Raw genomic sequence first — 55,654 nt, 5'->3', positions numbered from 1 at the left:
CCAAGCTCCTCGTCCAGGGGCTCACCGGCGGGCAGGGCAAGTACCACGGTCTGCGCAACAGGGACTACGGCACCCAGGTGGTCGCCGGGGTCACGCCGGGCAAGGGCGGCCAAGACGTGGAGGGGATCCCCGTCTACGACACCGTCGCCGAGGCGGTCGCCGCCACCGGCGCGAACGCCAGCTTCGTCGCGGTCCCGCCGAAGGCCGCGCCGGCCGCGATCCTCGAGGCCGCCGCCGCTGGCGTCGCGTTCGTCGTGTGCATCACCGAGGGCATCCCCGCGCAGGACGAGGCCAAGGTCTACAACCTGCTCGTGCGGGACCACCCCGGCACGCGCCTGCTCGGGCCCAACTGCCCGGGGATCATCAGCCCCGGCAAGTGCAACATCGGCATCACGGCCGGCGAGATCGCGCTCCCACCCGTACCGGGCGCGAAGAACGTCGGCATCGTGTCTCGCTCCGGCACGCTGACGTACCAGGCCCTCTACGAGCTGAAGCAACGCGGTATCGGGGTGAGCACCTGCGTCGGGATCGGCGGCGACCCCGTGCCGGGGACGAGCTTCGTCGACTGCCTCGCCGAGTTCCAGAACGACCTCGAGACCGACGCGATCATCATGATCGGCGAGATCGGCGGGTCGGCCGAGGAAGAGGCCGCCGAGTTCGTGAAGGCGAGCGTCACCAAGCCGATGAGCGCCTACATCGCCGGGGTCACCGCGCCGGCAGGCAAGAAGATGGGCCACGCCGGGGCGATCATCTCGGGCGGCAAGGGAACTGCGCAGGGCAAGATGGAAGCGCTCGCGGCGGCCGGCGTGCAGGTGGGTCAGAACCCGACCGAGGCAGGCGACCTGATGGCGGCGATCGTCGCCGCGATGAGCTAGTCGTCCGTCGAGCTAGTCGTTAGATGAGCTAGTCGTCAGATGAGCTAGTCGTCAATTGAGCTAGTCGTCAATTGAGCTGGTCGCGGGCGCTCACGCGCCCGCGACGCTCTATCGGTGCGACTGCTCCGCGCTCAGGGAGCGGGCGGCGGCGGCGGCGGCGGGGGCGGAGGCGGAGGCGGCGGTGAGCCAGGTCCACCACCGAAAGCGCTCTTCAGCTTGTCGGGGTCCTTCAGGTCGGCGAGGTTGCCACCCGACTCGGTGAAGTTCATCACCGCGCCGACCGCAGCCACGACGGCGGCGGCGAAGGCGACGTACATCCCGATGCCACGGTCGAGGTCGATCTCGAACCCGGCAGCGCCTTCTTCTCCACCGCCGAGGATCACCCGCAGCAGCATCAGCAGGGCGCCGAGGCAGGCCCCGATGAGCAGTACCAGCGGCCAGGGCAACGAGCCCTTCTTGATCACCCCGCCGGCGTACAAGAAGGCGACGACTCCGGTGGCGACGATCAGCAGCCAGGCGAGCCCGCCGGTGAGCGGGTAGTCGAAGGCGTTGTTGCCGCTGGCGTCGCCGAGCTTGGCCCAGTCGAGAGCCATGCCGAAGATGAGCATCACCGCTCCACCCGCGACCATCAGCCAGGTAGATGTCTTGAATTTCGAGAAGTCCACTTAGTCCTCCCATGCGGTCTCGCGGCCCCGTGAACTGTGGTGCAACGTACACCGTGAGTGACGAGCGTCGAGGCGATGCTTCGCCGGGGGTGGTGTCACCCGCCCACAACTAGGGTCGGCTCGTGCCCACCGCGCTGCTCTCCGTGTACGACAAGTCCGGCATCGTCGAGTTCGCGGGCGCGCTGCACGAGCTCGGTTGGCGGCTGCTGTCGAGTGGCGGCACGGCGGCGGCGGTCGCCGGCGCCGGCGTTCCGGTGACCGACGTCGCGGAGCTCACCGGGTTGCCCGCCATCCTCTCGCATCGCGTCGTCACCTTGCACCCGTTCGTCCACGGCGGCATCCTCGCCGACCTCGACGACGAGGTGCACTGCGCCGAGCTGGCCGAACTGGGCATCGACCCGATCGGGCTGGTCGTCGTCAACCTGTACCCCTTCCACACCGATCCGGGCATCGAGCTGATCGACATCGGCGGTCCGGCGATGGTGCGCGCCGCAGCCAAGAACCACGCCCACGTCGGCGTCGTCGTCGACCCGGCGGAGTACCCCGTGGTGCTCGACGAGTTGGGTGCCAAAGGCGCGCTGACCGACGAGACCCGTCGCCGATTGGCGCGCGCGGCCTTCGCCACCACCGCGGCGTACGACGCCGCCATCGTCGCGTGGCTCGATGCCACGGAGCCCGGCGGTGCGCCGGTGCTGCCGGCCAGCATGCACCTGTCGCTCGAGCTCGCCCAGAGCCTGCGCTACGGCGAGAACCCGCACCAGCAAGGCGCCCGCTACCGGTCCGTCGGCCGGCGGAGCTGGTGGGACGATGCCGCACAGCACGGCGGCAAGGAGCTGAGCTACCTCAACCTGTACGACACCGAGGCCGCGTGGCGCCTCGTCAACGATTTCGCCGAACCGGCGTGCGTCGTCGTCAAGCACGCGAACCCGTGCGGAGTGGCGGTCGGGGCCGACCCCGCCGACCCCGTCGCCGACGCCTACCGCCTGGCCAACGCGTGTGACCCGGTGAGCGCGTTCGGGGGCATCGTCGCCGTCAACCGCACCGTCACCGCGTCCTTGGCCGACGCACTGGCGCCGGTGTTCACCGAAGTCGTCGTGGCGCCTGCTTACGAGGCGGACGCTCTCGCCGTGCTCACGGCGAAGAAGAACCTGCGCGTGCTCAGTGCCCCCGCTCCCTACGGCGCGCTGCTCGACATGCGATCGATCGACGGCGGATTGCTGGTGCAGCAGGTCGACCACGTGTCCACGGATCGCAGCACCTGGCAGGTCGTCACCAGCGCGCAGCCGACCGAGGAACAGTGGCGCGACCTCGCGTTCGCGTGGCGGGTGTGCGCCGCCGTCTCTTCGAACGCGATCGTGCTGGCGAAGGACCGGCAGGCCTTCGGCATCGGTGCGGGCCAGCAGAACCGCCTCGACTCGGCCCGCCTCGCCGTCGAGCGCGCGGATGCTCGGGCGATCGGGGGAGTCTGCGCGAGCGACGCGTTCTTCCCCTTCCGCGACGGCCTCGACGCGGTGGCCGCGGCCGGTGTCGCCGCGGTGATCCAGCCCGGCGGCAGCGTGCGTGACGCCGAGGTGATCGAGGCCGCCGACGAGCACGGCATCGCGATGGTGTTCACGGGCCGGCGCCACTTCCGCCACTGATCGGGAGGCACCGATCGCAATACCGATCCCCACACCGATCGCGAAGGTGTGGGGTAGCCTCGGCTGCACCCATGGCACGGATCGGTGACCTCCTCGCTGCCGGGAGGACGTTCTCGTTCGAGTTCTTCCCCCCGAAGACCGATGCCGCCCAGCTCACGCTCGGGCGCACGATCGCCGAACTCGAGCCGCTCGGGCCGAGCTTCGTCAGCGTCACGTACGGCGCCGGGGGCAGCACCCGTCAGCGCACTCGCGAGGTCGTGACGTGGGTGCGCCACGAGACGCCGATCACGCCGATGGCTCACCTCACCTGTCAGGCCCACGTCCGCGACGAGATCCGTCACATCCTGCACGACTACCGCGAAGCGGGCATCGAGAACATCTTGGCCCTCGGCGGCGACCCGCCGGGTGATCCCGCCGACGCCGGCCCGAGCGACTACACCTACGCCCTCGACCTGATCGACGACATCGACGCCACCGACCACTTCTGCGTGGGCGTCGCCGCCCATCCCGAACTGCACCCCCGCTCCCCCGATCGCGAGACCGATCGCCGGCACCTCGCCGCCAAGCTGCGACGAGCCGACTTCGCGATCACCCAGTTCTTCTTCGAGCCCGAGCACTACGTGCGCCTGGTCGACGAGCTCGCCGATCTCGGCGTGGAGAAGCCGGTGCTGCCCGGGATCATGCCGGTCACGAACAAGGCCCAGATACGGCGGATGGCCGAGCTCTCCGGCGCCGCCTTCCCGGCCTGGCTGGCCGAGCGGCTGGAGCAGACCGACGACGTCGACGAGGTGCGTCGGATAGGGGTCGAGGTGGCCACCGAGCTCTGCGCTCGCCTGCTCGACGCCGGCGCGCCGGGGCTGCACTTCTACACGTTGAACCGCTCGACGGCGACCCGCGAGATCTACGCCAACCTCGGCCTGCCCGCTCACCGCTGATCCCTCGTCGCGGCCTGCGTGGGCGATACTTGAACCCGATGGCCACGCTGGCTCCACCGCGGCGCGCACCAGAGCTGATCAGTCGGGTTCCCTACCTGCCGGGGCTCGACGGCATGCGCGCGCTCGCCGTGGTAGCGGTGATGATCTACCACGCCAACTCCTCGTGGCTGCACGGGGGGTTCCTCGGGGTCGAGGTGTTCTTCGTGATCAGTGGCTACCTGATCACGTTGCTGCTCGTCGCCGAGCACGAGCGGTCACGGCGGGTGAGCCTCGGCCAGTTCTGGCTGCGGCGTGCCCGCCGCCTGCTGCCCGCGCTGTTCACGATGATGGTCGCGCTCATGGTGTGGGTGTCGTTGTTCGAACGCGACGCGCTCGGGCAGATGCGCGGCGACGTGATCGCGGGCGTCTTCTACGTGTCGAACTGGTACCAGGTGTTCGTCGGCGCGGGGTACACCGCGGTCAACGAATTCGCGCCGCTGCGCCACCTGTGGAGCCTCGCCGTCGAGGAGCAGTTCTACCTCGCCTGGCCGCTCGTGATGACGCTCGTGCTGCGACGCGGGCAGCGCAACCTGCCCCGTGCCGGACTGTGGATGGCCGTGGCCGCGCTCGCGATCGCGGTGTTCACCGCGATCGCGGTGCCCACCGGACCGATCGGCACCTGCACCGATACCCCTGCCGCCTATTGGCAACTCGGTGGGCGCTGCATCAACAAGGTCGACTTCTTGTACCTCGGCACGTTCACCCGGGCGAGTGGCCTGCTGCTCGGCTCGGCGTTCGCGCTGTGGTGGCGACCGATCGCCATCATGCGCTCGCCGGCGCGCAAGCTCGGGCCTCTGGCCGACCTCGCTGCGCTCGCCGGGCTGGCGCTGCTCGGATTCCTTGCCTGGCAGCTGACGATCCTGCAGGTCGGTGGGGAGGACGGAACGCACGCCGACCTGTGGCTGTTCCGCGGCGGGCTGCTGCTCACCGCCGTGGCGACGCTGATGGTGATCGCGGCGGTCACCCACCGCCGCGCGGTGATGGGGCGCGTGCTCAGCATCAAGCCGCTGCTGTGGGCGGGCACCCGCTCGTACGGGCTGTACCTCTACCACTGGCCGATCTACCAGATCGTGCGCCACGAGGCCGGGGTCAAGCTCACCTTCGTCGAGTTCCTCGCCTGCATGCTGGCGACAGCGGTCGTCACCGAGGCCTCGTACCGCTTCGTCGAGACCCCGATCCGCCAGGGCCGCACCCTCGCTTGGTTCCGCGGCCTGCGGGTGCACGCCCCCGGCTCGGCCGAGCGCCGGCGCCGGCTGCTCGTCGTCGCAGGGGTCGGCGTGGTGCTGCCGGTGTTCGCCGGCTTCAGCCTGGCCACTGCCGAGCTGAAGCCGAACGAGGTGGCCGCGAGCCTCGACGCCGGCGAGGACGTGGTGGTCGACATCAGCGACCTGATCGGGGGGAGCACGTTGCCCTCTACCGACGGCAGCGACCCGACCGGCACTGCGTCGGACGTGAGCACCGCGTCGACACCGCCGACTGATCCCGACGAGACAGGTGTGACCGCTTCGGCCGCCCCCGGGGTGACGACGCCGCCGACGGCGGCCCCTGCGGCGCCGACCACCACGGTTGCGTTCACCCCGGTCGACGTCTTCGCCGTCGGCGACTCGGTGATGCTCGGTGCGGCGCCGACGCTCACCGAGCGCGGAGCGGTGGTGAACGCGGAGGTCAGCCGGCAGGGCCGCGCGGCCATCCAGATCCTCGCCGACATGAAGGCCTACGGCCTGCTCGGCAACGTGGTGGTGATCCACCTCGGGACGAACGGCTCGGTGAGCCAGGAGACGTTCGACGCCATGCTCGACCAGGCGCGCGACGTGCCGCTCGTGCTCGTGCTGACGGTCGACGTGGACAGGGGCTGGACGGAGCCGAACAACGCGGTCATCCGCGCGTTGCCCGGTCGCTGGCCGAACGTGAAGGTGCTCGACTGGCAGGTGGAGTCCGCGGGCTGCATCGACGACTGCTTCGCCGACGACGGCATCCACCTGCGCGCCTCGGGAAGGCGCTACTACACCGACGCGATCTGGCGGGCGATCGGGCGGCTCTAGTCCCGCCGGCGACCGGGGCAGGCGGCGCCGACGGGCTTTCTGCGCGGCGGGTCGGTCGGCCTACGCTCGGCGCCATGACCTCCTCGCCCACCCGTGTCGCCGTCACCGGAGCCGCCGGACAGATCGGCTACAGCTTGTTGTTCCGCATCGCGTCCGGAGCCATGCTCGGTCCCGACACGCCGGTGATCCTCCAGCTGCTCGAGATCACCCCGGCGCTGAAGGCGCTGCAAGGGGTGCAGATGGAGCTCGACGACTGCGCCTTCCCTCTGCTGCAGGGCATCGTCGGCACCGACGACGCCGACGTCGCGTTCGGTGACGCCGACGTGGCGTTGCTCGTCGGCGCGATGCCGCGCAAGGCCGGCATGGAGCGCAGCGATCTGCTCAGCGCGAACGGCGGCATCTTCCAGCCCCAGGGACAGGCGCTCGGGCGTAGCGCGAAGAAGGACGTGAAGATCCTCGTCGTCGGGAACCCGGCCAACACGAACGCGCTGATCGCGATGCACAACGCACCCGAACTCGATCCGGGGCGGTTCACGGCGATGACCCGGCTCGACCACAACCGCGCGGTGACGCAGATCGCGAAGAAGCTCGGGCGCCCCGTGAGCGCGGTGAAGAAGATGACGATCTGGGGCAACCACTCCACCACTCAGTACCCCGACCTGTTCCACTGCGAGGTCGACGGGCGCTCGGCTTACGAACAGGTGGACGACCACGAGTGGGTCGACTCGACGTTCATCCCGACTGTCGCGAAGCGCGGCGCGGCAGTGATCGAGGCACGGGGTGCGTCGTCGGCGGCCTCGGCGGCGAACGCGGCGATCGACCACGTCCGCTCGTGGGCGCTCGGCACGCCCGAGGGCGACTGGGTGTCGATGGCCGTGCCGAGCGACGGCAGCTACGGGGTGCCCGAGGGCCTGGTGTCGAGCTTCCCGTGCGTGTGCCGTGACGGCAGCTACGCGATCGTGCAGGGGCTCGACCTCGACGAGTACAGCCGCGCCAAGGTCGATGCGTCGGCGGGCGAGCTCGCCGAAGAGCGCGACGCGGTGCGTGAGCTGGGGCTGATCTGAACGAGCCGGCTAAGTAGCCGGCCGAGCGAACGCGGCGGCGACGCCGCCGGCGATCACCAGGAAGGCTCCGACGCCGATCAGGTCGGACAGCGAGACGTCGAAGAAGCTCGCCAACCGGAACAGCTGGACCACGAAGAGCAGGCCGACGGCCGCGAGCACGATGCCGGCCACACGCACCGCCATCGGTGCCCACGGCTCCTTGACGAACGAGAGCGCGGCCGTCGCCGCTGCCAGCGCGAGCACGACGAAGCCCACGTTGAAGCCGTCTCCGGCGGTCGTCTTGAAGTCGACGAGGAACGCCGCGGGAGTGCCGAACGCGTTCTCCGAAGCTCCGCCCGCGTCGATCCACGGCAGCAGCGCGCCGAGCACGGCGAGCACCGCTCCGGCGGCAGCGAGGTAGCGCAGCCACTCCTGGCCGGGGGCCGCCGTCGCCGCCCGAGCAGCTGTCGCGCTGGCGGGGACGAACCCGCCCGCGGGTGCGACCGCCGTGAGATAGCGGCCGTCGACCCAGCCCGTCCAGCCGTTGGCCGCCTGTACGTGCGCCCAGCCTCCCTGCGACTGGACGACATGCAGCGGTGTCCCGGCGACCAGGCGGGCGACGGCGGGCAGCGACCCGTTGGGGGTGGCCCACGCCGACATCCCGCCGGCCGGCACGTACATCGTCGTCTGCGCCGGCACGGTCTGCGCGGGCACAGTCTGCGCCGGCACGGTCTGCGCGGGCACAGTCTGCGCCGGCACGGTCTGCGCCGGCACGGTCTGCGCCGGCATCGTCTGGGGAATCGGCGCCGCGGGTCGGGTGACCTGCTCCAGCGACATGCCGCACGCAGTGCAGAAGCGGTCGTCGGGCCCGCTCGGGCTCGCGCAGCGAGGGCAGTTCATGGTGACCTCCCGTCATCCGTGGTGGAGACCGCGACGCGACAACCGAGGCGCATCATCGCGTCGACACCTTGCTTCAGCTCCTCGTCGGTGATCCGCGTGCTGCCGCCGTCCTCGCCGAGTACGTCGGAGACCGTCATCATCGCCAATGCCTCGATGCCTTTCACGGCCGCGACGGTGTACATCATCGCCGCCTCCATCTCGACACCGACGTGGCCGAGGCGCTTCCACCTGGCGAACGCCTCTTGGTCGGGGTCGTAGAACAGCCCGCTCGTGACGATCGGCCCGACGTGCACCGTCGCCCCTGCCTCACGGCTCAACCGCACGGCCTCCTCGACGAGGGTCCAGGTGGCCGCCGGCGCGTAACCCGCCATGCCGGCGTAGCGCAGCGGGGTGGTGTCGTCCGACGATGCGCTCAATCCGACCACGGTGTCGCCCATCGACATGCCCGCGCCGAGCCCGCCGCATGTGCCCACCCGCACCAGGCGGGTGACGCCGAGCATGATCAGCTCCTCGAACACGATCCCGCTCGACGGGCAGCCCATGCCGGTGGTCTGCACGCTGATCGGCCGGCCCTCGAACGTGCCGGTGTAACCGAGCATTCCCCGCTCGGTGTTGACGCAGCGGAAGCCAGCCTCGAAGAAGGTCTCCGCGATGTACGTCGCCCGCCGGGGATCACCGGGACAGAGGACGTTCGGTGCGTAGTCGCCGGGTTCGGCGCGCAGGTGGATGGGCATGGGGCGGAGCGTACGCGGCGCGAAGCGCTGGGTCATTCACGCATGGCGGCGGTGCAGGCGAGCGCGTCGCAGGCGTCGATCAGCTCGCCGTCGTACATGAACGCCTCCTTCTGCACCCTCACGTTCGCGTCGTTGCGGGGGTCGCCGTGGGGATCGCGGCTCGACCGCGGCGGCTCGTTCTCGAGCGGGATCGGGTCGGAGCCGGAGTCCCACACGACGAGTGCCGAGCCGTCGGTGGGGTACTCGAGGGCGTCGATGCCCCACGCCGGGTCCCTGTCCGGTGTGCGCTCCTCGGCCACGACCGGATAGTGCACCGGGATGCCCATTGTGCGCGCCGCGATGTAGGCGCTGAGCTCGGTCACCTGCCAGTCGCCGAACGCGACGTGCAACAGCACGTCCTTCGCCGGCGTACCTGGGTAGGGGTCGCTGACGACGTGCTGCACGTAGCCGGCTCCCTCGCCGCGGTCCCACAGCATCTGGATGAACGAGACGAGGAAGGTGCGGTCGAGTGCGCTCGGGTAGGCGGGCACCATCACCAGTTCGTACTCGTCGAAGTCCACCGAGCGGGGCAGCAGCAGCGAGTAGTTCATGCCCACCACGCCGAGCACCGCCCGCTCGAAATCGGGCGACACCGCGGTGAGCATCAAGCCCATGATCCCGCCCTGGCTGTTGCCGTCGTACGCGTAGGCAGAGGTGTCGATCATCGGTGTCGCATCGGCCCGCTGGAATGCCGGGTGCGACACGAGGCCATCGGCCCTCGTCATCAGCCGGCCGAGGAAGATCTGGTTCAGCGCGCCTTGCTGCATGCGATCAGCCATGGTCGGGAAGTTGGAGAACTCCTGCAGGCTGGTGATGGCGTTCGCGATGTCGTCCTCGCTCATGCCCGCCCACTTCGTGGCGCAGAAGACGATGTTGTGCTCGTTCGAGAACGCGTTGAGGTTGCCGGCGTCGACCTCGGTCTCGCTGCCGAGCAGACCGTGGCCGTACTGCGCGAGGCGGGCCGGCTCGGTGCCGTTCATCGTCGCCTCCGACACGATGCACATGAACGGGGCCTCGACGGTGCCGTTCTGCACGGGGAGCGAGTCGGGCTCGCTCGCGGTGTCGGCGGAGTAGTTGAACCGGTTCCCCGGGGCCCCGTCCCCGGTGAGGTAGTTGGGCACCGTGTAGGTGCCCTTCACCACGCGCGCGAGCCCTGCCTCGGGCGCCTCGATCACCTCGGTGACGGCGAACGCGGGGGCGCTCTCGTCGCCGAGCACGCCGAGCGCGTCGTCGCGGATGTGCAACAGGCGCCCGCTCACGTTCTCGGTGGAAGCGACGGTGAAGTCCCATGCCAGCACGAGCTCGTCGCGCTGCACGCCCGCCTCGACCAGGGCGCCGATCGCCGCTTCCATCGCCGGGCGACGGTTCTCGATCACCTCGACCTCGGTCGTCAGGGCGTCGCGGTAGGCGCGGAAGACCGCACCGGCCTCGATCGGCTCGCCGTCGGTGCCGACGAGGTTGCGCAGACCGACGGCGAAGCTGTGCCCCTCGGGCAGCGAGATGGCGGGGTGGATGACGAGGAGCTGCTCGTCGGGCGACTCGGCCTTCGCGTCGGGCTCGGCCCAGAGGGGGATGCGTTCACCGGTGTCGAGGTCGACCATCAGCACCGTGGCGTCGTCGGCGAGCGACAGCGAAAGGTCCGTCCACGGCGGCAGCTCGGAGGCGACGGGGTCCAACCCGGGGACGAGCGTGAGCAGGGTGGAGTTGGGGCTGAAGCCGTCGTTGCGGTTCCACTCGGCGGCGTCGACGTGGACGCCGTCGGTGTTCGCCGGAAGTCCCGCCGAGTCGAACGACACGCGCCTGCCGGTGTTCGACGACGGGTCCTCGACGGTGGCCGCGTTGGACGGGTAAGGCAGGTAGCAGCGGGCGGTGTCGAGCGGGTCACACGTCTCTGCCGAGCCGGCGTCGAGCGCGGCTTGTATCGCCGCCAGCGTCTCCTCGTCGGCCGGCGTCGCCGGCGCCTCGGTGACCGGTGGCGCGGAGCTGGTCGTCGTCGCTTCGGTGTCGACGGTCGTGTCCGGCGCGGTGTCGGGGGTCGTCTCCACCCCGGTGCCGGGAGCGTCGGTGTCGCTGCTCGCTCCGTCGTCGCCCGAGCATGCTCCGACGACGAGCACTGCGGCGAGAACCAGCCCGAATCTGCGACCGCCCATGATCGTTCCCTCCCCCGGCCGCCCCCACGGGCGACGGGGCGAAGTTACCCGGCGGGTGTCGGCGCGGGCGACCTCTCCGGGCCTTCTTCCACCGCTTGTCAGAAGCTTGTGAAATCCCCCCTTGCGCGACCACCTTGTGGTAGGGGAGAATTGCACCACTGTAACTACACGGCTGCCACGCCGTTCGTCTGGGGGGCTCCGAGTTCGCTCGGGTCGACGAGGCGTGCGGATGGGTCGCCAGCCCGACGCAAATGCTCGGAAAGCGAGGGCGAACACCGACCATGAACGACCACGACGAACGGACCTGGCAAGACGAGGCGAACTGCCTCGGCGTCGACCCCGACCTGTTCTTCCCCGAACGCGGGGCATCCACGCGTGAGGCTAAAGAGGTATGCCGCGGCTGCGTCGTGCGACTCGACTGCTTGGAGTACGCGCTCGCCAACGGGGAGAAGTTCGGCATCTGGGGTGGGCTCTCCGAACGCGAACGGCGCCGACTGCGCCGCCAGCGCGCCCAGGCGGCGCGCCGCACCGCGACCGCCTGAGCGAGCTCGGGCGGTCCTCAGCCCTTCATCGTGCCGAGCCGGCCGGCGAGAACCGCCAGGCGATGCTCGATGGTGCGCTCCGGACCGACGTCGAGCTCGGCGAAGCGGGTGGCGGGGATGCGTCTCAGCGCGGCTTCGGGGATCAGCCCGACCAGTTCGGCGCCATCCACGTCCACCTGGTTCGCGACCGCGTCGAATGCCTCGGCGGGGCCGGCCCCGACCAGGGGGTCGATCAGGTTCATGCTCACCTGCAGCCGATCGCCGACGACCAGGCCGAGCGCTCGCACGGCGTCGCTGCGCACGGCGGCCGCCGCACGCCGGGCCTCTTCGATGGTGACACCGGCAGCCAACCAGACGTTGTAAGCCACCAGCAGCGGCCGCGCCCCGACGCAGATCGCGCCCGCACTCGGGTGGGGCTGCTGCGGGCCGGTGTCGGGTGCCAGGTCGTGGAACGCGCGTCGACGCACGTCGGGCAAGGAACGATGCGGGCCGTAGAGGAAGCACGGCACCCCGAGCTCCTCACCCGCCCAGGCGGCGAAGGCGTCGCGCGAGGCGACGGCATCGGCCATCGTCGAACCCCGAAGCGGGACGAACGGCACCACGTCGACCGCCCCGAGCCGGGGGTGTACGCCCGAGTGGACGCGGAGATCGATCTGCCCGACAGCGGCGCGGGTCAGCATCCGCGCGGCGCTGGAGCCGACGAGGGTGAAGACGCTGCGGTTGTGATGGGGATCGGCGTGGACGTCGAGCAGGTCGTCGGCGACCTGTTCGGCGAGCGCGGCGACGAGGCCGTGTCGGCGTCCCTCGCTCACGTTGACGACGCACTCCAGCACTCGGGGCCTCCCCAGCCGGGCCAACGGTCGCGGGCGGTGGTACCGTGACCACAATGATCGCAGGTATCTTCGACGGCCCCGAGTGGATCATCATCCTCGTCGTGGTCCTCGTGCTCTTCGGCGGCTCACAGATCCCGAAGCTGGCGCGCAACCTCGGTCAGGCCCAAAAGGAGTTCAAGAAGGGCATCGCCGAGGGTTCCGAGGACGAGAAATCCTCCAGCTGACCCTTCAGTTCTCGGTCGGTTGAGTCGCGCTATGTGTCACAAATCCGACCGAGAATGTGGGGGCGGGGAGAGCTAGACGGTGAGGCGGCGGCGCTTAGCGATGCGGCGGCGCTCACGCTCGGAGCACCCACCCCACACTCCGTGGTCGATGCGCTCGTCGAGGGCGTGCTCCAGGCATTCGGCCACGACAGGGCAGGTAGCGCAGATCTTGCGCGCCCGGTCGACACCCACCCCGTCGCTCGGGAAGAACACAGCAGGCGGGTAGTTGCGGCATGCGCCGTTCGCCATCCAGGCGGTCGCGCTGTCGTCTTGCATTTCGGGTGTCTCCTTCTGCCGAAGTCGTCGGCCCGCTGGGTGCCGCCCCGAGGGGATGGCAACCGCACTCGCCAGGTGACGTCGGTATGTCGTGGTCGTTGGGTTTGACGTCATCCGGGCGGGTCTGGTTCCCGACACCTTGTCGGCCAGTCAACCAGGCACGACCACTCCCCGCCAACGCTCGGCCGTCGGGTGCAAGGCCCCCGGTAGGCTCGCGGCGATCCACCGAGACGGAGCAGTGCAGCACCCCATGACCGATATCGCCGTCAATCTCGAGCCTCCCCGGGCGCACGTGCGCATCGTGTACCTCGGTCCGGTCTCGCCGCACTGGGAAGTGATCGCCGACTACGGCGACCGCGCCCTCGCCGACGAGTTCCGCACGCGCGTGCTCGCCCGGCTGGTGCTGCTACCTCGTGACGACCCCCAGTTCCGGCGCAATCGCGAGCGCATCCTGCGCGACGCCGAGCGGGAGAACATCGCCGTCGCGTGGGACCTCGGCCAGCCCGACGACTTCGGGTGACCCGCCGATCGGCTGACGCTGCATCTGCTCGGTTCGACCACCACCCGCGGTGGTGGGCCGTTAGTACGATTGCGCGATGGACGATCGCTTCCTGAACCGGGAGCTCAGCTGGCTCGACTTCAACGAGCGGGTGCTGCACCTCGCCGCCGAGACGGGCATCCCGTTGCTCGAGCGGGTCAAGTTCTGCGCGATCTTCTCTTCCAACCTCGACGAGTTCTTCCAGGTGCGCGTCGCGGCGCTGATGGACCAGGAGGCTGCCGGCCTCACCACCTCCGCCCCGGACGGCCGCTCCCCCAGCCGCCAGCTGATGGAGATCGGGTGGCGCGTCGGAGAGCTCGCCGCCCGCCAGGAGCGGATCTTCCTCGACTCGCTCGCTCCCCAGCTCGCGCGCGAGGGCATCAACGTCTGTGGCTGGGACGACCTCGACGAGGACGACCACAAGTTCCTCGTCGACGTCTACGAGCAACGCATCTTCCCCGTGCTGACGCCGCTCGCCGTCGACCCCGCGCATCCGTTCCCCTACATCTCCAACCTCGCACTCAACCTCGCTGTGATGGTGCACGACCCGGACACCGACGAGCGCCGCTTCGCCAGGGTGAAGGTGCCAACGGTCTTCCCGCGGCTCTTGGCCCTGCCCGACGAGCGCCGCTTCGTGCCGGTCGAAGAAGTCATCGCGTCGCAGCTCCACACGCTGTTCACGGGGATGGTGGTCGAGCACTGCGCCAGCTTCCGCGTCACCCGCAACGCCGACCTCACCCTGGAAGAGGAAGAGGCCGACGACCTGCTGGCGGCGGTCGAGATGGAGCTGCGGCGGCGGCGTTTCGGGCGCGCGGTGCGCCTCGAGGTGCACGAGAGCATCGACGCCGAGGTGCTCGAACTGCTGCTGCGAGAGCTCGACCTCGAGCCCGACGACGTCAGCCGCCACCGCACCATGCTCGACCTCACCTGCCTGTGGCAGCTCCATGCCGTGGAGCGCGCCGACCTGAAGGACGATCCATGGCCCCCGGTCACCGCCGGAAGGCTTGCTCTCGCCGAAGAGACCGACCGGTCGATCTTCTCCGTGGTCCGTGAACGGCCCTTGCTCGTGCACCACCCTTACGAGAGCTTCGCCAGCTCGGTCGAGACGTTCCTCTCGCAGGCGGCCGACGACCCGCAGGTGCAGAGCATCAAGATGACGCTCTACCGCGCGGGAGGCGACAGCCCGATCATCCGCAGCCTGATCCGCGCCGCCGAGCGGGGTGTGCAGGTGGCGGTGCTCGTCGAGCTGAAGGCCCGCTTCGACGAGGCCGCGAACGTGAGCTGGGCGAAGGCTCTGGAGCGCTCGGGGGTGCACGTCGTCTACGGGCTCGTCGGCCTGAAGACGCACTCCAAGTGCGTGCTCGTGGTGCGCGCCGATCCGGACGGGCTGCGGCGCTACGTGCACATCGGCACCGGCAACTACAACTCGAAGACCGCGCGCATCTACGAAGACATCGGGTACATCACGTGCGACCCGACGATCGGCGCCGACGTCACCCAGCTCTTCAACCACCTCACCGGCTACAGCCGCGACGTCCACTACCACACGCTGCTGGTGGCCCCGCGCGAGCTGCGTGACGGCATCGTCGAGCTGATCAAGCGTGAGGCCGAGTACGGCACGTTCGGCCGGATCACGATCAAGGTCAACTCCATCGCCGATCCGGCGATGATCGAGGCCCTCTACGAGGCGAGCCGGCTCGGTGTCGAGATCGATCTCGTCGTACGCGGCATCTGCTGCCTGCGGGCCGGAGTGCCCGGGCTCAGCGAGACGATCAGGGTGCGTTCGGTGCTCGGGCGCTACCTGGAGCACTCGCGGGTGTACCGGTTCGCGAACGGTCGCGGGCCCGGCGAGCCAATCCACTTCATCGGCTCGGCCGACTTGATGCCGCGCAACCTCGACCGCCGGGTGGAGGTGCTCACGCCGGTGCCGCATCCCAAGCACAGGGCTTGGCTCGACAAGATGTTCGAGTTCCTGTTCGATCCCGACGCCCCGGCGTTCGAGATGCGCTCCGACGCGAGCTGGGAACGGGTCGGGTCGAGCTCGTTCGAGCCGCACACGCAACGGCAGATGTACGAATGGGTGTCACACACCCAGACACAAGGCAGACGAACGCCGGCATGAGTCCGCCGCAGGCCCGTGTGCTCGACGCGTGGCCAGAGCTACGTCCGCAGGCGGTCATCTCCGCGGTGCCGAGGGCGAGCATGCGCGCCGCCGGGCGCGTCGAGCACGACGACGACCGCGTCGACACGGTCGACCTGCGGCTCACCCTCGGCGGAGTCACGCTGCGCCGGGCAGTGCTCGGCGCCGACGAGGTGTGGGACATCGCCGTCGAGCCCTCCCCCTGGTGGCACTCGGATTGCGGCCGTGAGACGCGCTGGTGGCAGGAGCCCGCCGGCGCCGGCCCGCCCGCGGCCCTGCAGGGCGTGCTGCGTGGCGCCGGCGTCGAAGACCTCGTCGACGTCCGCCGCCGCGCCCGGCGCTGGAGCATCGTGCGCGACGACGGACGGCGTGGCGCGTCCGGCGACGCCGCCGCGTCGGTGGTGCTCGAAGACATCCTGATCGGTGATCAGCCCGTCGTGACGACGGTGCGCATCTCCGGCGACGCGCACCTCGTCGAGGATCTCGTGTCTGCCTTCGGCGCCGCCGGAGCTACCGAGCGAACGCACACCACGGCGCTCGACGTCCTGGCCGGCCGTGCGCGTCCGGAGATCGTCACGCTGGAGGACCTCCCCCCCGATCCGCTGGCCGGCCACGTGGTGCGCCGTGCGGTCGCCGCCTCGGTGGCGAAGCTGCTCGCCAACGATCTGGCCGTCCGGCTGCGGCTCGGGCCGGAAGGCGTTCACCAAGCGAGGGTGGCCACACGGCGCCTGCGCAGCGACTTGCGCACCCTCGGCGAGCTGGTCGACAGCACCTGGGCGAGCGAGCTCGGCGAGGAGCTGCGCTGGTTGGCGAGCGCCCTCGGGAAGGTACGTGACGCCGACGTGCTCGGCCTTCGGCTGCAGGCGCGACTCGACACGCTCGAGCCGGCCGAGCGCGAGCTCGGGGCGGTGCTGCTCGACCGGCTGCACGAGTCGCGCAACCTCGACGTCTGTGCTCTCGACGAGGCGATGTCGTCTGAGCGCTACGCGCAGCTGCTCGATCGGCTGCTCACCGCGGCTCGGGCGCCTGTGCTGACCGAGGCCGCGGCGGGTCAGGCTCACGCGGTGCTCGACACCATCGCCGCGCGTGCCTGGCGTCCCCTGGAGAAGGCGGCGAAGCGGGCGCGGCGCGACGGCGAGGCAGCTCCGATCGACGAGATCCACGCGGTGCGCATCAAGGCCAAGCGGTTCCGCTACGCCGCCGACGCGGCTTCTCTCGTGGAACCGGCGGCACAGCGCCATGCACGGCGGATCGCCGCCCTGCAGGACGAGCTCGGCGAGCTGAACGATGCCGCCACCGCCGAGCGTTGGCTACGCGCCCAGTTGACTACCGGGTCGGCAGATCTCGCCTTCGTCGTCGGCCAGCTCGTCGGGTGCGAGCGCGCCGAGATCCAGCACCGCCGCCAGTCGTGGGGCGCGGCGTGGACCGCCGCGTCACGGCCGCGCGAGCGCCGCTGGCTGGCCAGACCCTGAACCTGGCACCGCCGGCAAGGGTTCGCCAGTCGTTCACCCCCCGTTCACTTCGCCGGGGCGGGGAGGACACCTCGGGTGTCTACCGTCCGGGGCGGTCCTGAACCCCCAACGAAGGAGACCCCCGCAGTGAACATCTCCCCCTCGCGCATTCGACTCGTCGGCGTGGCCATGGTGCTCGGCCTCGTCGCGTCGGCATGCGGCGGCGACGACACGACCACCGACGACTCGACCACCGACGACTCGACCCCGGCGACCGGCTCTCCGGACGATTCCTCGCCGGCGGGCGAATTGCCCGGGGGGAGCGTCTTCGTGACCGGCTCCTCCACGGTCGAGCGGATCTCGATCCGCGTCGGCGAGCTGGCGTTGGAGGAGAGCGACGGGGCGCTGAAGGCGACGGTCGAAGGGCCGGGCACCGGCGACGGGTTCGCCAAGTTCTGCGCCGGCGAGGCCGACATCTCCGACGCCTCCCGCCAGATCAAAGAGGAAGAGGCCGCGACCTGCGCCGACAACGGCGTCGAGTTCGTGGAGCTCGAGGTGGCCATCGACGGCTTGACCGTGGCCACGAGCACGAACAACACCGAGGTGGAGTGCCTCGACATCCCCGGGCTGTACGCGCTGCTCGGCCCCGAGTCCGAGGGCATGGGCAATTGGTCTGACGCGAACGATCTTGCCGGCGAGGTCGGTTCGGCCTCGGCTCCGTTCCCCGACGCGCCCCTCGTCGTCCACGGCCCTGGTGAGGAGAGCGGCACCTACGACACGTTCGTCGAGTTCGCCATCGCCGACCTCGCCGAGGAGCGCGGCCAGTTCGTCGGGACTCGCCCCGACTACGCGTCGAGCGCCAACGACAACTTGATCGTCGACGGCATCGAGGAGAGCGACACCAGCCTCGGTTGGGTGGGTTACGCCTTCTACCAAAGCGAGCAGGAGCGGATGAAGTCGATCGCGATCGACGGTGGCGAGGGCTGCGTCACCCCGACCACGGAGACCATCGCCGACGGCAGCTATCCCTTCTCCCGCAGCTTGTACGTCTACGTGAACAGCGCCAAGGCCGCGGAGAACCCCGCCGTCGCGGCCTTCGTGGACCTCTACCTGTCGGAAGCCGGGCTCGCCCAGGTCGCCCTCGCCGGCTACGTCGATCTGCCCGCCGACCGCCTCCAGGCCACGGCCGAAGCCTGGGCCAACCGTTGACACTCACCGTCGCCGATTTTCGAGGCGACCCGCGGCGGCGCCGGCGAGAGCGCTCGATGAGAGCGCTCTTCCAAGGCGCCGCCGCGGCCTCGATCGTGATCAGCGCGCTGATCCTCTTCGTCTTGGTGCGCGGCGCGTGGAACTTCATGCAGGCCATCGACTGGGACTTCTCGATGCTGTCCGACACCGGATGGTTCCCCCGCCGCGAGCGGTTCGACCTGCGCACGATCTTCGTCGGCAGCCTCGTCATCGGCGCGGTGGCGATGGTCGTCGCCCTGCCCTTCGGGCTCGGCACCGCCGTCTACTTGTCCGAGTACGCGAAGCCGAGGACGCGTCGCATCGTCAAGCCCGTGATCGAGGTGCTCGCGGGCATCCCCTCGGTCGTGGTCGGCTACTTCGCTCTCAGCTTCATCGCCCCCGAGGTCGTCGGCAGGCTGTTCGACCCCACCCAGCCGCGCAACATGCTGGTCGCGGGCATCGGCATCGGCATCCTCGTGATTCCGATCATGGCCTCGATCAGCGAGGACGCGTTGCGCGCGGTGCCCGACTCGCTGCGTGAGGCCAGCTACGGAGTCGGGGCGCGCAAGGTGAGCACCACGCTGCGGATCGTGATACCCGCCGCGGTGTCGGGAATCGTGGCCGCGTTCATCATCGCCACCTCGAGAGCGATCGGCGAGACGATGGTGGCGACGATGGCCGGCGGCTACGACGGCAGCGGCCCGTTCAACGGGCTCAACCCCCTCGAACCCGGGCTGACGATGACCGCGGCGATGACCAACGCAGCAGGCGGCACCGACCAGGTGAAGGCCGGCTCCGCGTTCGAGGTGCTGTTCCTCGTCGGCTTCTTGCTGTTCGTCGTCACCGTGCTGCTCAACCTCGTCGGCGAGCGGTTCGTCGGCCGGGTGCGGCAGAAGTACTGAGATCGGGGAGACGATGGCACTCATCACACCAGCCGGAGCCGTTACGGAGGCGAAGCGCATCGTCGGTGGCTCGCTCACCTCCCGGCGCAGGGATACGACGGGTGCGGTGCTCCTCGTGCTGCTCGGCCTCGCCGTAGTCAGCACCTTGCTCGTCCTCTTCACCCTGCTCGGCCAGGTGCTGGTGCAGGCGCTGCCGCTGCTCGGCGAGCGTGGCGCGGAGTTCGTCACCGACACCATCGGATCGGAACCGGACGCGGTCGGGATCTGGCCGGGTCTCTACGGATCGTTCGTGATCGGGCTCGGCGTCCTCGTGGTGGCGATCCCGATGGGCGTCGCGGCGGCGATCTACCTCGAGGAGTACGCGCCCGAGAACCGTCTCAACCGGTTCATCCTCGTCAACATCCGCAACCTGGCCGGGGTGCCGGCGGTGATCTACGGCGTGCTCGGCCTGATCATCTTCGTCGGCTGGCTGAGACCGGTCACTGGCGGCGAGAGCGTCCTCGCCGCCGCCCTGACGATGGCCGTGCTGGTGCTGCCGATCGTGATCATCACGTCGATGGAGGCGCTGCGGGCCGTGCCCCAGGGACTGCGCGACGCCGGGTACGGCGTCGGCGCCTCGCGCTGGGAGGTCACCCGCGACCACGTCCTGCCCTACGCGGCACCCGGCATCCTCACCGGCACGGTGCTGTCGCTCGCTCGGGCGCTCGGCGAGGCGGCCCCGCTCATCATGGTCGGTGCGATCACCGGGCTGCTGCCGGAGACGTCGCTGCAGGGGAAGTTCACGGCGATCCCGATGCTGATCTTCAACTGGTCGGGCCGCCCGGACCCGCCGGGCGCAGAGCTCGGCTGGTCGAACACGGCCGCGGCGGCCGGCCTCACGTTGTTGTTGCTCGTGTTCTTGTTCAACATCGCCGCGATCTTGCTGCGCAACCGGTTCGAGCGGGCGAGGACGGGGACATGAAGACCTCGGAGGTGGCTACGGTGACGGACCAGGGCGGGATGATGGACGCAGACACGGCACACAGGGCAGACACGACACACAGGACAGACAGGGCAGATGCGGTAGGCATGGCAGACGTGCAGGGCTCAACCGACCAGGTGGCGACGATCTCGCCGACGCCTGTGGCCGACGTGGTCTTTCGTGTCGAGGACCTGAGCGTGCGCTACGGCGACTTCCGGGCGGTGCGCGACGTCACCCTCGACGTTCACCAGCACGAGATAACGGCGTTCATCGGACCGTCGGGTTGCGGGAAGACGACGGTGCTGCGCTGCTTCAACCGGATGAACGACTTCATCGAGAGCGCCCGGGTAGAGGGCAGCGTCCGTTACCACGGTGTCGACCTCTACGACCCCGAGGTGAACTCCACCGAGGTGCGCCGGCGGATCGGCATGGTGTTCCAGAAGCCCAACCCCTTCCCGAAGTCGATCTTCGACAACGTCGCTTACGGCCCGCGGCTGCTCGGCGTCAGGTCGAAGTCCGAGCTCGCGCAGATCGTCGAGCGATCGCTGCGCGACGCGGCGCTGTGGGACGAGGTGAAGGATCGGCTGAAGGCGTCGGGGCTGAGCCTGTCGGGGGGCCAGCAGCAGCGGCTCTGCATCGCGCGAGCCCTTGCCGTGGAGCCCGAGGTGATCCTGATGGACGAGCCGTGCTCGGCCCTCGACCCGATCGCGACCGCCCGCATCGAGGATCTGATGCAGGAGATCAAGCGCGACTACACGATCATCATCGTCACCCACAACATGCAGCAGGCGGCGCGGGTGAGCGACAGAACCGCCTTCTTCACCACGGAGATCAACCCCGAGAGCGACCGGCGGACCGGACTGCTGATCGAGCTCAACCAGACCGACAAGATCTTCTCCACTCCCGACGACCCGCGCACCGAGGCATACGTCACCGGGAGGTTCGGCTGATGGACGAGATCCGCCGCGGCTTCCATCACGACCTCGACGTCGCCCGCCAGGAGATCACGCGCATCGCGGCGCTCGTGATCGAAGCCATCCCTCGGGCCACGCAGATCCTGCTCGACCAGGACCTCGAAGGCGCTGAACACCTGATCATGGCCGACGACGAGATCGACGCCCGCAGCATCGAGCTGGAGGAGCGCTGCTACCAGATGCTCGCGCTGCAGCAGCCTGTCGCCGGCGACCTTCGCCAGATCATCGCCGCGATCAAGATCATCTCCGAGCTGGAGCGTTCCGCCGACCTCTGCGTGAACATCTGCAAGGCGGCGCGGCGCATCTACGGCCATCCGCTCGACCCCAAGCTGCGCGGCATCATCACCAAGATGGGCGAGCAAGCCCAGGTGCTGTACCGCGAGGCGATGGAGTCCTACGCCACGAACGACGCCGCCCGGGCGGCGGCGATCGACGACATGGACTCCTACCTGGACGATCTCCAGCGCCAGTTCATCCAGGCGATCTTCGAGTGCCACGCGGTCGACCGCGTCGACCTGCAGGTTGCTGTGCAGCTCGCGCTCGTGGCGCGCTTCTACGAGCGCATCGGCGACCACGCGGTGAACGTCGGCGAGCGTGTGCGGTACCTGGCCACGGGATGGATGCCGGAGCACGAAGGGGCCCGGCGCCACCAGGCTCGCGCCATCTCCGAAGAACCCTCCTCCGGCGGATCGGGCGCGCCAGCGGCCGACGGCGACGGGCAGTCCTGACGGGTTCTCTGTGCTCGCCGTCTGGCTCCTGCTCTCTGCGCTGGCCGGCTGTCTGGCGACCGCCGTGGTCCTGCGCAGCCGCGGGGGCGACGCGCGCGCGGCAGGGGTGGACGCGCCGGGGCAGTCGACGGCGCGTGAGCCGCTGCCGCTGCGCGAAGCACTCGATGCCCTGGGGGTGGGCGTGGTGCTTGCGGACCGAACCGGGCGAGCCTCGTTCCGCAACCGTGTGGCTGCCGGACTCACCGGCGCGCATCACGCCGACGTGCTCGTAGACGAAGCCGTGGAGCGCCATCTGCACGCGGCGTCCGCGGGGGAGACACGCCGTCAGGTGCTCGACCTCTACGGCCCCCCCCATCGGGTGGTCGCGGTGCAGGCGCGCCCGCTCGGCGGGTCCGGCACGATCGCGATCGTGGAGGACGTCACCGAGCGCTCACGTCTCGACACCGTGCGCACCGACTTCGTCGCGAACATCAGCCACGAGCTGAAGACGCCGGTCGGGGCCCTCGCCGTGCTGGCCGAGGCCATCGACGGCGAGGACGATCCGGTGGTCGTCCAACGCCTCGCGTCCACGCTGGTCGACGAGGCCCACCGCGTGGGCCGCACGATCGACGACCTGCTCGAGCTGTCCCTGATCGAGCTCGACCGCGAGCTCCACCGCGAACCGGTCGACGCCGGGCTCGTGCTCGCGGACGCGGCCGAGCGCTCGCAGGCGCTCGCCGAGCGCAGCGGCATCAGGCTCGAGGTGGCCCCGACCGGGCCGGGATGGCAGGTTCTCGGCGATCGACGCCAGCTCGTGTCGGCGGTCGCGAACCTGGTCGACAACGCGGTGAAGTACTCCGAAGCGGGCACCACGGTGAAGCTGTTCGTGCAGGCCGCGCCCGCCGCGGTTGGCGGCGAGTGGCTCGACCTGTGCGTGGAGGACCAAGGCATCGGCATCCCCCAGCGCGACATCGACCGTGTCTTCGAGCGCTTCTACCGCGTCGATCGGGCCCGCTCCCGGGCAACCGGGGGCACCGGACTCGGGCTCGCGATCGTGCGCCACGTGGCCACCAACCACGGCGGCACGGTGTCCGTGACGAGCGAGGAGGGGGTGGGGTCGACGTTCGTGCTGAGGATCCCGGCCCAGCCTGCGCTCGCCGGCCGGCAGGGCGCAGCGGAGCAAGCGTGATGCAGACGGTGCTCGTGGTGGAGGACGAGGCGAGCTTCGTCGACGCCCTGACCGTCGGGCTCCAACGCGAGGGCTTCCGGGTGGAGGTGGCCCGCGACGGGTTGGAGGCGCTCGAGCGGTTCGACCTGGTGGCGCCGGACATCGTGCTGCTCGACGTGATGCTGCCGAAGGTGTCGGGCATCGACGTGTGCAGAGAGCTGCGCAAGCGCAGCCAGGTGCCGATCATCATGGTCACCGCGAAGGGGGCCGAGATCGACACCGTCGTCGGCCTGGAGGTGGGCGCCGACGACTACGTCACCAAGCCCTACCGCATCCGTGAGCTCGTCGCCCGGATGCGTGCCGTGCTGCGTCGGCAACCCGGCGGTGAGGTCGAGCCCGACGGCGGTGCGGGCGCCAAGCTGGTGGTCGGTGACGTCAGTCTCGACCCGGAGGCCTACGAGGTCGAGGTCCGCGGCGCACCGGTGAGCTTGGCGCGCAAGGAGTTCGAGCTGCTCCATCTGCTGCTGGAGAACGCCGGCAGGGTGCTGCCGCGCGATCTGCTGATCGATCGGGTGTGGGGCAGCGACTACGTCGGCGACACGAAGACGCTCGACGTGCACGTCAAGCGCCTGCGCGCCAAGGTGGAGAGCCAACCTGCGCACCCGACGCGGATCGTGACCATCCGCGGGGTCGGGTACAAGTACGAGCGTCAGCGCGACTGACCGGCTGGATCGGCGCCGCGCTCGCCACCGCCCGGCGCGGGGGTCGTCCTAGCATGCCGCCGTGGACGTCCCGAGGCCCAGATCCGGTGACGGGCCTCGTTCGTCCGCCCCTGGCCCGTCCGCCTTCCAACGTCTGGCGAGGGTCCACGCGTTGATGGCCGCCGGCGACGTCGCGATGACCGTCGCGCTCGCCGACTCGCTGTTCTTCGACATCGGCCCCGAGGCGGCACGGGGCAGGGTGCTGCTGTTCCTCCTGATCTCCATCGCGCCGTTCGCGATCGTGGCGCCGCTGATCGGGCCGGCCATCGACCGCATGCCAGGCGGGCGGCGACTCGTCGTGCAGATCGTGGCTGGGCTGCGGGTGATCGTGCTGTTCGGGATGATCGTCTCGCTCGACTCGCTCGCGCTGTTCCCTCTCGCGTTCGCGAGCCTCGTGCTGCAGAAGACCTATGCGGTCTCACGTGCCGCGCTGGTGCCGAGCGCGGTGCGCAACGAGGACGAGCTCGTCGAGGCGAACGCGAAGCTCGGGCTGATCTCGGGCATCGTCGGCACCGCCACCGCAATCCCTGCCGCGTTGCTGTCGCTGATCGACGCCAGGGCGAGCCTCGCGCTCGGGATGGTGTTGTTCGCCATGGCGCTCTGGTACGCGACCAGGTTGAACCGTGAGGTCGTGGCGGCCCAGCGGGAGACACGGCTCGAGCAGGAGGAGCTGCACTCGGTGCCGATCGTGCTCGCCGCCAGCGCGATGGGGTTGCTGCGGGCGAGTGTCGGCTTCATGTTCTTCCACCTCGCGTTCTGGCTGCGCACCGTCGGCGGCTCCCGCGTGACGAAGACGACCGTTCCCGGTGGCGACGAGGTGCTCACCTACTCGTTCGGCGTCGGGGTCACCGGCACCCTGTGGTTCGGCGTCGCCGTGGCGGTGGCCGCGCTGGCGACGATGGTCGGAAACGCCGCCGCACCGATGCTGCGGCGCTCGACGCGCGAGGAGACCATGCTCGTCGGGTCGCTCGCGTTCGTGGCCGTTGCCGGCGTGGTAACCGCGCTGCTCGGAGGTGTCGCCGGGGCGGTGCTGCTCGCCGCGTCGGTCAACCTGTCGGCCGCAGTCGGGCGGCTGGCGTTCGACTCGATCGTGCAGCGCAGTGCACCGGACGCGAACCAGGGGCGCGCGTTCGCGAGGTTCGAGACCAGGTTCCAGCTCGCGTGGGTGCTGGCCGGTGTGATCCCGGTGCTGCTGCGACTTCCGGCATCGCTCGGCTTCGCCGTCGTCGGTGGCATCGCCGCCTTCGCCGCCATCACCTACCTGGTCAGCATGCGGCGCCTGCGCCGGGGCCAGCCGCTGCCGTTGTCGCTGCGCGAGCGCGCGGCGCGCCCGCTGCGAAGGCGAATACCCCGCGTGAAGACCTGATCAGTCGCCGATGTCGATCCGGGCCAGCCACAGCCCCGGGGCGTCGAGCTCGCTCGGTGTGGGCAGCTCGCGCTCGGAGAGGAAGAGCCGGGCGAGGCCGGCGTTCCCGGCGCGCTCGACGACTCCGTCGACGAACGCTCGTCCACGCTCCACCTGCCGGCGATCGAGGCGCAGCCCGAGCAGGCGTTCGACGAACACGTCGTCGGGCGACGTCTCCACGCGCCGCCGGCGGACGGCCTCGGCGATGCGTGCCGGGTTGCCGAGCAGTCGTGCCCCGGCCTCGTCGGTGGCGTGGTCGATCCAGCCGACGACGAGCGCCAGCAAGGCGTCGAGGTACGGGGCGAGGGAGTCTTGCTCGGGTGTGCGCACCGCGCCGAGCAGCAGCTCGGGATCTCCGAGCAGGCGCTCGAGGCCGGCCATGCTGGCAGACACCTGCGACATCGGGTCGGAGTCGCCGGAGAGGTCGCCGAGGTCGAGCTCCAGCGAAGAGAGCTTGTCGACGATCGCGCCCGGATCAGGGCGGAACGCCGAGACGTGGGCGCGCACCCGGGCCAGCACCGTGTCGCGCACGTGGGGCACTCGGTAGAGCGCCCGCGCCGCGGTTTCGTGCACCAGCACCCACAGGCGCACGTCGTCGAGGGGCAGCTCCCATTCGGTGGCGAAGGCATCGACGGTGGCCGGCACGACCCCGATCTCGGGAAGGTCGGGGCGCGGCAGGGGCAGGTCGTGCTCGCCGAACGCGCGCACCGCGAGTTGGCCGACCATCGAGCCGACGGCGAGGCCCATCATCGACGGCTGGAGCATCTGGGAGATGCCCGCGAACATGGCGCCCATCGGGTCGGACGGCGTGGCGTCGGGACGGTTGCCGAGCGAGGTGGCGAGCTCGGTGAAGAGCGGGCGGTAGGCGTCGAGTGTGCGTTGGGCCCAGACACCAGGCGTCATCGTCACGACCTCGAGCTGGCGGCCGCCACCGATCGGGTCGAGGCCGGTGACCTCGCTGACGTGGAGCTCGGCGAGGCGGGCGAGGTCGGTGAGGGTCATCCGCACCAGGGGATCGACGTTCACCTCCGGTCGCCCACCGGTGGCGGCGAGGAGCGCCACCTGGCGCGCGGCGTCCCAGTTCAACGGGCCCTGGTGGGCGAGCATCCGGGCGATGTCGCCGAACATCGGGAGACCGGCGAGGGGCCCGAGCGCGCCGGCCCCCGACTGACCAGCGTCGGGCTCTTCGGGCAGGTGTTGGTCGTCGGGCCCGTCTCGGTCGTCGTCGGCGTCGGCGTCTGACACGCCGTCGAGCCTACGCCGAGGTGCCCGCTAGCGTCCCGGGGATGACCGTCGCCGCCGAGCGCAGCCCGTGCCGCGTCGCGGTCACCGGCGCCGCGTGGCCCCTCGGGCGCCGGGTGGTGCAACTGCTCGAGGCCGCGGGGCGCTACGACGTGCACCCGGTGCTGCGTCCCGGCGACGAGGTGACGATGCCGAGCCGGGTCGACGTGGTGGTGCACCTCGCCCCCGGTGACCACGACGCCCTCGTCGAGCGCCGGCGCAGCGCGGTCACCGGCACCCCCGAGCTGCTCGCCGCCGCCGCCGAGCGTGACGCCGCGCACGTCGTGCTGTTGTCGTCGGCCATGGTCTACGGGGCCTGGCCGAACAACCCCGTGCCGCTCACCGAAGAAGCGGCGCTGCGTCCCGACCAGTCGTTCGCCTTCGCCCGCCAGCTCGCGACGGTCGAGCAGCTCGTCGACGATTGGCGCCGCGGCCGGCGGGGGCGCACCGCGGCCGTGCTGCGTCCGGTGCCGGCGATGGCTGCCGACGGCACCTCGGGGCTCGTGCGCGCCCTCGCCGCCGGGCTGGGCGGCAGGCTCGCCGAAGACGACGTGCCCGCGCAGTTCCTGCACCTCGACGACTTGGCCGACGCGGTCGTGCTGTCGGTCGGGTCACGCCTCGACGGCGTCTTCAACGTCGCCCCCGACGGCTCCGTACCCGGACCGCGGGTGCGCGCCCTCACCGGCATGCCGCCGCGCATCCAGCTGCCCGACCGCCTGGCCGAATGGCTGGCCGACATGCGTTGGAGGTTCCAGCGCGGCCCGATCCCGCCCGGGCTGCGCCCCTACACCCGCTCCCAGTGGCTGGTCGCGAACGACAGGCTGAGGGCCGCCGGCTGGGTGCCGACGGTCACCAACGAGCAGGCGTACGTCGAAGGCACCGAGGCACGCTGGTGGACGATGCTCACCCCGAAGCGCAAACAGGAGCTCTCGCTCGGGCTGGCGATCGTCGGGGTGGGCGCGGCTTGCGTCGTCGCCGTGGTCGCCGCGGTGCGCGCCAGGCGCCGGCGCCACCGCAGCTGAACCTGGGTCAGGCCGCCGGGTCAGGCCGCCGGGTCAGGCCGCCGGGTCAGGCCGCCGGGCGCTCGGCGAGCCGCACCGCGATCTCGACCACTCCCGGGTCGGTGAGCTGTCCGGCGCCGCCTGGGCCGAGCGGTCGACGCGGACCACGACGTCGTCTCCGGCCTGGTGCGCGCCGAGCGCCAGCACCAGCTCGGGCACCGAACGCACCGGACGGCCGTCGAGACCGACGATCACGTCGCCGGCGACGATGCCCGCGAGGTCGGCAGGACTGGCCGGGCTGACCACCTGCACCTCGACGCCGCCCTCCGTTGCCCGCCGACCGGAGATCCCGAGCCAGGGACCGGTCGCGAGCAGTTCTCGCGTGGTGGTGACGAGCTCGTCGAGCACGCTCGATCTCACCACCCGCGTGCTGCCGTCGCCGCCACGGGTGCAGAGGCCGAGGAGCTGACCGGTGGAGTCGACGACGGGCGCGCCCTCTGCGGCGGGCTCGCCGCCGGACAGCGAGAGCTCGTCGCCGTCCACCACCGTCGCGGCGCGGGGCTGGCCGCCGAGGACGGTCACGTGCTGGCCGAGCGTCGGGTCGGCAAGGCCGGGCAGCTCGGTGCCGGTCGACTCGGCGACACGGAGGACGGCGACACCGAGCTCGGTGTCGACGACGAGCACCTCGGCCTCCAGGGTCAGGCCGTCGGCGAGCTCGATCGTCAGCGACGTCGCCTCGCCGACCGCGAACGACGTGGTGACGAACATCGTCGCGTCGCCGACCGCCACCGCCATCGACGCCGCAGCTGCGTCGGTCGCGAAGGTCGCCACCGAGATCGCCGGTTCGCCCACCGGTGCCGTCGGCGACGTCTGGGGCGCGACGCTCGACGCGACGACGGTCGTCGTCGGTGAGGCGGTGGTGCCCGGCGTCGTCGTCGGCGGCATCGTCGACTGCGGCGAGACGAGCGTGGTGGGCACGGTTGCGACGGCGAGGCTGACGGGCACGGTAGGGGTCGCCGTTGCCACGGGGACGAGCGGCGCGTCGGCGCTGGACGCGGTGACTCCCGCCGCCGTGCCCCCGCCGCCGCGGGGCAGCAGCAGGTTGACCAGCCCGGCTACGAGCAGCATGCCCATCGCCACGGAGACACCGACGAGCGCTCGCCCGGCGATCGGGCTCGCACCCCCCGCCGGCTCCAGGTACAGCTCAGAGGGGTGCCGCCAAGTGCGCTCGTGGGGCGGGACAGGTGCACGAGGGTACGGCTCGGTGGCATCGTCGCCGCCGTCGTCGGCGTCGTCCCAGTCGCTCCATTCCACGGATTGCGTAGCGTAGTGACGCCCGACGTTCGGGGGGCATCGCCCCCGCAGCTCCCGGCCCGGGGGTGATGTGGTGGGGCAAGGCTACGATGCCCGCCGTGCAGGCACCAGTAGTTGGCGACCAGTGGCTCGCCCTCAGCGACGACGCGTTGCCGGTCGGCGACGTGTACGACTGGGCGGTGCTGGCGTCGTGCGGGGCAGTGGTGCTGTTCTCGGGCACGGTGCGCGACTTCGGGGGCGAAGAGCGCCAAGGTGTCGAGCACCTCACCTACGAGGCGTACGAGGAGCAGGTCGTACCGGTGTTCGCCGAGATCGCGGCCGAGCTCAGGCGACGGTGGCCGCAGACGGGACGGGTTGCCGTGCTGCACCGTGTCGGCCGGCTCGAGCTCGGTGAGAGCTCTGTCGTCGTCGCCGTCTCGTCGCCGCACCGCGCCGAGTCGTTCGAGGCCGCGCGCTTCGCGATCGACGCCCTGAAGGCAAGCGCACCGATCTGGAAGCACGAGGTCTGGCGCGACGGGGCTGCGTGGGGCACCGGCTCACACGACGTCGTGTCACCGTCCGCCGTTCAGTCCTCACGCGGGGGTGCGCGTTGACCGTCGTCGTGGTCGTCGCCGTCGCCGTCGCGGTGGTCGCGATCTTGTTCGCGGCGATCCTCGTTTCGCGCCGTCGACCCTCACGCGACGACGGGGTCGCTTCCTTCCAGCGTCACCTCGGCGCCCTCTCGCCAGAGGCTCGACGCCAGTCGATCCAACGTGCCCACAAGCCAGACGACCGCGACGACGACGGCACAGGTGGCCGGTAGCAGTGGCCCGCGACCTCGCGATCGACCTCGGCACCGCGAACACCCTCGTCTACATGAAGGGTCGGGGCATCGTGCTGAACGAGCCCTCGGTGATCGCCCTAAACAGGCAGACGGGTGAGGTGCTCGCCACCGGGCGCGAGGCGTGGCAGATGATCGGTCGCACCCCCGGCTACATCGTCGCCGTGCGCCCCCTGCGCGGTGGGGCGATCACCGACTTCGAGATCACCGAGCGCATGATCCGCCTGCTCCTGCAGCGAGTCGGAGTGAGCCGCTTCACCCGGCCGAAGGTCGTCATCTGCGTCCCGTCGGCCATCACCGAGGTCGAACGCCGGGCCGTCACCGATGCCGCCCGTCGCGCCGGTGCCGCCGACGCGCAGCTCATCGAGCAGCCGATGGCGGCGGCGATCGGCGCCGACCTGCCGATCGACGAGCCCGTCGGCAACATGGTGATCGACATCGGTGGCGGCACCAGCGAGACGGCCGTGATCAGCCTCGGCGGCATCGTCGCGCTCGAAGCGGTGAGGGTGGGCAGTTTCGACCTCGACGCCTCGATCCAGAACTACGTCCGGCGCGAGCACGGCATCGCCATCGGCGAGCGGACCGCGGAGGAGATCAAGGTCGCCATCGGTTCGGCTGCTGTCACCCCCGACGAGTCCCAGGCCGAGGTGCGCGGGCGCGACCTGATGACCGGACTGCCGAAGACCGTGGTGCTCACGCCCGAGGAGATCCGCTTCGCGATCGACGACGTGGTGTCCTCGATCGTGCAGTCCGTGGTCAGGTGCCTGGCGAAGGCACCGCCCGAGCTGGCGCAGGACTTCTTGATCCGCGGCATGTACCTGGTCGGCGGCGGCGGGCTGCTGCGTGGTCTGGCCGACCGCATCGAGCGCGAGACCGAAGTGCCGGTGCGCATGTCGAACATGCCGCTCGAAGCGGTGGTGCTCGGCGCCGGTCACTGCATAGAGCACTACGACGCCCTGAAGGGGATGTTCATGGGAGCGCGGCGCTGAGCGACCTGACGTTCGAATTGGGCGACGACCTGGTCGGGCTGCTCACGCTCAACCGTCCCGAGACGCGCAACGCCCTGACGTTCGAGATGTACCGCGAGCTGGAGCGCCTCGTCCGTGAGGCGCCGGCGACCGGCGCACGGTGCTTGGTGGTGACCGGGACGGATCCCGCCTTCTGCAGCGGCGACGACGTCCGCCAGGTGATGGGCGGAGGCGAGGAGGGCAGAGCGCCTGCTGCGGTCGACGTCGACCGCAGGCCGCGGATCACGCCCGCGGCCGACGCGTTGCTGCACTGCGACCTGCCGGTCGTGGCGGCCGTCAACGGTGCCGCTGTCGGCTGGGGCATGGAGCTGGCGCTGCTCGCCGACGTCAGGGTGGCGAGCGAGCGGGCCCGGTTCGGCGAGCTGTTCGTGCTCCGCGGCCTCGTCTGCGACGTGGCCGGCATCGGCCGGCTCGCCCAGCTCGTCGGGCGCGAACGGGCGGCCGAGCTGTTGTTCACCGGCGATGTGATCGACGCCGCCGAGGCGCTGCGCATCGGACTCGTCGGGCGGGTCGTGGCTCACGACGAGCTGCTCGGCGCCGCTCGAGGTGTCGCCGCACGGATCGCCGCGAACCCGCCGCTCGCGGTGCAGAGGATGAAGGCCGAGCTGCGCCGGACGCTCGACCCGGATTGGGGCGCGCTGGGCGAGCGGGTGAGCGCGAACCTGGCCGAGCTGTTCCAGACCGCGGACCACCGCGAGGGGGTGAGGGCGTTCCTCGAGAAGCGTCCCCCTCGATTCGAGGGCAGGTGACGAGGAGTCACCGGCGATGAAGGCGCGCGGGGTTGCCGCCGACGTGCTGCGCGACCACGTGGGTGCCATCCGCGCCGAGCTCGGTCTGCCCGACACGTTCTCGGCAGGGGTCGAGCAGGCCGCGCTGACGGCGGCGCGCCGGCCGATCGGGCCCGAGCACGTCGACCGGACCGACGTCGAGTTCGTCACCCTCGACCCACCGGAGAGCACCGACCTCGACCAGGCGTTCACCATCGAACGCGGCTCGGGCGACGACCTCTTGTTGCGCTACGCGATCGCCGACGTCGGGTGGTTCGTGCGCCCCGGCGACCCGGTTGATGCCGAGGCCTGGCGGCGCGGGGTCACCGTCTACCTGCCCGACGGCAAGGTGCCGCTCTACCCGGCGGTGCTGTCGGAACAGGCCGCGAGCCTGCTGCCCGGCGGGCCGCGCCCGGCGGTCGTGTTCATGGTCCGTGTCGGCGCCGGCGGCGAGGCGAGCCTCGACGGCGTCGAGCGGGCTGTCGTGCGGTCGCGAGCAAAGCTCGCCTACGAAACGGTCACCCTCGGCGAGCTGCCCGACGGCTTCGACGAGCTTGCCCGGCGGATGAAGCTCGCCGAGGACCGCCGCGGCGCAGGGCGGGTCGAGTTCCCCGAACAGGAGGTGGAGCCCGCCGGTGACGACGGCTACCGCCTGGTGCTTCGCCCGCGGCTTTGGAGCGAGGAGTCGAACGCGGCGATGTCGCTCGCGACGAACATGGCCGTGGCCGACGCCCTGCACTCCGCCGCGACCGGTCTCTACCGGGTGATGGAGGCGCCGAGCGAGCGGTCGGTGCGGGCACTTCGCCTGACTGCCCAGGCGGTGGGTCTCGAGTGGCCGGCCGCCCAGTCGCTCGAGGTGTTCGAGCGCAGCCTCACCACGAGCGATCCTCGCGCGGCGGCGTTCCTGCTGGCCGTGCGCCGAGCCGGCGGGGCCGCCTCGTACGAGCCCTACCGGGCGGGTGCCGAGCCGTGGCACGCGGCGATGGCGGCCCGCTACGCCCACGCCACTGCACCGCTACGCCGCCTGGCCGACCGATACGTGGTCGAGGCGGCGCTCGCCGTCGCGTCCGGCACCTCTCCGACCGACGAAGTGGAGGAGGCGTTCACCAGGCTCCCCGCCGCGATGGCCGACGGCGAACGCCTCGCGAACCGTGCCGAGCGGATGGCGCTCGACCTGGTCGAGGCGCTGGTGCTGCACGGCCGCGAGGGCGAGCAGTTCGAGGCGGTGGTGGTCGACGAGGCAGGCGAGGGGGTGCAGATCCAGCTGCGTGACCTGGCCGTGCTGGCCCGAGTCGCGGCCCGCCGGGTGAACCCCGGCGACGACCTCACCGTGCGTCTCGTCGAAGCCGACCCCACCCGCCGCCTCGTCCGCTTCGAACGCCTCGCCTGAAAACCGCAGCTTGCGCGCCAATCTGTCAACCAGAACGCGCTATACGCAGCTTCGTTGACAGATTGGCGCGATAGCCGCGGTGGGGTGGCCTGACCTAGGGGGCGGCGACGATGGGGACGATCTCGCCGTTCAAGGAGAGCACGAGCAGCTCGCCTTCGGCATCGGCGACGACGGCTGCCGACGCCGACACCACGCCGAGCTCGATCACCTCGCCGGCGGTGCGGTCGGGCAACACCTCGAGTGCCCGGACGAGCCCGCTGCAGTAGTCGCTGAACACGTACCAGCCGTGGAGCCCGGGCACGTCGTCGCCGCGGTACCTCACCCCGCCCGAGATCGAACAGCCGAGCTCGCCGTGGGGGTACTCGTAGATCGGTGGGGTGTGCCCGGCCTCTGGCTGGTCGTCGTTGAAGCGGTGCGTCCCCTCGAACGCACTCCAGCCGAAGCTGAGCCCGCGTCCTGCGTCGCGCCCGTCGGTGGCCCACCCGACGGAGATCTCTTCCCACTCACCCTGGCCGACGTCGGCCATCCAGAGATCGCCGGTCGCCGCGTCGAACGCCGAGCGCCACGGGTTGCGCACACCGACGGCCCAGATCTCGCCGAGAGCCCCCTCGACGCCGACGAAGGGGTTGTCGGTGGGGATCGTGAACGCACGGTCGCCGCTCGGGCTCGGGTCGAAGCGCAGCACCTTGCCGAGCGGTGAGGTGAGATCGAGCGAGCGCCGTTCGGGATCCCCCGCCGCGCCGCCGTCGCCGGTGAACACGTAGAGCATCCCGTCGGGCCCGGTCGCCAGCGCTCCGCCGTTGTGGTTCGAGTAGGGCTGGGCGATCTCGTACACCGACCGGCGGCTGGCCGCGTCGAACGTGCCGTCGGCCAGCACCGCGAACTCGTCGATCGCGGTGTCACCGGAGTTCGTGGTGTAGTTCACGTAGGCCCGTTGTCCGTCGGCCGAGAACGTGAGCCCGAGCAGGCCCTGCTCCCCCCCCGCCTCGGTGTCGTCGCTGAGGTCGGCGGCGCCGACGCCGGGCCGACGTTCGGCGTCGAGGATCCACACCAGTCCGGCCCGCTCGACGAGGTATTCCGTCGGTGGTTGCCCCGGCCGCACGGCGAGGTCGACGGGCTCTTCGACCACCGCCACCGGCTCGCCGAGCGCCGCCTGCGGCCGGGTCGCCACCGGCGGCGAGGCCGTGTCGTCCGGCGGCGAGGCCGTGTCGTCGGGCAGCGTGGCCGTGTCGTCGGGCAGCGTGGCCGTGTCGTCGGGCGGCGTGGTCGTGTCGTCGTCCGGCGCGGTCGTGTCGTCCGGCGTGGTGGTCTCGACGGAGGCCGGGGGCTGGGTGGCGAACGTGGCGTCGAGGCTCGGGCTCGACTCGTCGGCATCGCCTCCGCAGGACGCCACCGCCACGACGGCGAGCACGGCGACGAAGCAGAACGAGCAGGCACGAGAGCGTCGTCCGCTCATGAGGAGATCCTCCTGATCAGGCCCTCTTGCACCACCGAGATGGCCAGCTCCCCGGCGGCGGTGAAGATCGCGCCCGTGGAGAGACCGCGCGCGCCCGAGGTGCTCGGCGTCAGCTGGTCGTAGAGCAGCCATTCGTCGGCTCGGAACGGACGGTGGAACCACATCGCGTGGTCGAGGCTGGCCATCTGCAGCCCCGGCTCGCCCCAGGACAGACCGTGCGGCAGCAGCGTCGTGTCGAGCAGGGTCATGTCGCTCGCGTAGGTGACGATGCAGGCGTGCAGCGTGGGGTCGTCGGGCAATCGCCCGTCGGCGCGCAGCCATACTCGCTGGCGCATCGACGCCTGCGTGGCGGGGTCGTCGGCGCGGCTGCGCGGGTCACCTTCGACGTAGCGCAGATCGATCGGGCGGGGCCGGTCGTACCACTCGCCGAGCAGCTCCTTGTGCGGCGCCATGCGGGTCTTGAAGTCGGGCAGTGTGTCGGGCTCGGCTACGTCGGGCATCCGCATGTGGTGCTCGAGCCCGGTCTCGGCCACGTGGAAGCTGGCCTGCAGGTTGAAGATCGCCTGCCCGTGCTGGATGGCTACGACCCGGCGGGTGGTGAAGCTCTTGCCGTCGCGGAGGCGGTCGACCTCGTAGAGGATCGGCGCGGTGGTGTCGCCGGGGCGCAGGAAGTAAGCGTGCAGCGAGTGCACGAGCCGATCTGGATCGTCGACGGTTCGCGAAGCGGCGACGAGGGCCTGCCCGGCCACCTGGCCTCCGAAGACACGCTGGCGGCTCTCGTCGTCGGGGCTGCGTCCACGGAAGATGTTGACCTCGATCACCTCGAGGTCGAGCAGAGCCACGAGGTGATCGAGGGCGCTTGGCACGCCAACCATGTTGGCAGGGGTTCGGCAGGGATACGGTGCGCGCCCGTGGCGCCTCGACCTGCCCCGCTGTCAGCCGACCAGCTGCTGTTCACCACCCGCGCCGTGCGCCGGCGGCTCGACCTCACCCGCGACGTCCCCGACGATCTCGTGCGTGAATGCGTGGCCGCGGCGATGCAGGCGCCGAGCGGCTCCAATGTGATGACGATGCAGTTCATGGTCGTGCGCGACGCGCCGACGCGGAGGGCGATCGGTGAGATCTACCGCCAGTGCTACGACACCTACAAGGGTCTCGACGGGGTCTACGTGCGTTCCGTCGACACCGGTTCCGACGAGGGCAACGCCCAGCAGCAGCGCGTCGGCAATTCGGCGGACTACCTGGGCGAGCACATGGGTGAGGTGCCCGCGCTCGTGATCGCATGCACGATGGGGCGCGTCGACGGCTCTTCCGCGCTCGGTGCGGCATCGATGCTCGCCAACATCCTGCCGGCGATGTGGAGCTTCATGCTGGCCGCGCGATCGAAGGGGCTCGGCACGTCGTGGACCACGCTGCACCTGATGCGTGAGCGAGAGGTCGCCGACATCTGCGGCATCCCGTTCGACACCGTTCAACTGGTCTGCCTCAGCCCCCTCGCCTACACCATCGGCACCGAGTTCTCGCCGGCCAAGCGCCCCGAGCCGGACACGATCATCCACTGGGACCGCTGGTGAGCGAGATGCCCGGCCCCCGGCCCGACCCCGCGCTGCGCGCTCACGCCCTCGCGGCCAAGGGTTTCATGCCCCCGGACGAAGGCGACGCGCTCTACGCCGCGGCCGTCGCGGCCGGCGCCGCGTGCCCGGGGCTTCCCTTCCTGGAGGTGGGTTCGTACTGCGGGCGCTCGACGGTGTGGCTGGGCGCTGCGGCGCGGGCGTGCGCGACGGTGCTGTTCGCGGTCGACCACCACCGGGGGTCGGAGGAGAACCAGGCCGGCTGGGAGTGGCACGACGAGACGCTCGTCGACCCCGTGACGGCCAAGATGGACACGTTGCCGACGTTTCGGCGCACGATCCACGACGCCGGGCTGGAAGACGTGGTCGCGGCCGTCGTCGGCGAGTCCCCGCTCGTCGCCTCGGCGTGGCAGACGCCGCTCGCGTTCTTGTTCATCGACGGTGGCCACGGCGAGCAGCCGGCGCGCCTCGACTACGAGCGTTGGACGCCACACGTCGCGCTAGGGGGCACGCTCGCGATCCACGACGTGTTCCCCGATCCCGCCGACGGCGGGCGCCCCCCTTACGAGCAGATCTTCCTGCCGGCGGTGGAGTCCGGGCAGTTCCGACTCAGCAGCGCGTGCGGCAGTTTGCGGGTGCTGCGCAGGATCGAAGAACGCGGCGCCGACTCCAACTAGCGTCGGCGAATCGTGGGGCGACCAGCACTTCCCCTCGCCAGGCAGCTGCGCGGCTATGGGCGCGGCGACGCGGGGGCCGACCTGGTGGCGGGACTCGTGCTGACCGCCCTGCTGGTGCCAGCGGGGATGGGCTACGCGCAGGCCGCCGGCCTGCCGCCGATCTCGGGGCTCTACGCCACCATCGTGCCCCTCGTCGTGTACGCCCTCGTCGGCCCGTCACGCATCATGGTGATGGCCCCCGACTCGTCGCTCGCGCCGCTGATCTTCGTGGCCGTCGTCCCGCTCGCTGCTGCCGAGGGCGACCCTGGTCGGGCGCTGGCGCTGGCGGGGACGCTGTCGGTGCTGGCCGGGCTGTTGAGCGTCGTCGCCGGCCTGGCCAGGTTCGGCTTCCTCGCCGACCTGCTCTCGGCCCCCGTCCGGTACGGCTACATGAACGGCATCGCGTTGACGGTGGCGTTCGGCCAGCTTCCCAAGCTGCTCGGCTTCAGCGTGCCGAGCGCCGACCTCTTGCCGCGCATCAGGGACTCGGTGGAGGCGATCGCCGACGGGGCCATCGACGGAACTGCGGCGGCGCTCGGCGTCGGGTCGCTGGTGGTCATCGTCGGGCTGCGTGCGCTTGCGCCGCGGGTGCCGGGCACGCTTCTCGCCGTGATCGGGGCGACTGTCGCCGTCGCTGCGTTCGGCCTCGCCGACGAGGGTCTGTCTCTAGTCGGCGATCTGCCGCGGGGGTTGCCGACCCCCGCCTGGCCGTCGGTCGAGTGGGACGAGCTGGTGCGCCTCCTCGGAGCCGCGGTGGGCATCGCGTTCGTCTCGTTCACCGACACGAGCGTGCTCTCCCGGACGTTCGCCCACCGCACGCATCAACAGGTCGATCCGAACCACGAGTTGTTCGCCCTCGGCGCGGTCAACGTGGCGAGCGGGCTCTTCCAGGGCTTCCCGGTGAGCAGCAGCTCCAGCCGCACCCCTGTCGCCGAGGACGCCGGCGCCCGGACCCAGATGACGGGGATCGTCGGTGCCGTAGCGGTGGCCGGCCTGATCGTCGCCATGCCGACGGCCTTCCGCTACCTGCCCCAAGCGGCCCTCGCCGCGGTGGTCATCGCGGCTTCGATGCGCCTGGTCGAGATCGCCGGGCTGACCCGACTCGCCCGGATGCGGCGCGGTGACATGGTGCTGTCGCTCGTCACGTTCGTGGCCGTCGCCGTGCTCGGCGCGTTGCCCGGCATCGGGATCGCCGTCGGGTTGTCACTGCTCGACGTGATGCGGCGAGCGTGGCGGCCGCATACGGCGGAGCTGGTGCGCGTCGATGGGTTGAAGGGCTATCACGACGTCGAGCGCCATCCCGAGGGTCGTCGGATACCGCGACTGCTGCTGTACCGCTTCGATGCCCCGCTGTTCTTCGCGAACGTCGGCTTCTTCGTCGACGACCTGCTCGCGCGGGTCGACGCCGCCGGCAAGGACCTGCAGCGCGTGGTGGTCACTGCGGAGCCGATGACCGACATCGACCCGACTGCGGCCGACGAGCTGGCGCGCCTCATCGGCCAGCTCGCCCGGCGCGAGGTGGTGCTGGAGTTCGCCGAGCTGAAGGGCCAAGCTCGCGACACGCTCGACCGCTACGGCCTCGTCGACCACATCGGACGGGACCGCTTCCGGCGCACCATCGGCGAGGCCGTGCACGAGCACGTCCGCGAGAGCGGAGTCGATTGGGTCGACTGGGAGGACCGCAGCCCCTGAACGGGGGCGCGCACCCCCTCTGTAGCCTCGGCACGGTGAGGGGACCTTCGGTCTTGGAGGCGTTCTCGGCGCCCGTCAGGGCGTGGTTCTCCACCGCGTTCGCCGAGCCCACGCCGGCCCAGCAGTCGGGCTGGCCGCGGATCGTCGGCGGCGAGCACACGCTCATCTGCGCGCCGACGGGCAGTGGCAAGACGCTTGCCGCCTTCCTCGCCGCCATCGACCGCCTGGGCACCGAGCCGGTGCCGGAGGCCGCGGCGCGTACCCGCGTGCTGTACATCTCGCCGCTTCGCGCGCTCGCCTTCGACGTCGAAAAGAACCTGCGCGCCCCGCTCAAGGGCATTCGCCTCGCCGCCGAGCGCATCGGCGAGCCCTTCACCGAACCCGTCGTCGCGATGCGCACCGGCGACACCAGCGCCCGTGAACGCCAGGCGCTCGTACGGCATCCGCCAGACCTGCTGATCACCACCCCGGAGAGCCTGTACCTGATGCTCACCTCGTCGGCAGCGGCGACGCTCGCGGGGGTCGAGACGGTGATCGTCGACGAGATCCACGCGCTCGCCCCCTCGAAGCGCGGCGCCCATCTGGCGCTGTCGCTCGAGCGTCTCGAAGAGCTCACCGCGCGTCCGCCTCAGCGCATCGGGCTCTCCGCCACCCAGCGGCCGCTCGAGGAGGTCGCTCGCTTCCTCGGCGGATTCGCCGCGCCCGGACGAGCGCGTCCGGTCGCCATCGTCGACGCCGGCATCCGCAAGCCACTAGACGTCGAAGTCGTCATACCCGTCGAAGACATGGGTGCGCTCGGCCAACCGGTCACCGAGCTGCAGAGCGGTCCGGCGACGGCGGCGCTCGGCCCGCGGCGCTCCAGCATCTGGCCGAGCATCTACCCCCGCATCCTCCAGCAGGTGCTCGCCCATCGCAGCACGATCATCTTCTGCAACGCGCGCCGCCAGGCCGAGCGCCTCGCCGCCAAGTTGAACGAGCTCGCCGAGCAAGAAGGCATCGGCGTCGACCCGCTCACCGGCAGGCTCGCGGAAGACCTCGTCAAGGCGCACCACGGCTCGCTCGCCCGCGAGCAGCGCGTGATCGTCGAAGACCAGTTGAAGCGCGGCGAGCTGCGGGCGATCGTGGCCACCTCCAGCCTCGAGCTCGGCATCGACATGGGCGCGGTCGACCTCGTCATCCAGGTCGAGTCCCCGGGCGCGGTCAGCCGGGGCCTGCAACGCATCGGCCGTGCGGGCCACCAGGTGGGCGAACCGAGCCGCGGCTCGATCTATCCGAAGCACCGCGGCGACCTGCTCGAGGCCGCGGTCGTCGCCCGGCGCATGGTCGAGGGGCTGATCGAGCACACGCGCTACCTGCGCAACCCGCTCGACGTGCTCGCCCAGCAGATCGTGGCCCACACCGCGGCGGCCGGTGAGCTCGACACCGATGCCCTACTCGCGATGGTGCGACGGGCGGCCGGCTTCGCCGACCTGAGCGACGATCTCGCCGCGAACGTGCTCGACCTGCTGGCCGGGCGGTATCCGAGCGAGGAGTTCTCCGAGCTCAGGCCCCGGCTCGTGTGGGACCGCGTCAACGGCCGCTTGCGGGCGCGCGAAGGTGCCAAGCGTCTCGCGGTCACGAGCGGGGGCACCATCCCCGACCGCGGCCTGTTCGGCGTGTTCTTGCCCGACGGCACCCGCGTCGGCGAGCTCGACGAGGAGATGGTCTACGAGAGTCGTCCGGGTGAGACGTTCGTCCTCGGCGCGTCCACGTGGCGGATCGAAGACATCACGTTCGAGCGGGTCACCGTCACGCCCGCACCCGGGGAGCCGGGGAAGATGCCGTTCTGGCACGGCGACCGGCCGGGACGCCCGTTGGAGCTCGGCCGGGCACTCGGTGCCTTCGTCCGTGAGGTGCACTCGCTCTCCGACTCCGACGCGCTCGCCCTCCTCACCGGCGAATACCACCTCGACGCGCTCGCGGCCACCAACGTGGTGCTCTACCTCGACGACCAGGCCGCGGCCACAGGGGCGCTGCCCGACGACCGCACCGTCGTCGTCGAACGCTTCCGCGACGAGATCGGCGACTGGCGGCTCTGCGTGCTCAGCCCGTTCGGCACTCCGGTCCACGCCCCCTGGGCGATGGCCATCGAACGGCGCCTGCTCGAGCGCTACGACGTACCCGTCGAGACGATGTGGGCCGACGACGGCATCGTCGTGCGGCTGCCCGAGACGGTCGAGGAGATCCCCCTCGACGCGCTGCTCATCGATCCCGAGGAGATCGACGAGCTGATCATGGCCACTGTGCCCCAGACGTCGCTCTTCGCGGCGCGCTTTCGCGAGGCCGCCGGGCGCGCGCTGCTGCTGCCTCGGCGCCGCCCCGACCGGCGCACCCCGCTGTGGCAGCAACGCCAGCGGGCGGCCGACCTGCTCGCGGTCGCCGCCAAGTACCCCACCTTCCCGATCCTGCTCGAAGCCAGCCGCGAGTGCCTGCAAGACGTGTTCGACGTGCCGGCGCTGCGCGAGGTGCTCGGACTGCTCCGCTCGCGCGCCATCCGCGTGGTCGCCGTCGACACCCAGAAGGCCAGCCCGTTCGCGCAGAGCCTGCTCTTCAACTGGATCGCGACGTACATGTACGAAGGCGACGCACCGCTCGCCGAGAGACGCGCCACCGCTCTAGCGCTCGACCGTGACCTGCTGCGTGACCTGCTCGGTGCCGAGGAGCTGCGCGACCTGCTCGACCCCGGGATGCTCGCCGACGTCGAGCTCGAGCTGCAGTGCCTGGCCGACGGTCGCCGCGCGCGCAGCGCCGACGAGCTGCACGACGTGCTCCGCCGGGTGGGTGAGCTCTCCGCCGACGAGGCCGCGCAGCGTTGCGAGACAGCGCAGGGCGAGGCGGCGCGCTGGCTGGGCGCGCTCGTCGCCGAGCGACGGGCGATCGAGGTGCGCGTCGGGGCCGAGGTCCCCGGTGAGTTGCGGTTCGCCGCCGCCGAAGACGCGGCCCGCTACCGCGACGCGCTCGGCTGCGCGTTGGCGCCCGGGCTGCCGGCGGCGTTCACCGACCCGGTCGATCGGCCGCTCGTTGAATTGGTCGGCCGGTACGCGCGCACCCACGGCCCGTTCACCGCCGGCGAGGTCCACGCCCGGTTGGGGGTGCCCGTCGAGCGGGTCGAGGCAGCGCTCGTGGCCCTCGAAGCCGGCGAGCGAGTGGTGCGCGGCGAGTTCCGTCCACAGGGGCTGCACAGCGAGTGGTGTGAGGTAGACGTCCTGCGCCAGCTCCGCCGGCGATCCCTCGCCGCCCTGCGCCGTGAGGTCGAACCAGTCGATGCCGAAGCCCTCGCCCGGTTCCTGCCGGCTTGGCACGGGATCCTGGCAGAGCGCAGGGGCGCCGACGCCCTCGTCGAGACGCTGGGTCTGCTCTCGGGGGCGGCGATCGTGGCCTCCACCCTCGAAGCCGACGTGCTCGCGTCGCGGGTCAGCGGCTACCGCCCGAGCGACCTCGACGAGCTGTGCACCAGCGGCGACGTGGTCTGGGTCGGTGCCGGGGGGATCGGGGCCGCCGACGGGCGAGTGAGGCTGTGCTTCACCGACCAGCTCCCCCTTCTCGCGCCCGGGTGGGAGCGGGCCGAGGCACCGCAGGGCGCGCTCCACGACGCCATCCGGTGCGCGCTCGACCAGCGCGGGGCGCTGTTCTGGACCCAGCTCCGCGCTGCCGACGCCGCGGCCACCGACGTCGAGCTCCTCGCCGCGCTGTGGGATCTGGTCTGGGCGGGCGAGGTCACCAACGACTCCCTCGCCCCGCTGCGCGCCGTGCTCGCCGGCGGTGGGCGGCGATCCGCGGCGACGGCTGCTCGGCGCGGTCGGCCCCGACCGGGCCGGCTGAGCCGAATCGGCCCGCCGGCGGGGCCGGGCGGTGGTCGCTCGTCGCCCCGATGCTGCTACCGGTGCCTTCTGCCACCGCCGCCGCTCACGCCGCTGCTGTGCAGCTTCTCGAACGACACGGCGTGCTCACCAGGGAAGCCGTGCTCGCCGAGGGAGTGGCCGGGGGGTTCGCCCAGGTCTACGGAGTGCTGAAGGTGCTCGAAGAGCGCGGCCAGGCCCGCCGGGGCTACTTCGTGAGCGGTCTCGGGGCGGCCCAGTTCGCTCTGCCGGGTGCGGTCGACCGGCTGCGAGCGGTGCGCGACACACCCGCGTTCGAGCTGGGCGGATCGACCCCCGCGCCGATCGTGCTCGCGGCCACCGACCCCGCGCAGCCGTACGGGGCGGCGCTCGCCTGGCCCGAGTCCCCGGCGCCGCCGGCACGGTCCGCAGGCGCCCTCGTGGTGGTGCACGGCGGGGTCCCCTCGTCTGGTACGACCGGCGCAGCCACCACCTCGTCTCCTTCCCCGCGGCGGGCGACGACACCTCTTGGGCCGAGGCGCTCGCGTCGTTGGTTAAGGACGGGCGCACCCGCAGCGTCGAGGTGCGCAAGCTCGACGGCCAGCGAGTGCCGAGCGGGCACCTCGTGCTCGACGCGCTGCACGCCGCGGGGTTCGTCGATGGTTACCGCGGCCCGGTGCTACGCGGCTGAGCCGGGTTCAGTCCGGGCGGCGCACCGCGCGCAGACCGGCCCAGGCCAGGTCGCTGACATGGCGAGACACCACCACCGGGTCGAACGGCTCGCCGACTTCGACCAGCCGCCGGCTGACACCCTCGGCCAGGCCGACCAGGGCATGGGCCACGGTGCGCTGGTGCTCGAGGTCGATGTCGGCCGCGATCAGCGGGGCGATCGCTTCGGCCGCGGCGGCGGTCACCTTGCGCACCGCGGTGTTGAACTCTTCATCGCGGCGCGCCCCGCTGCCGAACAGCAGCAAGAACGCGTCGTGGTCGTCGGAGACCCAGCGGAAGTACGCCCCGAAGCCGGCCTCGGTCTGGCTCTTGCCGTCGACGGCTCCGGCGGTGGCCTTCGAGATCGCGGTGAGCAGGCGCGTCCCGGCGTCGTCGAGCAGCGCCAGGTAGAGGTCGCGCTTGGAGTCGAAGTGCTGGTACAGCACCGGCTTGGTCACCCCGGCGGCCTCGGCGACGTCGTTCATCGACGTGCCGTGGTAGCCGCGGTGGGCGAATACGTCGAGCGCGACCAGCAACAGCTGCTCGCGGCGCTCGCTGGCAGGAAGGCGGACCGACATGGTTACCCCAGGGTAACCCGGGTGGTCTGCGGGGCGCGTTTCGCGGGCTGCGTCAGAGACCGCGTTCGCGGTCTTCGCGCTCGGCGGCCTTCACCGCGTAGCCAAGGACGATCGAGGGAGCGAGCAGGATCGAGCCGACGATCAAGCAGGCGGTGATCACGCCGACGATCGGGCCGGAGAAGCCGAACGCGAAGGCCATCACGAACATCGCGATCGCCGCCGCGAACAACAGATAACCGACTCGGTTGGCGATGAGCGTCCACTTGGCGATCGTCGCCCGTCTGGCCCTGACGGGATCGTGGGGCTCGGGCATCCGGACACGATGACCGCTCCGGAGTGGGCGCGAGCCAGTCGGCGCCGGTCACGGCGCGGCTACCGTCGGCCCGATGACGGTGCGCACCGAGTGGCGAGAGCGGACGATGCTCGTCACGATCGACCGCCCGGACCGGCGCAACGCCGTCGACCTCGCCACCCTCGTCGCGCTGCGCGACGCCCAGCGCGCCGCGCTCTCCGGCCAGGCGAGGGTGCTCGTGTGACTGGTGCGCCGCCCGCGTTCTGTGCCGGGGCAGACCTCGCCGACGTCGAGAGCGACGACTTCGTGGCCACGCTCGCCGAGGTGCTGACCGGCTTCGGCGAGCTGCCGTTCGTGACGATCGCCGCCGTCGAGGGCGCCGCGCTCGGCGCGGGCACGCAGCTCGCGATCGCGTGTGATCTGCGTGTGGCCACGGCTCCCAGCCAGTTCGGCATCCCGGCCGCGCGGCTCGGTCTGGCGGTCGACGCCTGGACGGTGCAGCGCCTCGTACAGGAGATGGGGGCGAGCGTCGCGAGGGCGATGCTGCTGGCCGCGCAGACGTACTCCGGGGAGCACCTGGCCGAGGTGGGCGCAGTGCACCGCATCGGCGATCTGCAGCGCGCGCTCGCCTGGGCCGACGAACTGGGCGGCCTCGCTCCGCTGACGATCCGCGCCCACAAGCTGGCGATGGAGCGTGCCCTCGCCGCCCGCCCCCTGACGACCTGGTGGAGACGGCCCGCCAGGCGGCGTGGGCCTCGGCCGACCTCGCCGAGGGCCGCCGCGCGTTCATGGAGAAGCGCCGCCCGGAGTTCCGTGGCGAGTAGGCCGCGGCCAGTCGCGCTGAGGTTGCGCGGCTCATTACGGACAAAACTCGAGCCCAACAGGGCTTTGCGATCTATCGATCAGTGGTGAGTTCGTGTTCGGCTTGGCACAGCTTGCGGTCATCCCGGATACGAACGGTGAAGTGCCTGACGATGCCGTTACGACAAAGTCGATCACCGCTCATTCTCGAATGGCTTGTGTGATGCTGCTGGATTCCAGGCTGGGCGCTACCAGGTTGACAAAGTCGAGGAGATCGGCAAATAAGGACCATCCGCGCCACCATTATGGGCGCATTGCGCCGTCAGAGGTTGGGCGGCAGCAACCGGTTCACGTTCTGGAAGAAGAAGTACAGGACGAAGACGAACGGGGCGACGCCGACGAGCAGGCCCACCCATGTGCGCCGGGTGGCACGAGCGGCCAGGTAGGCGAGGACGGTGACCGCCGTCAGCGCGGAGCCCCACATGAGCACGTGCGGCCAGGCCGACGGATCGCTGAACCAGCCACGGTCGAACGCGTCAGCCTCGCTCCCTGATCCGTCCCCACCGCCCGCACCGTCGGTCGGCTCCGTGGCGGGAGCCGTGTCGACGGGATCCGTCGCGTCGGGGCCATCAGACGCGTCGGGTGCGGAGGTGGTGCCGCTGCTCGCGTCGGGTGCGAGGGTCGGGCTCGGCGCGCCCGTCGCGCTCGGCGTGCTCGGCGCGGCGGTCTCCTCGCCCACGAGCTCACCCGGTGGCGCGGCGTCGGCGTAGACCACCTGCCCTCGTGGATCGGCGGTGACGCGCCGACGTCGAGCTCGGCGAAGACGACGAGCCGCTGGCGGGCCTGGAATTCGGGGTGACAGGTGGTCAGCGTGAGCGTGGCCACTTCGGGGTCGTTCGTGTCGAGCACCCACGAGTCGGAGGGCTCGACGATGATCGAGCCCGTCACCCGGTACACGAACGTCTCGCCGGTCAGCACGGTGACGCTGATCTCGTCGCCGGGTTCGAGCTCGTCGAGTTGGCGGAAGGGTGAACCGAAGGTGGTGCGGTGCCCGGCGATGCCCGCGTTGCCGCGCTCGCCGGGCATCACCGTGGAGGGGTAGTGGCCGGGGCCCTTCTTCAGGTCGGCGGGCTCCACCCCGGCGACGACGAACTTGCGCAGCCCGATGCGGGGGATGTCGACGATCGCCACCGGGTCGCCCTCGACGATGGCGCGACCGGTGCGGTCGTGGTCGAGGTGGTCGTCGACGAGGTCGTCGACGAGGCGCTGTTCGGGGTGGTGGTGACGGTCGTCGGCGGGACGGTGCTCGTCCCGGTGGGATCCGTGCTGAGCGACGCGCTCAGCTCGGCGAACTGGTCTTCCAACCGGTTCTGCGCCTGGGACTCCTCGATGCCGGTGCCCCAGAGCTGGTAGCCGACGAAGGCGAAGATCATCAACCCGAGGACGATCAGCGCCTTGCCGATGCCGCCGACCCACCACCGCCAGTCCTTCGGCTGCTTCGGCCGGTCCCAGCGCGACACGCGGGGTGCGGGCTTCGAGGGCGGGTCGAGGCCTCTCAATCGTTCGAGAGCAGGCGGATCGTTCGGCGTCCCGCTCTCGTCCACGAGCGGAAGTTAGCGGGGAGCCCGCAGTGGTTGGCGTCGCCGCCGTCTGCGGCCGTCGCCGTTCTGGCACGGCAGCGGCGCGCGGGGTGCTCGGTAGCGTCGCGGCGACCCATGGAACGAGCACCAGCGCCCGAGAGCGTCATCGCGCCTGTGCGATGCCGTGGTCGTGCTCGGCAGCTTCCCGGCGCTGGCCGGCGTGACTCTGCACGTCGCGCGTGGCGAGATCCTGCTGCTGCGTGGGCCGAACGGGGCGGGCAAGACGACCTTGCTGCGGCTCTGCGCAGGACTGGTGCCGATAGCGCGTGGGGAAGCGAGAGTGCTCGGCGTCGACCTCACCCGCGACCGGGCCGCGGTGCGCCCTCGCGTCGGCTTGCTCGGCCACCACAACGGTCTGTACGCCGACCTGACAGTCACCGAGAACGTCCGCTTCTGGGCGGCGCTGGCGGGAGCGTCGCGCGACGAGGTGGCCGCCGCGCTGGAGCGCGTCGGCCTGTCCGGGCGGCTCGCGTCGGTGCCGGTGGGCCGGCTCTCCGCCGGGCAGAAGCGGCGTACGGCCTTGGCCTGCCTCGTCGCCCGGCGAGCCGAGCTGTGGCTGCTCGACGAGCCCCACGCGGGGCTCGACGCCCGCGGCCGCGACGAGCTCGACGCGACCGTGCGGGCCGCGGCTGCGGCGGGGGCGACGGTGCTCGTCGCCAGCCACGAGTTGGAGCGCGCCGGCGCGCTCGCCAGCCGCGTCGTCGAGGTCGTCAACGGCCAGGCGATCGAGCTCGGGGCCGACGCCTGATGTGGCGGGTGGCCCGACTGGTGGCCGCGAAGGACCTCCGGGCCGAGTGGCGCAGCCGCGCCGTCACCAACCAGGTGCTGCCGTTCGCCGCGCTGGTGATGGTGATGTTCGCCTTCGCGCTCGACTCCGACGCTGTCCTGGAGCGCGTCGCGCCCGGGCTGGTGTGGCTGGCGACGACGTTCAGCTTGCTCGTCGTCGTCCAACGGGCGTTCGCGGTGGAGGCCGCCGACGGGGCGATGGATGCACTGCGCGTGGCCGGCGTCGAACCGGCGGGCATATTCGCCGGCAAGGCGATCGCACTGGCCCTCCAGCTGGTGGTGCTGGAGGCGGTCCTCGTCGCGGCCGCGGTCGTGCTCTACCGGGCCGAGGTGCGCGGCGCCGGGGTGGTGCTCTTGGTCACGACGATGCTGGCCGCGACCTGTGGGCTGGCAAGCGTCGGTACGCTCTACGGCGGCCTCGCTGCCGGTGCCCGTGGTCGGGAGACACTGCTCCCCCTGCTGCTGTTGCCGGTGGTGGCGCCCGTGCTCATCGGGGCGACCCGGGCGACCGAATCGGCGCTCGGCACCGCAGGAGCGACGGCGTCGGAGGGCTGGCCCTGGGTGGGCCTGCTCGCCGTCTTCGCCGCCGTCTTCGGTGTCGGCGGCGTGGTGGCGTTCGGACCGCTGATCGAGGAGTGACGAAGTCGAACCGCCCCCGAGACCCCCAACATCTCCGAGACCCCGAAGGAAGCGACTCGATGGCCCTGACCGCCAGCCAGCCGACGCGCAGCCCTAGCGAGGCAAGCGCGAACCGCGGCACGGGAACACGCGCCACCCGGGTGCTCGGGGTGGCGGTGATCCTCGGCATCGTCTGGCTCGTGCTGTTCGGGCTGGTGATCTCCCCCGAGGACGCGGTGCAGGGCGAGAGCGTGCGGATCCTGTACGTGCACGTGCCGTCGGCATGGCTCGCGTACCTGGCTTTCGTCGTCACCGCGGTGTCGTCGGCGGCCTACCTCTGGCGGCGCACCCGCTCGCTCACCTGGGACCGCCTAGCGGCGGCCTCGGCCGAGGTAGGTGTGCTGTTCATGGCGATCACGCTCGTGACCGGCAGCCTGTGGGGCCGCATCACCTGGGGCACGTTCTGGACCTGGGACGCGCCTCACCACGACAGCGTTCTTGTTCGTCACCTACGTCGGCTACCTGGCGGTGCGCGGGCTCGGCGGCTCCCACGACCAGCGCGCGCGGCGCAGCGCGGTGCTCGCCCTGCTGGCCGTGCTGCAGATCCCCCTCGTGCACCTCTCCGTGGAGCTGTGGAACTCGCTGCACCAAGAGGCGTCGGTGCTCGACAGCGGTGGCGACGTCCAGATGGACGGGCTGATGCTGTTCACGCTGCTCATCGGCGTGGTCGCGTTCACGCTTGCTGTACGTGTGGCTCGTGCTGCACCGCCAGCGGGTGCTGATGATGCAAGACGCACTCGACGACCACGGCCTCGACATCGCGCTCGAGCAGCGTCGCGGGGAAGGGGCTCTCTGATGGACCACGCCGGATTCATCATCGCGAGCTACGTCGTCACCCTCGGCGGCGTAGGTGCTTTCGCCTGGGCCGTGCTGCGCCGCGGCCGGCGCCTGGTCGAGCAACTCGGCGACGAGGAACTGCCGTGGACCTGAGCCCGCGCAGCGCGCCCGAGGTGCGCCCCGGCGCCCGCAAGCGGCGCAACTGGCTGGCGATGCTCCTGTTGGTGCTCGTCGTCGTCGCCGGCGGGGTGGTCGTCACCCAGTTCCTCACGTCGGCGATCGACTACTACTGCAACGTCGACGAGATCGGCGTCGTCGACAAGTGCGACGACGCCAGGCGCCTGCGCGTGCAGGGCGTCGTCGACGAGGGCTCGCTCACCGAAGACGGCGTGGTCACCGAGTTCACGATGTCGTTCAACGGCGCCAGCCTGCCTGTGCGCTATCAAGGCGACCCCGGGGGGATCTTCCAGGAGTGCATCGCCGTGGTCGTGCACGGCCGGCTCGGCGACGACGGGGTGTTCGACGGGGACCGGATCGAGGTCAAGCACTCCAACGAGTACTCCGAGTCGAACCCCGACCGCGTCGGCACCAACCCCGGGTCGCCCGCATGCTCGCAGCAGGACTGAACGCCGCCCTCGGGCGCGGGGCGATCGGCATCGGCGTGCTGGCGGTGGCCTTCGGGGCCTTCGCCACCGTGCTCGGCATCGTGAAGCGCGACTCCAAGCTGCTGCGCAGCGCGCCGAACTACGCCTGGCTGGCGCTCGCCGCCGCCGTCGGGGGCTTCGCGGTGATGCAGAGGGCGTTGATCACCCGCGACTTCTCGCTCGCGTACGTGCAGCAGGTCGGCTCTCACGACACCCCGTGGCTCTACAACGTCACCGCCGCATGGAGCGCGCTGGAGGGATCGATCCTGCTCTGGGTGCTGGTGCTCGCCACGTGCACCGTGGTCGTCGCGCACCGCTTCCGGCATCGCCTCGACGACCCGCTGGTGGCGTGGGCGCTGGTCGTGATGTTCGCCGTCAGCCTGTTCTTCTTCCTGCTGTCGTTCGGCCCGGCGAACCCGTTCGCGCTCGGACCCGCAGGGGTCACCGACGGCCCGGGGCCGAACCCGTTGCTGCAGAACCACGTCCTCGTGCTGTTCCACCCGCCGATCCTGTACCTCGGCTACGTCGGGTTCACGGTGCCGTTCGCGTTCGCCATCGCCGCCCTGGTCACGGGCCGAGTGGGCGAGGATGGCTGCTCGAGACCCGCCGCTTCACGCTGTTTGCCTGGGGTTTCTTGACCGCGGGCATCATCCTCGGCGGCTGGTGGAGCTACGAGGTGCTCGGCTGGAGCGGGGTGTGGGCCTGGGATCCGGTCGAGAACGCCAGCTTCTTGCCCTGGCTCACCGCCACCGCCTACCTGCACTCGGTGCTCGTGCAGGAGCGCCGGGGCATGTTGCGGGTGTGGAACCTGAGCCTGCTCGTGGCCACGTTCGCGTTGACCATCCTCGGCACCTTCCTCACCCGCTCCGGGGTGATCAACAGCGTGCACGCGTTCAGCGAGGGCAGCATCGGCCCGTGGCTGCTCACGTTCTTCGGCATCGTCGTCGCCGTGTCCGTCGGGCTCATCGGGTGGCGGGGTGACCGTTTGCGCTCCCCGGGAGCGATCGACTCGCCGATCAGCCGCGAGGGCGCGTTCTTGGCGAACAACGTGCTGTTCAGCGCGTTCGCGTTCGTGGTGCTGCTCGGCACCGTGTTCCCGCTCGTCGTCGAGGCGCTCCAGGACCGCCGGCTCGTGGTCGGCGAGCCGTTCTTCGACCGCATGACCCAGCCGCTCGGCTTGACGATGCTGTTCCTGATGGCCGTCGCGCCGGTGCTGCCGTGGCGCAAGGCGAGCGCGGAGCTGTTGCGTGACCGCCTCTTCTGGCCGGCGTGGTGCGGCGTGGCCGCGCTCGCCGGTGCGCTTGTCGCCGGCGCGCACGGCCTGCTCACCCTCGCCGGCTTCGGCCTGGCCGGCTTCGCGGCGGGAGCAGCGCTGCGCCAGGTGGTGCTCGCCGTGCGCCGCCAGGGATGGCGGGGCCTCGTCGGGCGCGCCAACGGCGGGATGATCGTGCACATCGGGGTGATCCTCATCTCCGTCGCGCTCGTCGCCTCGCAGTCGTACACCCGCAGCCAAGAGCTGGTGCTGCGCGAGGGCGAGCCCGCAACGTTCGCCGGCCACACCTTCGAGTTCGTCGGCTTCACCACCTCGAGCGACGAGCGATCGGCCACGATCAGCGCCGGCGTGTTGATCGACGGCGAGCGCGTGTACGAGCCGAGCCGCCACAAGTTCTTGAACCAGGGCATGGACGTCGGCACCCCAGCGTGCGCAGCACGTTCACCAAGGACCTGTACCTCACGCTCGAGGGTTCGCCCCAGCCCGACAGCGACGAGGCACGGATCAAGGTGTTCGTCAAACCGCTCGTGATGTGGCTCTGGATCGGCGGCGCGACGATGGTCGTCGGCACGGTGCTCGCGGCGTTCCCCGGCCGCCGCCGGCGGCTGCCCACCGACCCGGTGTCGGCCCCTGTGCCAGAACCCGTCGCCGCACCCGAGCCTGCCGAGGCGGTGAGCGGTGGCTGACGACGAGGTGGTTGAGGACGAGGTGGCGGTCCAGGACGGTGCTCTCGACGCCGGGCGTCCGCGGCGGCGCGTCGCGCCCTTCGTCGCGCTCGGCCTCGTCGTGGTGCTCGCCGGCCTCATCGTCGTCCTCGCCGGCGCGAAGGGCGGCACCGACGACACCGCCGAGTCCCCGCTCGTCGGCCGCGCGGCGCCGGCCGTGGTGAGCACGACGTTCGACGGCGACGCGTTCGACCTCGGCCGTCGCCGGGGCTCGTGGGTGGTGCTCAACTTCTTCAACTCGACGTGCGTGCCCTGTGTGCGTGAGCACCCCGAGCTGCTCGCGTTCGCCGAGGCCCAGGCAGATCTCGGGGTGGACGCGGCGGAGCTCTACACCATCGTCAACGACGACAGCGACGAGGCGGTGCGCGACTTCTTCGCGGACAACGGCATCACCTGGCCGATCGTCCACGACGACGACGGCACGATCGCCGTGGCCTTCGGTGTGGCGAAGGTGCCCGAGACCTGGGTGGTCAGCCCGACCGGAGTCGTCGTCGCCCGGTTCACCGGACAGGTCTCAGCAGACGGGCTGGCGGCGACGCTGGAGCAACTGCGCGCGGCGGGCTCGCCATGAGCGGCGCGCGCCGGCTCAACCGCGGCCTCAAGTCCTGGCCGGGGTGGGTCGCCCTCGTGCTGGTCGCGGTGGCGCTGCTCGCCGTCGGCGCAACCCGTGACGGCGGCCTGCAGACCGCGCAGGACCGGATCGACGCCGTCTCGCGGCGCCTCGCCTGCCCGACGTGCGACGGCGAGAGCGTGTTCGAGAGCCGGGCGTCGGCGTCGGAGAACATCCGCCGGGAGATCGCCCGGCAGGTGTCGGCCGGCCAGCTGAGCGACGACGAGATCGTCGCCGAACTGGAGGAGCGCTTCGGTGCCGCAGTGCTGCTCGTGCCGAAGTCGAGCGGGCTCGACGCGTTGATCTGGGTGCTGCCCGTCGCCGTCGTGGTGGTTGCCGTGGCCGGGCTGGTGGTGGCTTTCCGCCGCTGGCGTGAGCAGCTCTCGTTGTCCGCCACCGACGCCGACCGAGCGCTCGTCGCTGAGGCGTTGCGAGAGGACGGCGCGCAGCCCGAAGAGACGAAGACGGCCACGACGTGAACCCGGATCGGCTCACCGAGCTCGAGACCGAGCGGCGGTTCCTGCTCGATTCGCTGCGCGACCTGGAGATCGAGCGCGACGCGGGCGACGTCGACGACCACGACTACGAGTCGCTGAAGGAGGGTTACACCGCCCGCGCCGCGGCGGTGCTGCGCGAGCTCGACGCCGGCCACGCACCCGCGCCGGCGCCACTTCGCCGGCGCCGGTGGGGCGTCGTCGCCGCATGGGTTACGGCGGTGGTCGTGTTCGCCGCGGCGGCCGGCGTGTTCGTCGCCCGGCAGTCCGGCGAGCGCTTGCCCGGCGGGTCCGCTGGCGGCGAGCGCAGCGTCAGCGAGCTGCTGAGCGACGCGCGGGCCCAGCTGAACCCCGCCGATCCGTCGCCGGCACTCGACCTGTACGCCCAGGTGCTCGACCTGGAACCCGACAACGCCGAGGCGCTCACGTACCTCGGCTGGCTGAGCGTGCTCTCGGCCGTGCAGGAAGAGGACGACCAGCTCCAGGCGGAGCGGTTCCAGTCCGGCCTGGTGTTGCTGCGCCAGGTGACGCTGTCGGATCCGACGTACGCCGACGCGCACTGCTTCCTCGGCATCTCGCTCTTCCGCTTCGCCGGCGACGCGGAGTCGGCCAAGCCCGAGATCGAGGCCTGCCTCGACGCGAACCCCCCTGCCGACGTGGCCGACCTGGTGGCCACGATGTCCGAGCAGATCGACGAGGCGCTGAGCGAGGGCACCGCGGCGCCCCAGGCGGCTGCTGGTGCTGCAGCTACTGGGGCGGGGGCCAGACGGTCGCGCTGATCACCGCGTCGCGGCTGCGCTCCAACACCCACACGGTGGCCTTGCGCCAGTCGGGCGCGGTGGCGATGGCGGTTCCCATGCGCTGGAGGGCGCCGATCAAGTCGGGGATCACGTCGCCGTGGCTGCAGAGCACGGCGCGGTCGGGCACCTCGAACAGCAGGTCGTGCGCGGCCCCCGCCGAGCTGCCCTCGCCGAGGCGGTCGTCGACGGTCACCTGCAGGCCGCACCCATTGGCGAGCGGCTCGAGCGTCTGCACGCAGCGCACGTAGGGGCTCGACACCAACCGGGTGGGCTGCAGCTTCGCGATCCGCTTGCCGAGGGCGCGGGATTGCTCCCAGCCCGGAGCCGACAACGGTCGCAGCGCGTCGTCGCCCTTCCACGCCTGGCGACTGCCTGCCTTCGCGTGGCGTACCAGGTACACCGCCAAAGCGTCAGCCCTCGCTCGTCATGCGGGCGTGGCGCTCGGTGAGCTGGCGCACCAAGAGGAACCAGGCGACGGCTGCGGCGATGCCGAGAATCCCGCCGAGCGTCGTCCAAAGGGCCTGGTCCTCGATGCGCTCGGCCACGTCTTCGGCCTCGTTGGAGAACCCCGACGACATCATCAGGCCCGCACCGAAGGGGATCATCAGCGTGGGCAGCAGGCCGTAGAGCACCCACCAGATGTTCACGATCGGCGCCACCGGTCGCTGCTTCCACTCCGTGGACCCCGCCGGCACCTCCGGGTCGGAGCCCTTGTAGAGCTCGCGCAGCATCAACCAGGGGATGACGAACAGCAGCGGCGGCAGGAACCAGCCGCCGATCGCCCACCCCGGCGCCCACGTGCGTCCCGGGCGCCCGAAGCGGTCGAGGTTGGTGGCCATGCGGTACATCCAGATCATCGTCAGCACCGCCACGGCGATCGTTGCCATGGACGCCAGGCCGGAGATGATGAGCGCGGGCGCGTACCCGGAGAGGAACTCGTCCTCGTCGATGCGCCCCGCCAGGAAGTCGGCGGCGTCGCCGCGCACCATCAGGTTCGTCACCACGGTGCCCACCTGGCCGAGCCCGACGACGATCATCAGCCACGACAACGCCTTGCCGAGACCGCGCACCCGGGCGAACGGGGTGAAGGCGCCGTACGAGCCTTCGCCGTAGCCGACGTAGCCCGGAGGCGGGGTCAGCCCGCCGGGGGGAGGGGGAGGAGGTAGCTCCATGAGTTGGAGAAGCTACCGCCCGGCGTCGGACGGCAACGACGGGGTCACGACCAGCCGAGCTCGTCGAGGCGGTCGTCGTCGATGCCGAAGTGATGGGCGATCTCGTGGATCACCGTGATGCGTACCTCCTCGACGACCTCGTCGTCGGTGGCGCACATCGCGCAGATCGCGTCCCGGTAGATCGTGATCACGTCCGGCAGCGCGAGCGAGTAGTCGTCGCGTTCGGTCAGCGGCACGCCGACGTACTCGCCGAGCAGATCGGGATCGTCGGGATGCGCGTCATCGACGCGCACGACGACGTTGTCCATCGCCGCGCGCAGCTCGTCGGGCAGCGTGGCGATCGCGTCGCGAACGAGGCCGTCGAAGCGCCACGGCGGCACGTCGGTCACGGGCTCCATCGTCGCGCGCGGCATGGCGAGCCCGGGCTCAGACGACCTTCAGGCTGGGGCTGAACACCTTCTTCGGCTTCAGCTCCTGCGCGATCCGCCCCGCGATCTCGTGGAAGATGCGCCCCGTCTCGCTGTCGGGCGCGATGGCGGCGATGGGTCGGCCGTCGTCGCTGCCTTCACGCAGCGCGGAGACGATCGGGATTCGCCCGAGCAGGGGGACGCCGAGCTCGTCGGCGAGCTCCTGACCGCCGCCGGCGCCGAAGATCTCGTAGCGCTTCCCGTCGTCGCCGGTGAACCACGACATGTTCTCGATCACGCCCTTCACCGGCAGGTGCACCTTCAACGCCATCGCCGCCGCCAGCCGGGCGACCTTCTGCGCCGCCGGCTGCGGTGTCGTCACCACGTACACCTCGCCGCGGGGCAGGTACTGGCTGAGGCTGATCGCGATGTCGCCGGTGCCGGGGGGCATGTCGACCAGCAAGAAGTCCGGCTCGTCCCAGAACACGTCGGTGAGGAACTGCTCCAGCGCCTTGTGCAGCATCGGCCCCCGCCAGATCACCGCTTGGCCCTCGGGCACGAAGTACCCGATCGAGATGCACCGCACGCCGTAGGACTCGGGCGGCACGAGCATCGAGTCGATGACGACGGGCTCGCGATCGGCACCGAGCATGCGCGGGATCGAGTAGCCGTAGATGTCGGCGTCGACGATGCCCACCGAGTGGCCCTGCGCGGCGAGCGCCACGGCGAGGTTCGTCGTGACGCTGGACTTGCCGACCCCGCCCTTGCCGGAGGACACGAACAGTGGGCGGGTCCGCGAACCCGGCTGAGCGAAGGGCACCGCGCGCCCCTCGGCATGACCGTGCGCGTGCGCTTGGCCGCCTGTCGAGGTGGGGTCGCCGTGGAGCTTGCGGCGCACGTCCTCGCGCTCGTCGTCGGTCATCGTCGTGAACTCGAGATCGACCGCCCGCACGCCGTCGAGCGCGGCGACCGCGGCGGTGACCCGGTTCTGGATCTCGTTGCGCAGCGGGCAGCCGGCGACGGTGAGAGCGACGAGCACCGCCACGGTGCCGTCGGCGCGGACGTCGACGTTGCGCACCATGCCCAGATCGACGATCGAGCGACGCAGCTCGGGATCCTCCACGGGTCGGAGGGCGTCGACTACCTGCTCGGTGGTGGGCATCAGG

The 55,654-nt window shown here is 71.0% G+C and carries 59 protein-coding genes and 1 pseudogene (1 of these 60 cut by a window edge); 42 read left to right on the top strand and 18 right to left on the bottom strand.

The window, feature by feature from the left end:
• Positions 1–875, top strand: partial view of a succinate--CoA ligase subunit alpha gene (sucD, locus tag IPM43_05990; GenBank protein ID QQS25911.1) — the 3' portion only. The gene continues 25 nt to the left of window position 1, outside the view; the window shows 875 of its 900 coding nt (coding positions 26–900); the start codon falls outside the window, past its left edge; the stop codon is at positions 873–875.
• A gap of 131 nt (positions 876–1,006) precedes the next feature.
• On the opposite strand, the gene IPM43_05985 is transcribed toward sucD, so the two are convergent.
• Entirely contained in the window at positions 1,007–1,540 is a 534-nt protein-coding gene (locus IPM43_05985; protein ID QQS25910.1) for a hypothetical protein, read from the bottom strand.
• A 122-nt stretch (positions 1,541–1,662) separates the two neighbouring features.
• Between IPM43_05985 and purH the strand changes: the two genes are divergently transcribed.
• The 4 genes from purH (at position 1,663) to IPM43_05965 (ending at position 7,260) form a co-directional block, all read left to right on the top strand.
• Positions 1,663–3,180: a bifunctional phosphoribosylaminoimidazolecarboxamide formyltransferase/IMP cyclohydrolase gene (gene purH / locus IPM43_05980; GenBank protein QQS25909.1), complete on the top strand. Its 1,518-nt coding sequence runs from the start codon at positions 1,663–1,665 to the stop codon at positions 3,178–3,180.
• 71 nt (positions 3,181–3,251) lie between these two features.
• Positions 3,252–4,115, top strand: a complete 864-nt coding sequence (gene metF, locus IPM43_05975) for a methylenetetrahydrofolate reductase [NAD(P)H] (GenBank protein ID QQS25908.1) — start codon at positions 3,252–3,254, stop codon at positions 4,113–4,115.
• A 38-nt stretch (positions 4,116–4,153) separates the two neighbouring features.
• Positions 4,154–6,196, top strand: a complete 2,043-nt coding sequence (locus IPM43_05970; GenBank protein QQS25907.1) for an acyltransferase — start codon at positions 4,154–4,156, stop codon at positions 6,194–6,196.
• A 74-nt stretch (positions 6,197–6,270) separates the two neighbouring features.
• Positions 6,271–7,260, top strand: a complete 990-nt coding sequence (locus IPM43_05965) for a malate dehydrogenase (GenBank protein ID QQS25906.1) — start codon at positions 6,271–6,273, stop codon at positions 7,258–7,260.
• A gap of 9 nt (positions 7,261–7,269) precedes the next feature.
• Here IPM43_05965 and IPM43_05960 read toward each other — a convergent pair whose 3' ends face one another.
• The 3 genes from IPM43_05960 to IPM43_05950 are packed head-to-tail and all read right to left on the bottom strand — an operon-like array spanning position 7,270 to position 11,062.
• Complete coding sequence (locus tag IPM43_05960) at positions 7,270–8,139, bottom strand: hypothetical protein (protein ID QQS25905.1); 870 nt, start codon at positions 8,137–8,139, stop codon at positions 7,270–7,272.
• Positions 8,136–8,873 carry a purine-nucleoside phosphorylase gene (locus IPM43_05955; GenBank protein ID QQS25904.1) on the bottom strand — a complete coding sequence of 246 codons (738 nt, stop codon included), beginning with the start codon at positions 8,871–8,873 and terminating at the stop codon, positions 8,136–8,138. The genes IPM43_05960 and IPM43_05955 overlap by 4 nt, the downstream gene beginning before the upstream one ends.
• Positions 8,874–8,905: 32 nt before the next feature.
• A complete protein-coding gene (locus IPM43_05950; protein ID QQS25903.1) occupies positions 8,906–11,062 on the bottom strand; it encodes a hypothetical protein in 2,157 nt (718 codons plus the stop codon).
• A gap of 251 nt (positions 11,063–11,313) precedes the next feature.
• Between IPM43_05950 and IPM43_05945 the strand changes: the two genes are divergently transcribed.
• Complete coding sequence (locus IPM43_05945) at positions 11,314–11,604, top strand: WhiB family transcriptional regulator (GenBank protein ID QQS25902.1); 291 nt, start codon at positions 11,314–11,316, stop codon at positions 11,602–11,604.
• Between the two features lie 17 nt (positions 11,605–11,621).
• On the opposite strand, the gene IPM43_05940 is transcribed toward IPM43_05945, so the two are convergent.
• Positions 11,622–12,437 (bottom strand): glutamate formiminotransferase, encoded by an 816-nt coding sequence (locus IPM43_05940; GenBank protein ID QQS25901.1) that lies wholly within the window; start codon positions 12,435–12,437, stop codon positions 11,622–11,624.
• Between the two features lie 53 nt (positions 12,438–12,490).
• Between IPM43_05940 and tatA the strand changes: the two genes are divergently transcribed.
• Complete coding sequence (gene tatA, locus IPM43_05935; protein ID QQS25900.1) at positions 12,491–12,661, top strand: twin-arginine translocase TatA/TatE family subunit; 171 nt, start codon at positions 12,491–12,493, stop codon at positions 12,659–12,661.
• Positions 12,662–12,733: 72 nt separating this feature from the next.
• On the opposite strand, the gene IPM43_05930 is transcribed toward tatA, so the two are convergent.
• Positions 12,734–12,976: a WhiB family transcriptional regulator gene (locus IPM43_05930; GenBank protein ID QQS25899.1), complete on the bottom strand. Its 243-nt coding sequence runs from the start codon at positions 12,974–12,976 to the stop codon at positions 12,734–12,736.
• A gap of 250 nt (positions 12,977–13,226) precedes the next feature.
• Here IPM43_05930 and IPM43_05925 point away from each other — a divergent pair, with 250 nt between their 5' ends.
• The 11 genes from IPM43_05925 to IPM43_05875 all read left to right on the top strand — a co-directional run bounded on the left by IPM43_05925 (position 13,227) and on the right by IPM43_05875 (position 25,171).
• A complete protein-coding gene (locus IPM43_05925) occupies positions 13,227–13,496 on the top strand; it encodes a hypothetical protein (protein QQS25898.1) in 270 nt (89 codons plus the stop codon).
• A gap of 76 nt (positions 13,497–13,572) precedes the next feature.
• Positions 13,573–15,636, top strand: coding sequence for a polyphosphate kinase 1 (gene ppk1, locus IPM43_05920; GenBank protein ID QQS25897.1), 2,064 nt, complete (start codon positions 13,573–13,575; stop codon positions 15,634–15,636).
• The gene (locus tag IPM43_05915) at positions 15,633–17,126 is read left to right on the top strand and encodes a CHAD domain-containing protein (GenBank protein QQS25896.1); all 1,494 of its coding nucleotides are present in this window, start codon (positions 15,633–15,635) and stop codon (positions 17,124–17,126) included. The genes ppk1 and IPM43_05915 overlap by 4 nt, the downstream gene beginning before the upstream one ends.
• A gap of 126 nt (positions 17,127–17,252) precedes the next feature.
• Positions 17,253–18,314, top strand: a complete 1,062-nt coding sequence (locus IPM43_05910; protein QQS25895.1) for a substrate-binding domain-containing protein — start codon at positions 17,253–17,255, stop codon at positions 18,312–18,314.
• Positions 18,315–18,370: 56 nt separating this feature from the next.
• Complete coding sequence (pstC, locus tag IPM43_05905) at positions 18,371–19,234, top strand: phosphate ABC transporter permease subunit PstC (protein QQS25894.1); 864 nt, start codon at positions 18,371–18,373, stop codon at positions 19,232–19,234.
• Positions 19,235–19,247: 13 nt separating this feature from the next.
• Positions 19,248–20,195 (top strand): phosphate ABC transporter permease PstA, encoded by a 948-nt coding sequence (pstA, locus tag IPM43_05900; GenBank protein ID QQS25893.1) that lies wholly within the window; start codon positions 19,248–19,250, stop codon positions 20,193–20,195.
• A gap of 107 nt (positions 20,196–20,302) precedes the next feature.
• Positions 20,303–21,145: a phosphate ABC transporter ATP-binding protein gene (locus IPM43_05895; protein QQS25892.1), complete on the top strand. Its 843-nt coding sequence runs from the start codon at positions 20,303–20,305 to the stop codon at positions 21,143–21,145.
• Positions 21,145–21,897: a phosphate signaling complex protein PhoU gene (gene phoU / locus IPM43_05890; GenBank protein QQS25891.1), complete on the top strand. Its 753-nt coding sequence runs from the start codon at positions 21,145–21,147 to the stop codon at positions 21,895–21,897. The genes IPM43_05895 and phoU overlap by 1 nt, the downstream gene beginning before the upstream one ends.
• A gap of 10 nt (positions 21,898–21,907) precedes the next feature.
• Positions 21,908–23,065, top strand: a complete 1,158-nt coding sequence (locus IPM43_05885; GenBank protein ID QQS25890.1) for an ATP-binding protein — start codon at positions 21,908–21,910, stop codon at positions 23,063–23,065.
• Complete coding sequence (locus IPM43_05880; GenBank protein QQS25889.1) at positions 23,065–23,766, top strand: response regulator transcription factor; 702 nt, start codon at positions 23,065–23,067, stop codon at positions 23,764–23,766. Before IPM43_05885 ends, IPM43_05880 begins: the two co-directional genes overlap by 1 nt.
• 154 nt (positions 23,767–23,920) lie before the next feature.
• Positions 23,921–25,171 (top strand): hypothetical protein, encoded by a 1,251-nt coding sequence (locus IPM43_05875; protein ID QQS25888.1) that lies wholly within the window; start codon positions 23,921–23,923, stop codon positions 25,169–25,171.
• Here the strand turns inward: IPM43_05875 and IPM43_05870 are convergent, their stop codons facing one another.
• On the bottom strand, positions 25,172–26,455 hold the full coding sequence (locus IPM43_05870; protein ID QQS25887.1) for a zinc-dependent metalloprotease: 1,284 nt from the start codon (positions 26,453–26,455) through the stop codon (positions 25,172–25,174).
• A gap of 41 nt (positions 26,456–26,496) precedes the next feature.
• Between IPM43_05870 and IPM43_05865 the strand changes: the two genes are divergently transcribed.
• Complete coding sequence (locus IPM43_05865; protein ID QQS25886.1) at positions 26,497–27,513, top strand: NAD-dependent epimerase/dehydratase family protein; 1,017 nt, start codon at positions 26,497–26,499, stop codon at positions 27,511–27,513.
• A gap of 33 nt (positions 27,514–27,546) precedes the next feature.
• On the opposite strand, the gene IPM43_05860 is transcribed toward IPM43_05865, so the two are convergent.
• The gene (locus IPM43_05860; protein QQS25885.1) at positions 27,547–28,806 is read right to left on the bottom strand and encodes a PDZ domain-containing protein; all 1,260 of its coding nucleotides are present in this window, start codon (positions 28,804–28,806) and stop codon (positions 27,547–27,549) included.
• 68 nt (positions 28,807–28,874) lie between these two features.
• On the opposite strand from IPM43_05860, the gene IPM43_05855 reads away from it, so the two are divergent.
• From IPM43_05855 to IPM43_05835, 5 genes are read left to right on the top strand one after another with little or no spacing between them, the layout of a single operon-like run.
• Positions 28,875–29,399, top strand: coding sequence for a molybdenum cofactor biosynthesis protein MoaE (locus tag IPM43_05855; GenBank protein QQS25884.1), 525 nt, complete (start codon positions 28,875–28,877; stop codon positions 29,397–29,399).
• Positions 29,396–29,608, top strand: coding sequence for a hypothetical protein (locus IPM43_05850; GenBank protein ID QQS25883.1), 213 nt, complete (start codon positions 29,396–29,398; stop codon positions 29,606–29,608). The genes IPM43_05855 and IPM43_05850 overlap by 4 nt, the downstream gene beginning before the upstream one ends.
• A gap of 2 nt (positions 29,609–29,610) precedes the next feature.
• Positions 29,611–30,615, top strand: a complete 1,005-nt coding sequence (locus tag IPM43_05845) for a rod shape-determining protein (protein ID QQS25882.1) — start codon at positions 29,611–29,613, stop codon at positions 30,613–30,615.
• The gene (locus IPM43_05840) at positions 30,612–31,403 is read left to right on the top strand and encodes an enoyl-CoA hydratase/isomerase family protein (GenBank protein QQS26349.1); all 792 of its coding nucleotides are present in this window, start codon (positions 30,612–30,614) and stop codon (positions 31,401–31,403) included. Before IPM43_05845 ends, IPM43_05840 begins: the two co-directional genes overlap by 4 nt.
• Before the next feature lie 16 nt (positions 31,404–31,419).
• Positions 31,420–32,811, top strand: a complete 1,392-nt coding sequence (locus tag IPM43_05835; GenBank protein ID QQS25881.1) for an RNB domain-containing ribonuclease — start codon at positions 31,420–31,422, stop codon at positions 32,809–32,811.
• 94 nt (positions 32,812–32,905) lie between these two features.
• Here IPM43_05835 and IPM43_05830 read toward each other — a convergent pair whose 3' ends face one another.
• Positions 32,906–34,267, bottom strand: a complete 1,362-nt coding sequence (locus IPM43_05830) for a PQQ-dependent sugar dehydrogenase (GenBank protein QQS25880.1) — start codon at positions 34,265–34,267, stop codon at positions 32,906–32,908.
• Positions 34,264–35,142, bottom strand: coding sequence for an acyl-CoA thioesterase II (locus IPM43_05825; GenBank protein ID QQS25879.1), 879 nt, complete (start codon positions 35,140–35,142; stop codon positions 34,264–34,266). The genes IPM43_05830 and IPM43_05825 overlap by 4 nt, the downstream gene beginning before the upstream one ends.
• A 57-nt stretch (positions 35,143–35,199) precedes the next feature.
• On the opposite strand from IPM43_05825, the gene IPM43_05820 reads away from it, so the two are divergent.
• From IPM43_05820 to IPM43_05805, 4 genes and pseudogenes are all read left to right on the top strand, one after another.
• On the top strand, positions 35,200–35,841 hold the full coding sequence (locus tag IPM43_05820; protein QQS26348.1) for a nitroreductase family protein: 642 nt from the start codon (positions 35,200–35,202) through the stop codon (positions 35,839–35,841).
• Positions 35,842–35,846: 5 nt separating this feature from the next.
• A complete protein-coding gene (locus IPM43_05815; protein ID QQS26347.1) occupies positions 35,847–36,515 on the top strand; it encodes a class I SAM-dependent methyltransferase in 669 nt (222 codons plus the stop codon).
• Positions 36,516–36,527: 12 nt separating this feature from the next.
• Complete coding sequence (locus IPM43_05810) at positions 36,528–38,246, top strand: STAS domain-containing protein (protein ID QQS25878.1); 1,719 nt, start codon at positions 36,528–36,530, stop codon at positions 38,244–38,246.
• A 35-nt stretch (positions 38,247–38,281) separates the two neighbouring features.
• A pseudogene (locus IPM43_05805) lies at positions 38,282–42,794 on the top strand (DEAD/DEAH box helicase).
• Positions 42,795–42,801: 7 nt separating this feature from the next.
• On the opposite strand, the gene IPM43_05800 reads toward IPM43_05805, so the two are convergent.
• Together IPM43_05800 and IPM43_05795 are read right to left on the bottom strand one after the other, a co-directional pair.
• Positions 42,802–43,389: a TetR/AcrR family transcriptional regulator gene (locus tag IPM43_05800; GenBank protein ID QQS25877.1), complete on the bottom strand. Its 588-nt coding sequence runs from the start codon at positions 43,387–43,389 to the stop codon at positions 42,802–42,804.
• A 52-nt stretch (positions 43,390–43,441) separates the two neighbouring features.
• A complete protein-coding gene (locus IPM43_05795; protein ID QQS25876.1) occupies positions 43,442–43,702 on the bottom strand; it encodes a hypothetical protein in 261 nt (86 codons plus the stop codon).
• A 73-nt stretch (positions 43,703–43,775) separates the two neighbouring features.
• Here IPM43_05795 and IPM43_05790 point away from each other — a divergent pair, with 73 nt between their 5' ends.
• A complete protein-coding gene (locus IPM43_05790; protein QQS25875.1) occupies positions 43,776–43,925 on the top strand; it encodes a hypothetical protein in 150 nt (49 codons plus the stop codon).
• Positions 43,922–44,593 carry an enoyl-CoA hydratase/isomerase family protein gene (locus IPM43_05785; GenBank protein QQS25874.1) on the top strand — a complete coding sequence of 224 codons (672 nt, stop codon included), beginning with the start codon at positions 43,922–43,924 and terminating at the stop codon, positions 44,591–44,593. The genes IPM43_05790 and IPM43_05785 overlap by 4 nt, the downstream gene beginning before the upstream one ends.
• Positions 44,594–44,804: 211 nt before the next feature.
• Here the strand turns inward: IPM43_05785 and IPM43_05780 are convergent, their stop codons facing one another.
• Together IPM43_05780 and IPM43_05775 are read right to left on the bottom strand one after the other, a co-directional pair.
• Positions 44,805–44,972, bottom strand: a complete 168-nt coding sequence (locus IPM43_05780; GenBank protein ID QQS25873.1) for a hypothetical protein — start codon at positions 44,970–44,972, stop codon at positions 44,805–44,807.
• Positions 44,948–45,673, bottom strand: a complete 726-nt coding sequence (locus IPM43_05775) for a class E sortase (protein QQS25872.1) — start codon at positions 45,671–45,673, stop codon at positions 44,948–44,950. The genes IPM43_05780 and IPM43_05775 overlap by 25 nt, the downstream gene beginning before the upstream one ends.
• Before the next feature lie 36 nt (positions 45,674–45,709).
• Here IPM43_05775 and IPM43_05770 point away from each other — a divergent pair, with 36 nt between their 5' ends.
• The 12 genes from IPM43_05770 to IPM43_05715 all read left to right on the top strand — a co-directional run bounded on the left by IPM43_05770 (position 45,710) and on the right by IPM43_05715 (position 52,888).
• Positions 45,710–45,895 carry a hypothetical protein gene (locus tag IPM43_05770; protein QQS25871.1) on the top strand — a complete coding sequence of 62 codons (186 nt, stop codon included), beginning with the start codon at positions 45,710–45,712 and terminating at the stop codon, positions 45,893–45,895.
• Between the two features lie 339 nt (positions 45,896–46,234).
• Positions 46,235–46,870, top strand: a complete 636-nt coding sequence (gene ccmA, locus IPM43_05765) for a heme ABC exporter ATP-binding protein CcmA (protein ID QQS26346.1) — start codon at positions 46,235–46,237, stop codon at positions 46,868–46,870.
• A gap of 8 nt (positions 46,871–46,878) precedes the next feature.
• Positions 46,879–47,547, top strand: coding sequence for a heme exporter protein CcmB (locus tag IPM43_05760; GenBank protein ID QQS25870.1), 669 nt, complete (start codon positions 46,879–46,881; stop codon positions 47,545–47,547).
• 59 nt (positions 47,548–47,606) lie between these two features.
• A complete protein-coding gene (gene ccsA, locus IPM43_05755; GenBank protein QQS25869.1) occupies positions 47,607–48,308 on the top strand; it encodes a cytochrome c biogenesis protein CcsA in 702 nt (233 codons plus the stop codon).
• Positions 48,309–48,381: 73 nt separating this feature from the next.
• The gene (ccmD, locus tag IPM43_05750) at positions 48,382–48,516 is read left to right on the top strand and encodes a heme exporter protein CcmD (protein QQS25868.1); all 135 of its coding nucleotides are present in this window, start codon (positions 48,382–48,384) and stop codon (positions 48,514–48,516) included.
• The gene (locus tag IPM43_05745; protein ID QQS25867.1) at positions 48,507–48,989 is read left to right on the top strand and encodes a cytochrome c maturation protein CcmE; all 483 of its coding nucleotides are present in this window, start codon (positions 48,507–48,509) and stop codon (positions 48,987–48,989) included. Before ccmD ends, IPM43_05745 begins: the two co-directional genes overlap by 10 nt.
• Positions 48,971–49,645, top strand: coding sequence for a cytochrome c biogenesis protein CcsA (gene ccsA, locus IPM43_05740; protein ID QQS25866.1), 675 nt, complete (start codon positions 48,971–48,973; stop codon positions 49,643–49,645). The genes IPM43_05745 and ccsA (IPM43_05740) overlap by 19 nt, the downstream gene beginning before the upstream one ends.
• Entirely contained in the window at positions 49,642–50,811 is a 1,170-nt protein-coding gene (gene ccsA, locus IPM43_05735) for a cytochrome c biogenesis protein CcsA (GenBank protein ID QQS25865.1), read from the top strand. The genes ccsA (IPM43_05740) and ccsA (IPM43_05735) overlap by 4 nt, the downstream gene beginning before the upstream one ends.
• Entirely contained in the window at positions 50,709–50,966 is a 258-nt protein-coding gene (locus tag IPM43_05730) for a hypothetical protein (protein ID QQS25864.1), read from the top strand. Before ccsA (IPM43_05735) ends, IPM43_05730 begins: the two co-directional genes overlap by 103 nt.
• Complete coding sequence (locus tag IPM43_05725; GenBank protein ID QQS25863.1) at positions 50,959–51,576, top strand: TlpA family protein disulfide reductase; 618 nt, start codon at positions 50,959–50,961, stop codon at positions 51,574–51,576. The genes IPM43_05730 and IPM43_05725 overlap by 8 nt, the downstream gene beginning before the upstream one ends.
• On the top strand, positions 51,573–52,094 hold the full coding sequence (locus IPM43_05720; GenBank protein QQS25862.1) for a cytochrome c-type biogenesis protein CcmH: 522 nt from the start codon (positions 51,573–51,575) through the stop codon (positions 52,092–52,094). Before IPM43_05725 ends, IPM43_05720 begins: the two co-directional genes overlap by 4 nt.
• Positions 52,091–52,888, top strand: a complete 798-nt coding sequence (locus IPM43_05715; GenBank protein QQS25861.1) for a hypothetical protein — start codon at positions 52,091–52,093, stop codon at positions 52,886–52,888. The genes IPM43_05720 and IPM43_05715 overlap by 4 nt, the downstream gene beginning before the upstream one ends.
• Here the strand turns inward: IPM43_05715 and IPM43_05710 are convergent.
• The 4 genes from IPM43_05710 to IPM43_05695 are packed head-to-tail and all read right to left on the bottom strand — an operon-like array spanning position 52,857 to position 55,650.
• Positions 52,857–53,309, bottom strand: a complete 453-nt coding sequence (locus IPM43_05710; GenBank protein QQS25860.1) for a histidine phosphatase family protein — start codon at positions 53,307–53,309, stop codon at positions 52,857–52,859. The two genes, IPM43_05715 and IPM43_05710, sit on opposite strands and share 32 nt — an antisense overlap.
• 10 nt (positions 53,310–53,319) lie before the next feature.
• Complete coding sequence (locus IPM43_05705; protein QQS25859.1) at positions 53,320–54,081, bottom strand: DUF4328 domain-containing protein; 762 nt, start codon at positions 54,079–54,081, stop codon at positions 53,320–53,322.
• 44 nt (positions 54,082–54,125) lie between these two features.
• Positions 54,126–54,479: a metallopeptidase family protein gene (locus IPM43_05700; protein QQS25858.1), complete on the bottom strand. Its 354-nt coding sequence runs from the start codon at positions 54,477–54,479 to the stop codon at positions 54,126–54,128.
• Between the two features lie 28 nt (positions 54,480–54,507).
• On the bottom strand, positions 54,508–55,650 hold the full coding sequence (locus tag IPM43_05695) for an Mrp/NBP35 family ATP-binding protein (GenBank protein ID QQS25857.1): 1,143 nt from the start codon (positions 55,648–55,650) through the stop codon (positions 54,508–54,510).
• Between the last annotated feature and the right edge of the window lie 4 nt (positions 55,651–55,654).

It is taken from the genome of Actinomycetota bacterium (genome assembly GCA_016700055.1).
Lineage (GTDB): Bacteria > Actinomycetota > Acidimicrobiia > Acidimicrobiales > Ilumatobacteraceae > Kalu-18.
Note: the sequence above shows the minus strand (reverse complement) of the source record. Positions and strands in the feature narration are given on the sequence as shown.

Excerpts from the sequence above, each read along its gene's own strand:
- IPM43_05875 (QQS25888.1), top strand. The coding sequence starts at position 23,921 with ATGGCCGCCGGCGACGTCGCGATGACCGTCGCGCTCGCCGACTCGCTG.
- ccsA (QQS25866.1), top strand. The coding sequence starts at position 48,971 with ATGCTCGCAGCAGGACTGAACGCCGCCCTCGGGCGCGGGGCGATCGGC.
- IPM43_05970 (QQS25907.1), top strand. The coding sequence starts at position 4,154 with ATGGCCACGCTGGCTCCACCGCGGCGCGCACCAGAGCTGATCAGTCGG.
- IPM43_05830 (QQS25880.1), bottom strand. The coding sequence starts at position 34,267 with ATGAGCGGACGACGCTCTCGTGCCTGCTCGTTCTGCTTCGTCGCCGTG.
- IPM43_05895 (QQS25892.1), top strand. The coding sequence starts at position 20,303 with ATGGCAGACGTGCAGGGCTCAACCGACCAGGTGGCGACGATCTCGCCG.
- IPM43_05950 (QQS25903.1), bottom strand. The coding sequence starts at position 11,062 with ATGGGCGGTCGCAGATTCGGGCTGGTTCTCGCCGCAGTGCTCGTCGTC.
- ppk1 (QQS25897.1), top strand. The coding sequence starts at position 13,573 with ATGGACGATCGCTTCCTGAACCGGGAGCTCAGCTGGCTCGACTTCAAC.
- IPM43_05855 (QQS25884.1), top strand. The coding sequence starts at position 28,875 with ATGTGGTGGGGCAAGGCTACGATGCCCGCCGTGCAGGCACCAGTAGTT.
- IPM43_05815 (QQS26347.1), top strand. The coding sequence starts at position 35,847 with ATGCCCGGCCCCCGGCCCGACCCCGCGCTGCGCGCTCACGCCCTCGCG.
- IPM43_05960 (QQS25905.1), bottom strand. The coding sequence starts at position 8,139 with ATGAACTGCCCTCGCTGCGCGAGCCCGAGCGGGCCCGACGACCGCTTC.
- IPM43_05930 (QQS25899.1), bottom strand. The coding sequence starts at position 12,976 with ATGCAAGACGACAGCGCGACCGCCTGGATGGCGAACGGCGCATGCCGC.
- IPM43_05865 (QQS25886.1), top strand. The coding sequence starts at position 26,497 with ATGACCGTCGCCGCCGAGCGCAGCCCGTGCCGCGTCGCGGTCACCGGC.
- IPM43_05790 (QQS25875.1), top strand. The coding sequence starts at position 43,776 with ATGACGGTGCGCACCGAGTGGCGAGAGCGGACGATGCTCGTCACGATC.
- IPM43_05700 (QQS25858.1), bottom strand. The coding sequence starts at position 54,479 with ATGGAGCCCGTGACCGACGTGCCGCCGTGGCGCTTCGACGGCCTCGTT.
- ccsA (QQS25869.1), top strand. The coding sequence starts at position 47,607 with ATGGCCCTGACCGCCAGCCAGCCGACGCGCAGCCCTAGCGAGGCAAGC.
- IPM43_05795 (QQS25876.1), bottom strand. The coding sequence starts at position 43,702 with ATGCCCGAGCCCCACGATCCCGTCAGGGCCAGACGGGCGACGATCGCC.
- IPM43_05705 (QQS25859.1), bottom strand. The coding sequence starts at position 54,081 with ATGGAGCTACCTCCTCCCCCTCCCCCCGGCGGGCTGACCCCGCCTCCG.
- phoU (QQS25891.1), top strand. The coding sequence starts at position 21,145 with ATGGACGAGATCCGCCGCGGCTTCCATCACGACCTCGACGTCGCCCGC.
- IPM43_05800 (QQS25877.1), bottom strand. The coding sequence starts at position 43,389 with ATGTCGGTCCGCCTTCCTGCCAGCGAGCGCCGCGAGCAGCTGTTGCTG.
- IPM43_05965 (QQS25906.1), top strand. The coding sequence starts at position 6,271 with ATGACCTCCTCGCCCACCCGTGTCGCCGTCACCGGAGCCGCCGGACAG.
- IPM43_05835 (QQS25881.1), top strand. The coding sequence starts at position 31,420 with ATGAAGGCGCGCGGGGTTGCCGCCGACGTGCTGCGCGACCACGTGGGT.
- pstC (QQS25894.1), top strand. The coding sequence starts at position 18,371 with ATGAGAGCGCTCTTCCAAGGCGCCGCCGCGGCCTCGATCGTGATCAGC.
- IPM43_05915 (QQS25896.1), top strand. The coding sequence starts at position 15,633 with ATGAGTCCGCCGCAGGCCCGTGTGCTCGACGCGTGGCCAGAGCTACGT.
- ccmD (QQS25868.1), top strand. The coding sequence starts at position 48,382 with ATGGACCACGCCGGATTCATCATCGCGAGCTACGTCGTCACCCTCGGC.
- metF (QQS25908.1), top strand. The coding sequence starts at position 3,252 with ATGGCACGGATCGGTGACCTCCTCGCTGCCGGGAGGACGTTCTCGTTC.
- IPM43_05955 (QQS25904.1), bottom strand. The coding sequence starts at position 8,873 with ATGCCCATCCACCTGCGCGCCGAACCCGGCGACTACGCACCGAACGTC.
- IPM43_05880 (QQS25889.1), top strand. The coding sequence starts at position 23,065 with ATGCAGACGGTGCTCGTGGTGGAGGACGAGGCGAGCTTCGTCGACGCC.
- IPM43_05720 (QQS25862.1), top strand. The coding sequence starts at position 51,573 with ATGAGCGGCGCGCGCCGGCTCAACCGCGGCCTCAAGTCCTGGCCGGGG.
- pstA (QQS25893.1), top strand. The coding sequence starts at position 19,248 with ATGGCACTCATCACACCAGCCGGAGCCGTTACGGAGGCGAAGCGCATC.
- tatA (QQS25900.1), top strand. The coding sequence starts at position 12,491 with ATGATCGCAGGTATCTTCGACGGCCCCGAGTGGATCATCATCCTCGTC.
- IPM43_05945 (QQS25902.1), top strand. The coding sequence starts at position 11,314 with ATGCTCGGAAAGCGAGGGCGAACACCGACCATGAACGACCACGACGAA.
- IPM43_05695 (QQS25857.1), bottom strand. The coding sequence starts at position 55,650 with ATGCCCACCACCGAGCAGGTAGTCGACGCCCTCCGACCCGTGGAGGAT.
- IPM43_05825 (QQS25879.1), bottom strand. The coding sequence starts at position 35,142 with ATGGTTGGCGTGCCAAGCGCCCTCGATCACCTCGTGGCTCTGCTCGAC.
- IPM43_05925 (QQS25898.1), top strand. The coding sequence starts at position 13,227 with ATGACCGATATCGCCGTCAATCTCGAGCCTCCCCGGGCGCACGTGCGC.